Origin of the sequence: Planobispora longispora, from assembly GCF_016863135.1 — a bacterium.
GTDB classification, from domain to species: Bacteria; Actinomycetota; Actinomycetes; order Streptosporangiales; family Streptosporangiaceae; genus Planobispora; species Planobispora longispora.
Window position 1 is genome coordinate 112,116 of record NZ_BOOH01000052.1, and the last position, 53,068, is coordinate 165,183.

Annotated in this window: 45 protein-coding genes (1 of these 45 running past the window's edge); 21 read left to right on the plus strand and 24 right to left on the minus strand. The window is 73.2% G+C overall.

Features of this window, described 5'->3' with window-relative positions; all coding sequences use genetic code 11:
• Window positions 1–679, plus strand: partial view of a sterol desaturase family protein gene (locus Plo01_RS31350; RefSeq protein ID WP_203894343.1) — the 3' portion only. The gene continues 335 nt to the left of window position 1, outside the view; only the last 679 of its 1,014 coding nucleotides appear in the window; its start codon lies beyond the left edge, outside the window; the stop codon is at window positions 677–679.
• Here Plo01_RS31350 and Plo01_RS31355 read toward each other — a convergent pair.
• Both Plo01_RS31355 and Plo01_RS31360 read right to left on the minus strand, forming a co-directional pair.
• Complete coding sequence (locus tag Plo01_RS31355; RefSeq protein ID WP_203894344.1) at window positions 652–1,953, minus strand: tetratricopeptide repeat protein; 1,302 nt, start codon at window positions 1,951–1,953, stop codon at window positions 652–654. The two genes, Plo01_RS31350 and Plo01_RS31355, sit on opposite strands and share 28 nt — an antisense overlap.
• Window positions 1,954–2,253: 300 nt before the next feature.
• Window positions 2,254–3,066, minus strand: coding sequence for an SDR family oxidoreductase (locus tag Plo01_RS31360; protein WP_203894345.1), 813 nt, complete (start codon window positions 3,064–3,066; stop codon window positions 2,254–2,256).
• A 59-nt stretch (window positions 3,067–3,125) separates the two neighbouring features.
• On the opposite strand from Plo01_RS31360, the gene Plo01_RS31365 reads away from it, so the two are divergent.
• The 5 genes from Plo01_RS31365 to Plo01_RS31385 all read left to right on the plus strand — a co-directional run bounded on the left by Plo01_RS31365 (window position 3,126) and on the right by Plo01_RS31385 (window position 7,180).
• On the plus strand, window positions 3,126–3,872 hold the full coding sequence (locus Plo01_RS31365; protein WP_203894346.1) for an enoyl-CoA hydratase family protein: 747 nt from the start codon (window positions 3,126–3,128) through the stop codon (window positions 3,870–3,872).
• Window positions 3,873–3,907: 35 nt separating this feature from the next.
• Entirely contained in the window at window positions 3,908–4,771 is an 864-nt protein-coding gene (locus Plo01_RS31370; RefSeq protein ID WP_239317432.1) for a CoA transferase subunit A, read from the plus strand.
• The gene (locus tag Plo01_RS31375; protein ID WP_239317434.1) at window positions 4,768–5,646 is read left to right on the plus strand and encodes a CoA-transferase subunit beta; all 879 of its coding nucleotides are present in this window, start codon (window positions 4,768–4,770) and stop codon (window positions 5,644–5,646) included. Before Plo01_RS31370 ends, Plo01_RS31375 begins: the two co-directional genes overlap by 4 nt.
• A gap of 49 nt (window positions 5,647–5,695) precedes the next feature.
• Window positions 5,696–6,763, plus strand: a complete 1,068-nt coding sequence (locus tag Plo01_RS31380) for an NAD(P)H-dependent flavin oxidoreductase (RefSeq protein WP_203894347.1) — start codon at window positions 5,696–5,698, stop codon at window positions 6,761–6,763.
• 204 nt (window positions 6,764–6,967) lie between these two features.
• On the plus strand, window positions 6,968–7,180 hold the full coding sequence (locus Plo01_RS31385; protein ID WP_203894348.1) for a DUF5708 family protein: 213 nt from the start codon (window positions 6,968–6,970) through the stop codon (window positions 7,178–7,180).
• On the opposite strand, the gene Plo01_RS31390 is transcribed toward Plo01_RS31385, so the two are convergent.
• The 4 genes from Plo01_RS31390 to Plo01_RS31405 all read right to left on the minus strand — a co-directional run bounded on the left by Plo01_RS31390 (window position 7,162) and on the right by Plo01_RS31405 (window position 10,878).
• Window positions 7,162–7,890: a hypothetical protein gene (locus Plo01_RS31390; RefSeq protein WP_203894349.1), complete on the minus strand. Its 729-nt coding sequence runs from the start codon at window positions 7,888–7,890 to the stop codon at window positions 7,162–7,164. The genes Plo01_RS31385 and Plo01_RS31390 overlap by 19 nt on opposite strands.
• Window positions 7,883–8,461: an RNA polymerase sigma factor gene (locus tag Plo01_RS31395; protein ID WP_203894350.1), complete on the minus strand. Its 579-nt coding sequence runs from the start codon at window positions 8,459–8,461 to the stop codon at window positions 7,883–7,885. Before Plo01_RS31395 ends, Plo01_RS31390 begins: the two co-directional genes overlap by 8 nt.
• Before the next feature lie 150 nt (window positions 8,462–8,611).
• Window positions 8,612–9,751 (minus strand): acyl-CoA dehydrogenase family protein, encoded by a 1,140-nt coding sequence (locus tag Plo01_RS31400; protein ID WP_239317436.1) that lies wholly within the window; start codon window positions 9,749–9,751, stop codon window positions 8,612–8,614.
• Window positions 9,748–10,878 (minus strand): acyl-CoA dehydrogenase family protein, encoded by a 1,131-nt coding sequence (locus tag Plo01_RS31405; RefSeq protein ID WP_203894351.1) that lies wholly within the window; start codon window positions 10,876–10,878, stop codon window positions 9,748–9,750. Before Plo01_RS31405 ends, Plo01_RS31400 begins: the two co-directional genes overlap by 4 nt.
• Window positions 10,879–10,976: 98 nt before the next feature.
• On the opposite strand from Plo01_RS31405, the gene Plo01_RS31410 reads away from it, so the two are divergent.
• The 6 genes from Plo01_RS31410 to Plo01_RS31435 all read left to right on the plus strand — a co-directional run bounded on the left by Plo01_RS31410 (window position 10,977) and on the right by Plo01_RS31435 (window position 15,326).
• Window positions 10,977–11,753: an SDR family oxidoreductase gene (locus Plo01_RS31410; RefSeq protein WP_203894352.1), complete on the plus strand. Its 777-nt coding sequence runs from the start codon at window positions 10,977–10,979 to the stop codon at window positions 11,751–11,753.
• A gap of 14 nt (window positions 11,754–11,767) precedes the next feature.
• Window positions 11,768–12,385: a TetR/AcrR family transcriptional regulator gene (locus Plo01_RS31415; protein WP_203894353.1), complete on the plus strand. Its 618-nt coding sequence runs from the start codon at window positions 11,768–11,770 to the stop codon at window positions 12,383–12,385.
• 10 nt (window positions 12,386–12,395) lie between these two features.
• Entirely contained in the window at window positions 12,396–13,559 is a 1,164-nt protein-coding gene (locus tag Plo01_RS31420; protein WP_203894354.1) for an acetyl-CoA C-acetyltransferase, read from the plus strand.
• 127 nt (window positions 13,560–13,686) lie between these two features.
• Window positions 13,687–14,037, plus strand: coding sequence for an ArsR/SmtB family transcription factor (locus Plo01_RS31425; RefSeq protein ID WP_203894355.1), 351 nt, complete (start codon window positions 13,687–13,689; stop codon window positions 14,035–14,037).
• Entirely contained in the window at window positions 14,038–14,307 is a 270-nt protein-coding gene (locus Plo01_RS31430; RefSeq protein ID WP_203894356.1) for a hypothetical protein, read from the plus strand.
• A gap of 50 nt (window positions 14,308–14,357) precedes the next feature.
• Window positions 14,358–15,326 carry an NAD(P)-dependent alcohol dehydrogenase gene (locus tag Plo01_RS31435; RefSeq protein WP_203894357.1) on the plus strand — a complete coding sequence of 323 codons (969 nt, stop codon included), beginning with the start codon at window positions 14,358–14,360 and terminating at the stop codon, window positions 15,324–15,326.
• 145 nt (window positions 15,327–15,471) lie between these two features.
• On the opposite strand, the gene Plo01_RS31440 is transcribed toward Plo01_RS31435, so the two are convergent.
• On the minus strand, window positions 15,472–15,756 hold the full coding sequence (locus Plo01_RS31440; protein ID WP_203894358.1) for a DUF6343 family protein: 285 nt from the start codon (window positions 15,754–15,756) through the stop codon (window positions 15,472–15,474).
• A 31-nt stretch (window positions 15,757–15,787) separates the two neighbouring features.
• Window positions 15,788–18,505, minus strand: a complete 2,718-nt coding sequence (locus Plo01_RS31445) for an MXAN_6230/SCO0854 family RING domain-containing protein (protein ID WP_203894359.1) — start codon at window positions 18,503–18,505, stop codon at window positions 15,788–15,790.
• A gap of 156 nt (window positions 18,506–18,661) precedes the next feature.
• On the opposite strand from Plo01_RS31445, the gene Plo01_RS31450 reads away from it, so the two are divergent.
• Window positions 18,662–20,245 (plus strand): alpha-amylase family glycosyl hydrolase, encoded by a 1,584-nt coding sequence (locus tag Plo01_RS31450; RefSeq protein ID WP_203894360.1) that lies wholly within the window; start codon window positions 18,662–18,664, stop codon window positions 20,243–20,245.
• Between the two features lie 331 nt (window positions 20,246–20,576).
• The gene (locus Plo01_RS31455) at window positions 20,577–23,240 is read left to right on the plus strand and encodes a glycoside hydrolase family 3 protein (RefSeq protein ID WP_203894361.1); all 2,664 of its coding nucleotides are present in this window, start codon (window positions 20,577–20,579) and stop codon (window positions 23,238–23,240) included.
• A gap of 141 nt (window positions 23,241–23,381) precedes the next feature.
• On the opposite strand, the gene Plo01_RS31460 is transcribed toward Plo01_RS31455, so the two are convergent.
• Complete coding sequence (locus tag Plo01_RS31460) at window positions 23,382–23,642, minus strand: DUF2277 domain-containing protein (protein ID WP_203894362.1); 261 nt, start codon at window positions 23,640–23,642, stop codon at window positions 23,382–23,384.
• A 171-nt stretch (window positions 23,643–23,813) separates the two neighbouring features.
• Here Plo01_RS31460 and Plo01_RS31465 point away from each other — a divergent pair, with 171 nt between their 5' ends.
• Window positions 23,814–24,068, plus strand: coding sequence for a hypothetical protein (locus Plo01_RS31465; RefSeq protein ID WP_203894363.1), 255 nt, complete (start codon window positions 23,814–23,816; stop codon window positions 24,066–24,068).
• A gap of 151 nt (window positions 24,069–24,219) precedes the next feature.
• On the opposite strand, the gene Plo01_RS31470 is transcribed toward Plo01_RS31465, so the two are convergent.
• The 7 genes from Plo01_RS31470 to Plo01_RS31500 all read right to left on the minus strand — a co-directional run bounded on the left by Plo01_RS31470 (window position 24,220) and on the right by Plo01_RS31500 (window position 35,096).
• A complete protein-coding gene (locus Plo01_RS31470) occupies window positions 24,220–25,092 on the minus strand; it encodes an amidohydrolase family protein (RefSeq protein ID WP_275415443.1) in 873 nt (290 codons plus the stop codon).
• 110 nt (window positions 25,093–25,202) lie between these two features.
• Complete coding sequence (locus tag Plo01_RS31475) at window positions 25,203–26,315, minus strand: hypothetical protein (protein WP_203894364.1); 1,113 nt, start codon at window positions 26,313–26,315, stop codon at window positions 25,203–25,205.
• Between the two features lie 329 nt (window positions 26,316–26,644).
• Window positions 26,645–28,246, minus strand: a complete 1,602-nt coding sequence (locus tag Plo01_RS31480; RefSeq protein ID WP_203894365.1) for a methyl-accepting chemotaxis protein — start codon at window positions 28,244–28,246, stop codon at window positions 26,645–26,647.
• Window positions 28,247–28,351: 105 nt separating this feature from the next.
• Complete coding sequence (locus Plo01_RS31485; protein WP_203894366.1) at window positions 28,352–28,525, minus strand: hypothetical protein; 174 nt, start codon at window positions 28,523–28,525, stop codon at window positions 28,352–28,354.
• A gap of 18 nt (window positions 28,526–28,543) precedes the next feature.
• On the minus strand, window positions 28,544–30,796 hold the full coding sequence (locus tag Plo01_RS31490; RefSeq protein WP_203894367.1) for a hypothetical protein: 2,253 nt from the start codon (window positions 30,794–30,796) through the stop codon (window positions 28,544–28,546).
• Between the two features lie 311 nt (window positions 30,797–31,107).
• Window positions 31,108–31,965, minus strand: coding sequence for a CHAP domain-containing protein (locus Plo01_RS31495; RefSeq protein WP_239317447.1), 858 nt, complete (start codon window positions 31,963–31,965; stop codon window positions 31,108–31,110).
• A 233-nt stretch (window positions 31,966–32,198) separates the two neighbouring features.
• Window positions 32,199–35,096: an ATP-binding protein gene (locus Plo01_RS31500; protein ID WP_203894369.1), complete on the minus strand. Its 2,898-nt coding sequence runs from the start codon at window positions 35,094–35,096 to the stop codon at window positions 32,199–32,201.
• Window positions 35,097–35,381: 285 nt separating this feature from the next.
• Between Plo01_RS31500 and Plo01_RS31505 the strand changes: the two genes are divergently transcribed.
• The 3 genes from Plo01_RS31505 (at window position 35,382) to Plo01_RS41150 (ending at window position 38,025) form a co-directional block, all read left to right on the plus strand.
• Window positions 35,382–36,005 carry a hypothetical protein gene (locus tag Plo01_RS31505; protein ID WP_203894370.1) on the plus strand — a complete coding sequence of 208 codons (624 nt, stop codon included), beginning with the start codon at window positions 35,382–35,384 and terminating at the stop codon, window positions 36,003–36,005.
• A 104-nt stretch (window positions 36,006–36,109) separates the two neighbouring features.
• Window positions 36,110–37,258, plus strand: coding sequence for a sensor histidine kinase (locus tag Plo01_RS31510; RefSeq protein WP_239317449.1), 1,149 nt, complete (start codon window positions 36,110–36,112; stop codon window positions 37,256–37,258).
• Window positions 37,255–38,025, plus strand: coding sequence for a response regulator (locus Plo01_RS41150; protein ID WP_203894372.1), 771 nt, complete (start codon window positions 37,255–37,257; stop codon window positions 38,023–38,025). Before Plo01_RS31510 ends, Plo01_RS41150 begins: the two co-directional genes overlap by 4 nt.
• A 54-nt stretch (window positions 38,026–38,079) precedes the next feature.
• On the opposite strand, the gene Plo01_RS31520 is transcribed toward Plo01_RS41150, so the two are convergent.
• Window positions 38,080–38,715, minus strand: coding sequence for a DUF8737 domain-containing protein (locus tag Plo01_RS31520; RefSeq protein ID WP_203894373.1), 636 nt, complete (start codon window positions 38,713–38,715; stop codon window positions 38,080–38,082).
• Window positions 38,716–38,799: 84 nt separating this feature from the next.
• Here Plo01_RS31520 and Plo01_RS31525 point away from each other — a divergent pair, with 84 nt between their 5' ends.
• Window positions 38,800–39,153: a winged helix-turn-helix transcriptional regulator gene (locus Plo01_RS31525; RefSeq protein WP_203894374.1), complete on the plus strand. Its 354-nt coding sequence runs from the start codon at window positions 38,800–38,802 to the stop codon at window positions 39,151–39,153.
• A 70-nt stretch (window positions 39,154–39,223) separates the two neighbouring features.
• On the opposite strand, the gene Plo01_RS31530 is transcribed toward Plo01_RS31525, so the two are convergent.
• The 3 genes from Plo01_RS31530 to Plo01_RS31540 form a co-directional block, all read right to left on the minus strand.
• Complete coding sequence (locus Plo01_RS31530; protein ID WP_203894375.1) at window positions 39,224–39,781, minus strand: shikimate kinase; 558 nt, start codon at window positions 39,779–39,781, stop codon at window positions 39,224–39,226.
• Between the two features lie 152 nt (window positions 39,782–39,933).
• Window positions 39,934–41,832 (minus strand): ABC transporter ATP-binding protein, encoded by a 1,899-nt coding sequence (locus tag Plo01_RS31535; protein ID WP_203894376.1) that lies wholly within the window; start codon window positions 41,830–41,832, stop codon window positions 39,934–39,936.
• Window positions 41,829–43,802 (minus strand): ABC transporter ATP-binding protein, encoded by a 1,974-nt coding sequence (locus tag Plo01_RS31540; RefSeq protein ID WP_203894377.1) that lies wholly within the window; start codon window positions 43,800–43,802, stop codon window positions 41,829–41,831. The genes Plo01_RS31535 and Plo01_RS31540 overlap by 4 nt, the downstream gene beginning before the upstream one ends.
• A 384-nt stretch (window positions 43,803–44,186) precedes the next feature.
• Between Plo01_RS31540 and Plo01_RS31545 the strand changes: the two genes are divergently transcribed.
• Window positions 44,187–45,203 (plus strand): ATP-grasp domain-containing protein, encoded by a 1,017-nt coding sequence (locus tag Plo01_RS31545; RefSeq protein ID WP_203894378.1) that lies wholly within the window; start codon window positions 44,187–44,189, stop codon window positions 45,201–45,203.
• Between the two features lie 135 nt (window positions 45,204–45,338).
• The gene (locus Plo01_RS31550; RefSeq protein WP_203894379.1) at window positions 45,339–46,811 is read left to right on the plus strand and encodes a carboxylesterase/lipase family protein; all 1,473 of its coding nucleotides are present in this window, start codon (window positions 45,339–45,341) and stop codon (window positions 46,809–46,811) included.
• A 4-nt stretch (window positions 46,812–46,815) separates the two neighbouring features.
• Here the strand turns inward: Plo01_RS31550 and Plo01_RS31555 are convergent, their stop codons facing one another.
• The 4 genes from Plo01_RS31555 to Plo01_RS31570 all read right to left on the minus strand — a co-directional run.
• Window positions 46,816–47,205 carry a hypothetical protein gene (locus Plo01_RS31555; protein ID WP_203894380.1) on the minus strand — a complete coding sequence of 130 codons (390 nt, stop codon included), beginning with the start codon at window positions 47,203–47,205 and terminating at the stop codon, window positions 46,816–46,818.
• A gap of 173 nt (window positions 47,206–47,378) precedes the next feature.
• The gene (locus tag Plo01_RS31560; protein ID WP_203894381.1) at window positions 47,379–48,173 is read right to left on the minus strand and encodes an SAM-dependent methyltransferase; all 795 of its coding nucleotides are present in this window, start codon (window positions 48,171–48,173) and stop codon (window positions 47,379–47,381) included.
• Between the two features lie 188 nt (window positions 48,174–48,361).
• Window positions 48,362–49,561 carry a chromate efflux transporter gene (gene chrA / locus Plo01_RS31565; RefSeq protein WP_203894382.1) on the minus strand — a complete coding sequence of 400 codons (1,200 nt, stop codon included), beginning with the start codon at window positions 49,559–49,561 and terminating at the stop codon, window positions 48,362–48,364.
• Window positions 49,562–49,666: 105 nt separating this feature from the next.
• Window positions 49,667–53,068: hybrid sensor histidine kinase/response regulator (locus tag Plo01_RS31570; protein ID WP_203894383.1), on the minus strand; the 3,402-nt coding region annotated here is incomplete at its 5' end.

The window sequence follows — 53,068 nt, forward strand, 5'->3', positions numbered from 1 at the left end:
CCTGTGGCCGCACGCCTGGCCGCTGCCCGCCCAGGTGCTGCTGGCCGTACTGATCGCCGACGCCGGCATCACCCTGGTCCACTACGCCAGCCACACCGTCGGCGCGCTGTGGCGCCTGCACGCCGTCCACCACTCCGTCAGACGCTTCTACGGCCTCAACGGGCTGATGAAACACCCCCTGCACCAGATGCTGGAGATGACCGCCGGGGTCGCGCCGCTGCTGCTGATCGGCCTGCCGGTGCAGGTCGCCTCGGTGCTCGCGCTGGCCGTGGCGGTGCAGTTGCTGCTGCAGCACTCCAACGCCGACTACCGCGTCGGCGCGCTGAAGTACGTCCTGGCCCTGAACGAGGGACATCGCTTCCACCACCTCAAATGGGCCGGCGTCGGCGACGTCAACTTCGGCCTGTTCACCCTCCTCTGGGACCACCTGCTGGGCACCTTCTCCTACGACCCCGGGCGCCGCTTCACCTCCGAGGTGCTCGGCATGGCCGCCAAACCGGACTACCCCACCGCCTACCTGGCCCAGCTCGCCGAGCCCTTCCGCGCCTCCGGCGCCTGCCACGCCGGGCCCGCCGGCCGGGCCGCCGACGTGGACGACGATCACCGCCTCGGGTGGGCGCGGCCGCCGTGGGGACCGTCCGGTCGCGGCGATCAGGCGGCCTTGCCGCGGGCGAGGTAGACCTTCATGTCGGTGAAGTCGAGGGTGACGTGGTAGGGCTTGTAGAAGCTGTGGGAGAAGTTGGCCAGCACGTCGAACCCTTCGCGGCCGGGTCCGCCGGGCCCGCCGGGCCTGCTGTCCGCGTAGCAGTAGGCGTCGCGGGCGGTGGCGCCGCCGAGGCGGATCTCCTCCGGGTAGCAGGGGTAGGCGGTGAGGAACCGACCCCCGGCCGACGTCTCGATCGGGCGGTCGTAGTCGGTGCGGATCCGCAACCGTCTGGCCGTCTCCTCGGTCATGCTCGCCGTCATTTCGCCGGTTCCGCCGATGTTCAGGGCCACCACCCGGGCGCCGGAGCCGGCGACGCTGCCCCTGCTGAACAGCAGGTGCTCCTGGGCCAGCCACAGCGGCAGCGGCCCGGCGCCCGACCGCGCGGCGGCGGTGCGCGCCTTCCCGGCCGTTTCGGGGGTTCTGCGGCGCAGGATCAGCGACCGGCCCGCGTAGTCGACGGTGGTCAGGAAGTGGTACAGGATCCACGTGCCGATCAATCCGTCCCCCGACTCCGGGCCGTCCTCCCCGCCCGACCAGGCCACCGGGATGTTGCGCAGTTCGATGCCGCCGAGCTTGAAGGAGTCCAGCACTCCGGAGTAGTACGTCACGGTTCTGCCCTGAAACTCGAACGTGTCCACGGTCACGGCGACCAGCCCGGCGTCCTTGGCCGCTTTCGCCGACACGTTCAGCGACGCGACGCGAGTGTAGAACGAGAGGTCGATCGGCGGTCCGCCGTTGAGTGAGGCCTTCACCAGCGGCATCGGGTCCATCTGCTGCCACGGCACCCGCGCGGTGTCGCCGTGGATCTGGTATGGCTCGCCGCGGAACGCCGCGAACAGCTTGGCGTAGCTTTCCTCCCCGGCCGCCCGCCATCGTGGCGCGGCGAGGGAGAACTTGTCCTGCCGGGTGTAGCAGTCGGCCAGGAGCCGGTTGGTCTCCTGGTCGCCGGGCGCCGACTTGAGGGCCGTCGCGAGATACTTCTCAGCCTCGGGGAACTGGTTGGCCAGGAGCCCGACATGGCCGCGCCGGCGGGCCGCGTGCACGTTCGCGGGGTCCTTTTTCAGGATCTCGTCATATGCACGGCCGGCCTGCTCGAACTTCCCGGCCCTGAAGAGCGCGTCCGCGTCGCCGCCGCCGGCCAGCGCCGGGACCGCCTCGCCCAGCAGCGGCGCGGTCGCGGCGGCGCCGGCCACCACGGCGGCGCCCCGCAGCAGCGAACGCCGGTCCCATCGTCTGTCATCAGCCACGCCTTCTCCCCTTTTCGTGATCACCTTCGCCGCGACGTTCTGTCCGGCGGACGGCCACGGCGGCTCCGGCGACCTCCTCCCGCCCTGCCTGATGAGGACGGCGCCGAGGTCGCCGGGGCCGTGACCCGGGGCCGGGGCCACCTGGGCGGCCGGCCCGCTCGGCATCCACTGTCGGCGGGCCGCGTCCCCGCCTCGTCCGCGCCGCGTCATGGTTGCGTCACGGTCGCGCCGACGGCGGCCTCCGCGGACGGACGGCGACATGCGTGCGCAGACTGAGGGCGAAGCCGCGCACCCGCTCCGCTAACGCCCGGCGCGCGATGTCGCGAGGTAGCGGGCCGGGACCTCGCCGCCGCCGTGGACGGCGAGGTCCGCGCCGGTGACGTAGGACGACAGGTCGCCGGCCAGGTACAGGCAGGCGTTCGCCACGTCGCCGGGGACCGCCATCCGGCCCATCGGGATCAGCTCCGCGAGGCCGGCGCCGCCGTCCGGGCCGTAGACGGAGGCCGCCGCCTCGGTCCGGACGAGCCCGGCGGTGATGTGGTTGACCCGCACCTTGGGCGACCATTCGAGCGCCAGCGCCCGGGTGAGCGCCAGCAGCCCGGCCTTGGCGGCGGAGTAGGCCGCGGTGCCCGGCTGTGGGTCGTGGGCGGAGACGCTGCCGATGTTGACGATCGCGCCGCCGGTCTCCTGGCCCTGCATGATCGCGTTGGCCGCCTGCGACACGTAGAACGGGGCGAGCAGGTTCAGGCTCACGATCTTCTCGACGAAGCGCGGGGAGACCGTCGCCGCGTCCGCCGAGGGGGAGCCGCCGGCGTTGTTGACGAGCACGTCGAGCCGGCCGAGGAGGCCGGCCGCGTGCTCCGCCAGCGCGGCGGCGGCCCCGGGGTCCCGGATGTCCGCGGCGGCGAACCGGGCGGTCCTGCTGCCGCCCCGGGGCAGGGCGCCGGGCAGGTCCGCGGGCTCGGTGCGCCCGCAGACGACCACTTCGGCGCCCGCGGCCAGGAACCGCTCGGCGATCGCGAACCCGATGCCCTTGGTCCCGCCGGTGACCAGCACCGCCCGTCCGGTGAAGTCCATCGCCGGATTCACCCGCGTGTCCGTCGCCGCATTCATCGGCGCCCTCCCTTCTGCTACGTTTAATTTCTAACAAATGTTTGGTGGAAAGGTATCGCATGGGAATCTCCACCAGGAACCACGGCGACGGCATCGCCGAAGTCGTCACGGACGTGCCCCCGGTCAACGCGCTGCCCGTCCAGGGCTGGTTCGACCTGGCGGGGGCCGTACGGGAGGCCGGGCGCGATCCGCAGACCCGCGTCGTGGTGCTGCGCGCGGAGGGCCGGGGCTTCAACGCCGGGGTGGACATCAAGGAGATGCAGGCCGCCGCCGGGTTCGAGGCGCTGGTGGGGGCGAACCGGGGCTGCCACGCCGCGTTCGCGGCCGTCTACGAGTGCGAGGTCCCGGTGATCGCGGCCGTGCACGGGTTCTGCCTGGGCGGCGGCGTCGGCCTGGCCGGCAACGCCGACATCGTGGTCGCCGCCGAGGACGCCTACTTCGGCCTGCCCGAGGTGGAGCGCGGCGCGCTCGGGGCCGCCACCCACCTGTCCCGCCTGGTCCCCCAGCACCTGATGCGCGCCATGGTCTACACCTGCCGCACCGTCACCGCCGCCGAGCTGCACGCCTTCGGCTCGGTCCTGGAGGTCGCGCCCGCCGACCGGCTCCGCGAGACCGCCCTGGCGGTCGCGGCCCAGATCGCCGCCAAGGACCCCTACGTCATCCGGCGCGCCAAGGAGTCGCTGAACGGCATCGACCCGGTCGACGTCAACCGCAGCTACCGTTTCGAGCAGGGCTTCACCTTCGAGCTCAACCTGATGGGCGCGGGCGACCGGCACCGCGACGCCTTCGTCGCCGAGGGGGCGTGATCCCCGTGGCACAGGCGGCATCGAAGGTGACGACGGTGGAGGAGATCGTCGGCTCGCTGGAGAGCGGCACGACGATCGGGATCGGCGGCTGGGGCTCGCGGCGCAAGCCGATGGCCCTGGTCCGGGCGATCTGCCGCTCCGCGCTGGAGAATCTGACGATCATCTCGTACGGCGGGCCCGACGTCGGCCTGCTCTGCGCCGCGGGCAAGGTCCGCAGGCTGGTCGCCCCGTTCGTGACGCTCGACTCGGTCCCCCTGGAGCCGCACTTCCGGGCCGCCCGGCAGCGCGGGGCGATCGAGCTCACCGAGTACGACGAGGGCATGTTCATGTTCGGCCTGCTCGCCGCCGCGCACCGGCTGCCGTTCCTGCCCACCCGCGCCGGGCTCGGCTCGGACGTCATGCGGGTCAACCCGGACCTGCGCACGGTCCGCTCGCCGTACGGCGCGGCGGGGCAGGAAGGCGAGGAACTGGTCGCGGTGCCCGCGCTGACCATGGACGTGGCGCTGGTCCACATGGATCGGGCCGACACCCGCGGCAACGGCCAGTACCTCGGCCCCGACCCCTACCTGGACGACCTGTTCGCCAAGGCCGCCACCCGCTGCTACGTCAGCTGCGAGCGCCTGGTGGACCCCGGGAAGCTGGACGGCCCGCCGCAGAGCCTGCTGATCGGCCGCATGCACGTCGCCGGGGTGGTGGAGACGCCGGGCGGCGGCCACTTCACCGACTGCGGCCCGGACCTCGGCCGCGACGAGGCGTTCCAGCGGCACTACGCGGCCTCGGCGGCCGACCCGGAGGCGTGGGCGGCGTTCGCGGAGCGGTTCCTGTCCGGGGACGAGGCCGCCTACCGGGAGGCCGTACGGCGCTGGCACGACGAGCGCGGACAGGAGGGGACGCGATGAGCACGACCGGCGCGGACCGGGGCGCCACCCGGGCGGGCACGGCCAGGACAGGAGCGGGCGACTCGGATGCGGGTCCGGCGGGCGCCACCCGGGCGGAGATCTGCGTGGTGGCCTGCGCCGAGGCCTGGCGGGGGGACGGCGAGATCCTGGCCGCGGCGATGGGCACCTGCTCGATCCTGGGCGCCCGGCTGGCCCGCCTCACCTTCGAGCCCGGCCTGCTGACCACCGACGGCGGCGCGCTGCTCACCGCCGAGCCGGTGCCGATCGGCGCGCCCGCGGGCCCGGCCGAGGGGTGGATGCCCTTCCGCGACCACCTGTGGCTGGTGCAGAACGGGCGACGGCACGTGATGATGGGCGCCTCGCAGATCGACCGGTACGGCAACACCAACATCTCGGCGATCGGCGCGTGGGAGCGCCCGGCGTCGCAGCTGCTCGGCGTGCGCGGCGCCCCGGGCAACACGATCTGCAACCCGACCAGCTACTGGATCCCGCGGCACTCCACCCGGGTGTTCGTGCCCGAGGTGGACACGGCCAGCGGCGTCGGCACCGACCGGGCGGCACGGCTGGGCCCGCGGGCCTCGCGCTTCCACGACCTGCGCCGGGTGGTGACCGACCTGGGCGTGTTCGACTTCCGCGCGCCGGACGGGTCGATGCGGCTGGTCTCGCTCCACCCGGGAGTGGACGCCGGGGAGGTCGCCGCGGCCACCGGCTTCGCGATCCACGGACTCGCGGAGCCCGCGGAGCCCGCAGGGCCCGCGGAGCCCGGGACCGGCGGCGAGGTGCCGCGGACCCGCATGCCGACGGGGGAGGAGCTGCGGCTGATCCGCGAGGTGCTCGATCCCGGCGGCCTGCGCGACCGGGAGGTGCGGGCATGACCCGGCGGGCGCACGGCCCGGAGGCTCCGTACCGCGGGGAGGCCCGGAGATGATCGAGCAGATGCTGGACACGCCGCTGACCCGCCTGACCGGGGTGCGTCATCCGGTCGTGCAGACCGGGATGGGCTGGGTGGCGGGCCCCCGGCTGGTCTCCGCGGTGGCCGACGCGGGCGGCCTGGGCATCCTGGCCTCGGCCACCATGACCCTGGACCAGCTCGCCTCCGCCGTCGAGGAGGTCCGCTCACGCACCGACGCGCCCTTCGGGGTGAACCTGCGCGCCGACGCCTCGGACGCGGGCGACCGCGTCGACCTGCTGATCAAGAACGGGGTGAAGGTCGCCTCGTTCGCCCTGGCCCCGCGCCAGGAACTGATCGCCAAGCTGAAGGACGCCGGAGTCGTGGTGATCCCCTCGGTCGGGGCGCGGCGGCACGCCGAGAAGGTCGCGGCGTGGGGCGCGGACGCGGTGCTGGTCCAGGGCGGCGAGGGGGGCGGCCACACCGGGGCGGTCGCCACCACGCTGCTGCTGCCCCAGGTCGTGGACGCGGTCGACATCCCGGTGATCGCCGCCGGGGGCTTCTTCGACGGGCGGGGCCTGGCCGCGGCGCTGGCGTACGGCGCGGCGGGCGTCGCCATGGGCACCCGGTTCCTGCTGACCTCCGACAGCTCGGTCCCGGACGCGGTCAAGCAGCTCTATCTCGGCACCGCGGAGACCGTGGTCACCCGTCAGGTGGACGGCATGCCGCACCGGGTGCTGCGCACGCCGCTGGTGGACGGCCTGGAACGCGCGGGCCGCCTGTCCGGGCTGGCCCGCGCGGTGCGCAACGCCGCCCGGTTCAGGAAGATCTCCGGCATGTCCTGGCCGGAGATGATCCGCGACGGGCTGGCCATGAAGCACGGCAAGGAGCTCACCTGGTCCCAGGTGCTGATGGCGGCCAACACGCCCATGCTGCTCAAGGCGGCGATGGTGGACGGCCGCCCGGACCTGGGGGTGATGGCCTCCGGGCAGGTGGTGACGCTCATCGAGGACCTGCCCTCCTGCGAGGAGCTGATCGACGCCGTCGTCACCCGCGCCGCCGAGACCCTGCGCGGCCTGGGCGCCCACCTCGCCCCCGCCTGACCGGCTCCCTCCGCCGCTCCGGCGGTCTTCACGGGACACCCGATGGCCTTCGATGCTTCCCGCCGGGCCGCGGCCTCCCGTCGACGGCTCAGCCGAAGGATGTAGCCCGACCTCCTCAACCGGTAGGAGGCCGGGCGGACCGGGCCTGAATACGATCTTCCAGAGATTCGGCGCCGCCCATCCCTCCGGTCGAAAGGTCTGGTCATGACCCCTGCCCGCAAGACGCTCCTCACCGGTTCGGCCACCTTCCTGGCGGGACTGGCGCTGTGGCTGTTCGGGCTCGATGAGGAGATCTTCATCTTCACCCCGTCCAAGGTCGGACTGGTCCTGATGGTCGTCGGAGGGCTGGAGATCTTGTACGGGATCTACAAGAGCGTGCGCGCCTCACGGGACGGGTTTCAACGGGGAGAGTCGTAGACGGCGACCGACCACGGCTGGGGACGCTCGCCGAGCCGGGCGGCGATCGTGCTCGCGGTCTCCGTGCTGAGCCTGTGCTTGCCGTCGCACATCGCCCTGTTGCAGTTGTGCTCGACGCGGCTCGACAGGATCGGCGCGTCCGGGGGGAAGACCCAGAACGTGACCGTGTGGGTGCGGCTCGTCCAGCCCGGTTCGTAGCTCTTGTCGTCGAAGCGGCTGCGCGTGCCGTCGGGACCGCAGACGCCGGACGCCTCGCTCAGGCCGTCGTCATGGGTCTCGGAGACCAGGACGCGCGAGCCCGGCGCGGAGCAGCGCAGCACGATCGCGGTCTTGACGCTGGTGGGACGGAACCTCAATGTGATCTTCGCCGCCGTGCTCTGCGACGTCTCCGTGCGGAGGATCCGGAGCCCCTGGTAGGTGGCCGGCGGCTCGACGGACGGCGTGGACGGAACGGTGGGCGGGAGGGTGGGAGGGGTGACCGGAGACGGGGCCGTCGGGCCACCGGCCAGGAAGACCACGGCGAGGGTCACGGCGGCCGTCGCCGCGGCGCAGACCAGTGCCCAGGTCCAGCCGGAACGCCGTCCGGGCGGGCGGTGACCGGCCGGGCGCCGCTCCCCGGCGGTCAGCCGGGCACGGGCACGGGCCACCACCTGCGGAGAGGGAGGCGGCGCATCCGGAATGGCCCGCCCCAGCAGGGTGATCTCATCCATCGAGGGCCTCCTTCAGGGGGTTCACATCGCCCAGGGCTTCACGCAGCTGTTTGCGCGCCCGGTTCAGCCGGGACGCGACGGTCCCGTACGGGACGCCGAGAGCGGCGGCCACCTCCGCGTGGCTGAGATCGCCCAGAGCGAGGAGGAGGACCACGTCGCGATCACGTTTGGCGAGACCGGCCAAGGCCCCCGCGAGGCTGCCCGTCACCTGCTGCGCGCTGACCTTGGCCGTCACCGCGCCTTCCGGGCTCTCCTGATCGTCGCCCGCCGCGGTCCGGCTGAGCGCCTTCCAGCGGCGCACCTCGTCCCGGCGGTGCCGGGCCAGGAGGTTGGTGGCGATCCCGTACAGCCACGGGCGGATCCCGCCGCGGGAGGGGTCGAAGCGCTCGCGGTCGCGGAAGGCGATGAGAAAGGTGTCGGCCGCGAGGTCGTCAGCGGTCTGGGTGTCCAGCCGCCGGGCAATGTAGCGATGGATCTCGGCGAAGTGAGCGTCGAAGACCCGGCTGAAATCCTCGTGCGGCGACCACTCGCCGGCCCCGGCCTGCGGCCCGGGACCAGGGTGAGCGACCATGCGTGGTCCTTTGTTCGGGGGTGATGACACTCCTTGTTGTCCGCAGGGGCAGAGTGCTTTCACGCGATGCTTTCACGCGCGATGCTCTCCCGCGCGAGGCTTGGACACGGGAGATCGTCTTGCGGGCGGCCGCATCAGCCGGTCACCCGGCTACTCGGCGCTTTCCCGGTCTCCCGTCAGGCGGGAGAGCACGCGGGCGCGGTGCGCGGCGGGGGAGCCCCAGGCCGAGCGCAGGGCGCGGGCCTTGCGGATCCACAGGCTCGGGTCGTACTCGTCGGTGTAGCCGATGGCGCCGTGCACCTGCAGGGCGGTCCTGGCCGCCGCGTAGGCGGCGTCCGAGGCCGCGGCCTTCGCGGCCGACACGTCGCGGGAGAAGTCCGGCGAGCCGTACGCCAGGGCCGCGCCGTGGACCAGCGGGCGGGCGTACTCCAGGGCCACGAGCACGTCGGCGAGCTGGTGCTTGACCGCCTGGAACCCGCCGATCGGCCGCCCGAACTGCCGCCGCGTCCCGGCGTACTCCACCGTGACCTCCAGCAGCCGCCGTCCCACCCCGGCCAGCTGGGCGGCGCAGGCCAGCGCGCCCAGGTCGAAGGCCGCCCCGGCCGCCGCCCGCACCGCCGGGCCGGAGACCGGGGCCGTCCCCGCCTCCACGGAGAACAGCCGCCGGGCCGGATCGAGCGAGGTCCGGACCGTCCCCGGGACCGCGGCGCGCAGCTCGTCGCCGTCCACGACCAGGACGAGGTCGGCGGCGTCGGCGTCCAGCGCGTACGGCACGGCCGGGGGGAGCGCGAGCGAGACGACGGCCGCGCCCTCGGCGATCCGCGGCAGCCACGCGGCGGCGAGCTCCCCGCCGTGGTCTCCGCTGCTTCCGCCGCCGGACGCCCGGTCCTCGGAGTCTTCATGGCCGGACGCCCGGTCCTCGGAGTCTTCATGGCCGGACGCCCGGTCTTCAAAGTCTTCATGGCCGGACCCCAGGCCGGCGCCGTCGCCGAGCCGGGCCAGCAGTTCGGCGGCGGCGACGGTCTCGGCCAGCGGCCCGGGCACGGCGTGCCGTCCCAGCTCGTGGAAGGCGGTCACCAGCTCCACCGGGAGCGGGCCCGCCCCGCCCGCCGCCTCGGGGACGGCCAGCGCGAAGACCCCCGCCTCGGCGAGCGAGCGCCACAACGCCCGGCCGGGCTCCGGGTCCCCGGCGGCCCAGGCCCGGACCGCGCCCGGCGTGCCGGCCCCGGCCAGCAGCTTGTTCAGGGTCTCGCCGAACAGCCGCTGCTCGGCGTCGAGGACGAACTTCACGCCTTCCCCTCCCTGGGCAGGCCGAGCACGCGCTCGGCGATGACGTTGCGCTGGATCTCGTTGGTCCCGGCGTAGATCGGCCCGGCGAGGGAGAAGACGTAGCCCTCCAGCCAGTCGCCCTCCAGCTCGCCGTCCGGGCCCAGCAGGTCGAGCGCGGTCTCGTGCAGCGCCACGTCCAGTTCGGACCAGAAGACCTTGTTGACGCTGGACTCGGCGCCCACGTCCTCGGTGCGGGAGACGGTCTCGAAGCCCTTCAGCCGGTAGGCGCGAGCCTTGATCCAGGCGTCGGCCACCCGGTCCCGCAGCGCGGTGTCGGCGGGGTCGGCGCGCTCGCGCCAGAGTCCGACCAGCCGGTCGGCGGCGGCCGTGAACCGTCCCGGGCTGCGCAGGGTCAGTCCCCGCTCGCTGCCGGTGGTGCCCATGGCGACCTTCCAGCCCTCGCCGGGCTCGCCGACGACGTCGGCGTCGGGCACGAAGACGTCGTCGAAGAACAGCTCGGCGAAGGCGGGCTTGCCGTCGAGGCGGCCGATCGGCCGCCGGGTGAGGCCCTCGGCGTCCAGCGGGAACATCAGGTAGGTCAGGCCCCGGTGCCGCCCGGCCTCCGGGTCGGAGCGGAACGGGCCGAAGCCCCGGTCGGCGAAGGCCGCGCGCGAGCTCCACGTCTTCTGCCCGTTCAGCAGCCAGCCGCCGTCGACGCGGGTCGCGGTGGCGCGCAGCGCGGCCAGGTCGCTGCCCGCCCCCGGCTCCGACCAGGCCTGCGCCCAGATCACCTCGCCGGAGGCCATCGGCGGCAGGACGCGGTCGAGCTGCTCGGGGGTGCCGTACTTGAAAAGGGTGGGCGCCAGCAGGTTGATGCCGTTCTGGCTGACCCGGCCGGGCGCCCCGGCCGCGTAGTACTCCTCCTCGAAGACCAGCCACTCCAGCGGGGTCGCGTCCCGCCCGCCGTACCGGGCGGGCCAGGAGACGACGGAGAGCCGGGCCGCGGCCAGCTCGCGCTCCCAGGCGCGGTGGGCGGCGAAGCCCTCCCCGGTCTCCAGGGAGGGCAGGGGGGCGGCCGGGACGTGGGCGCGGAGCCAGTCGCGGACCTCGGCGCGGAACGGTTCCACGGAGGACAGGTCGAGATCCATCGGCGGCCGCCTTCATGCTCGGGGAGCCCTTGGTTCTTTCTAACAACTGTTTGGTAGAGTAAACCATGTGATCCTCGGCGAGGAGAGGGGGAACGGGCGTGAAGCCGTCCTACATCCCGGGTCATGGCCTGCTGCGCGGCCGGGTCGCGGTGGTGACCGCCGCCGCGGGCACCGGCATCGGGGGCGCCTGCGCCCGTCGCATGCTCGAGGAGGGCGCCCGCGTGGTGATCAGCGACGCCCACGAGCGGCGGCTGGGGGAGAGCCGGGCCGCCCTGGAGAAGGAGTTCGGCGCCGGCGCGGTGGCCGCGGCGCCGTGCGACGTGACCTCCGAGGAACAGGTCCGGAACCTGTTCGCGGGGGCCGAGGAGCTGTTCGGGCCGGTGGACGTGCTCGTCAACAACGCCGGGCTGGGCGGCACCGCCACGCTCGCCGAGATGACCGACGAGCAGTGGCACCGGGTGATCGACGTCACGCTGAACGGCACCATGCGCTGCACCCGGGCCGCGCTGCGGCGAATGCAGCCCCGGGGCCGCGGGGTGATCGTCAACAACGCCTCGGTGATCGGCTGGCGGGCGCAGGAGGGGCAGGCCCACTACGCGGCGGCCAAGGCCGGGGTCATGGCGCTGACCAGGTGCGCGGCCGTCGAGGCGGCGCCGTACGGCGTGCGGGTCAACGCGGTGGCCCCCTCGCTGGCCATGCACCCGCACCTGGCCAAGGTGACCACCGAGGAGCTGCTGGCGGAGCTCGCCGGGAAGGAGGCCCTCGGGCGGGCCGCGGAGCCCTGGGAGGTGGCCAACGTTATCGTCTTCCTGGCCAGCGACTACTCCTCGTACATGACGGGAGAGGTCGTCTCCGTCTCCAGTCAGCACCCCTGAGAGGTCCGCATCCCATGAGCCCACGACGCCGAGACTCCGAGAGCACCGCCGCGGCCCGCGCCGAGCGCCGCGCCGAGCTGCTCGCCACGGCGGCGGAGGTGTTCGCGTCGCGGGGATACTCCGCCACCACGGTCCGCGAGGTGGCCGATGCGGCGGGCATGCTCGGCGGCAGCCTCTATTACCACTTCGACTCCAAGGAGTCGATGGTCGACGAGATCCTGTCGACGTTCCTCACCGACATGTGGGCGGCCTACGACCGGGTGCTCGGCTCCGGCCTCGGCGCGCGGGAGACCTTCCAGGAGCTGATCGTCGAGTCGTTCCGGACGATCGACCGCCACCGCCCGGCGGTCGTGATCTACCAGAACGAGTCCAAGCACCTGGCGTCCGGCCCGCGCTTCGACTACCTGCTCGACTCCCAGCGGCGCTTCCGGGAGATGTGGCTGTCGGTCCTGGACCGGGGCGTCCTGACCGGGGAGTTCCGCGCCGACCTCGACACCGGCCTGATCTACCGGTTCATCCGCGACACCGTCTGGCTGGCCGCGAGCTGGTACCGCGGTGACGGCCCGCTGCCCGCCGACGAGATCGCCCGGCAGTACATCGCGATGGTCCTGGAAGGGATCCTGGCAACCTAGGGAGTTTCCGATGTCCTTCTCACCCCCCGAGGCCTACATCGTCGAGGCGGTCCGCGCCCCCGTGGGCAGGCGCGGCGGCGGCCTGTCCGGCGTGCACCCCGCCGACCTGGGCGCGCACGTGCTGACCGCGCTGATGGAGCGCTCCGGGGCGGACCCGGCCGCGGTGGAGGACGTGGTCTTCGGCTGCGTGGACACGATCGGCCCCCAGGCCGGGGACATCGCCCGCACCTGCTGGCTGGCCGCAGGGCTGCCGGAGGAGGTGCCGGGCGTCACCGTCGACCGCCAGTGCGGCTCCTCCCAGCAGGCGGTGCACTTCGCCGCGCAGGCCGTGCTGTCCGGGACCGCCGACCTCGTGGTCGCCGGGGGAGTGCAGAGCATGTCGCAGATCCCCATCGGCTACGCCATGACCGCCGGGCAGGCGCTCGGCTTCGACAGCCCGTTCACCGGCTCCCGGGGCTGGCGGGAGCGGTACGGCGAGCAGGAGGTCTCCCAGTTCCGCGGCGCCGAGATGATCGCCGAACGGTGGGACATCTCCCGCACGGACATGGAGGAGTTCGCCTACACCTCGCATCAGCGGGCGATCCGGGCGATCGACGAGGGGCGCTTCGCCCGCGAGATCGTGCCCCTGGAGGGTGTCGAGCACGACGAGGGGCCGCGCCGCGACACCTCCCTCGAGAAGATGGCCGGCCTGAAGCCCCTGGCCGAGGGGGGACGGCTGACCGCGGCGGCGGCCTCGCAGATCTCCGACGGCGCGGCGGCGCTGTTGATCGCCTCGGAGCAGGCCGTACGGGACCACGGCCTGCGGCCCCGCGCGCGCATCCACCACCTGTCGGCGCGCGGGGAGGACCCGATCTGGATGTTGTCGGCGCCGATCCCCGCCACGGCCCACGCGCTGAAGAAGGCCGGGATGTCGATCGGCGACATCGACGCGGTGGAGATCAACGAGGCGTTCGCCTCGGTCGTGCTGGCCTGGCTGAAGGAGACGGGAGCCGACCCCGGGCGGGTCAACCCCAACGGCGGCGCGATCGCCCTGGGCCACCCGCTCGGCGCCACCGGGGCCCGGCTGATGACCTCGCTCCTGCACGAGCTGGAGCGCACCGGCGGCCGGTACGGCCTGCAGACGATGTGCGAGGGCGGCGGCCAGGCCAACGTCACCGTCATCGAACGCCTCTGACACGGCGGGCGGACGCGGCGCCGGATTCACAGGATCCGCGCGCCGCCGGAGGACTTCCGGCGGCGCGGATCCTGCTGTATGAGCTATGCTTCATATGTAAGGAAATTCTTTCACATGAAGGAGTGCCATGACGGGGGGAGTGCCGACCGGTGACGAACTGGTCGTGATGCTCGCGGCGCTGGCCAACCCCCTGCGGCTGCGCATCGTCGCCAGGCTCGCCGGCGGACGCGACTACGTGAGCCGCATGGCCCGCGACATCGGGATCAGCCGGCCGCTCCTGCACATGCACCTGCAGCGGCTGGAGGCCGCCGGTCTGATCGCCGGAAGCCTCGAGCTGTCCGAGGACGGCAAGGCCATGAAGTACTACGAGCTCACGGACTTCCACCTGCACCTGACCGCCTCGACCGTGGCCGAGGCGGTCCAGACCCTCACCCGATCGGACCCGGACAGGGGTCCCTCATCCAAGGAGCAGTCCTAGATGGACACGACGACCTGGCCCGGCACGGTCCTGATCCTGGGCCTGTCGCTCCTGGCCCTGTTCCTGCTCATCGGCACCGCGGCGACGGTCCTGGAGTTCCGCAAGCTGAAGATGTCCGCCGCGGTGCAGGAGGAGCTGCGCCAGCTCGTGCGCCGCTACGAGCAGCTCGCCGAGAACACCCTGGACGCCCAGCGGCGGACGGCGAACGACGTCTCCGAGCTGCGGTCGCGCGCGGCCTCGATCGAGCAGATCCTGCGGTCCGTCGAATGAACGAGCACCCCCGGCACCCCTCAGCTCCCTCAGCGCCCGAGGAGAACACGATGAAGGCGATTCTTCAGGAGAAGTACGGTTCGGCCGAGGTCCTGCGGCTCGGTGAGCTCGACAAGCCGGTGCCCGGCGACGACGAGGTCCTGGTGCGCGTCCACGCGGCGTCGGTGACCCACGGCGACCTGGTGACCATGACGGGCCTGCCGTACCTGGGCCGCCTGGCGTTCGGGCTGCGCGGGCCGAGGCGGAAGGTCCCGGGCCGGGACGTCGCCGGGGAGGTCGAGGCCGTCGGCGGGAACGTGACGCGGTTCCGGCCGGGCGACGAGGTGTACGCCGAAGTCGCCGCCGGAGGCTTCGCCGAGTACGTCTGCGTCGCCGAGGAACTGCTGTGCCCGAAGCCGGCCAACCTGACCTTCGCGCAGGCGGCGGCCGTGCCCTGGGCGGCGAAGACCGCGCTGCAGGGCCTGCGCGACCGCGGCGGGATACGGCGGGGGCAGAAGGTGCTGATCAACGGGGCGTCGGGAGGCGTGGGCACCTTCGCCGTGCAGATCGCCAAATCGTTCGGGGCGGAGGTGACCGGCGTGTGCAGCACGAGGAACGTGGAACTGGTCCGCTCGATCGGCGCCGACCACGTCGTCGACTACACCCGCGAGGATTTCACCAGGGGCGACCGCCGCTACGACCTCATCTTCGACCTGGCGGGGAGCCGCTCGCTGGCCGAGTGCCGGCGGGTGCTGACCCCCCGCGGGACCCTCGTCCTGTCCTCCTCGAAGGGCGGCCGGTGGTTCGGGCCGATGGGCCGGCTCACGGGGGCCCTGGCACTGGCGCCGTTCGTACGGCAGAACCTGCGCGGCAACGTGGCGCGGCAGAACCGGAAGAACCTCCTCGACCTCAAGGAGATGGTCGAGTCCGGGAAGATCACCCCGGCGATCGACAGGACCTACCCGCTGAGCGAGGTCCCCGAGGCGATGCGGTACTTCAGCGAGGAGCACGCCCGGGCGAAGGTCGTCATCACCGTGTGAGACCGGGAGCGGAGGGGCCCCGGCCGCCCCCGGCCTCCGTGCCGGCCGCCGCGGCGCCAGGATGTCCTCGCTGTACGGGGGACGGCCGCCTCCCGCCTTCAGGTCCTTCTCGATGCCCTTGACCAGCGCCCGCGACGGGACCGCGTCACCGGGTGGCCCGGTGACGCAGTATCACCGCGATGTCGAAAGTGGCGACGGCCGTGAGCGCCGCCATCGCGATCGCCAGGAGCGGCTGGCCGATGATGACGGCCAGGCCCGCGAACACGCCGCAGACGGCCATGCCGGAGGTCGCCAGCACCAGCCGCAGGATGAGCGCGCTCCGCGGCGGCTCGGCGGTCGGGGAGAACTGCGACCACGGCCGCCTCCGCAGCATGCGGGCGAAGAAATCCTCCGCCGGTCCCCGGTGCGTGATCTTATGGTGTCGTTCCATGATGTCCACCTCCTCGCCGGACACCTACCTCCTACGGAGGCGGATAAGCGGCCGGGACGGGGACGGTCGCGGGGGAGAGCAGGTCGACCAGGCCGGACGCGTCGAGCGTCTCGATCCCGGCGGGGTCGAGGCGGCCGGGATGCAGGGCGTAGACCTGCGCGCCGCCGGCGACGCCGAGATCGTCCTCGATGACCGCGGCGAAGCCCGCCTCGGGAGGCGTGTGCCGTCCGGCGGGGGCGGCTCCCCGGTCCGGAGGCGCCAGGCCCGCCTCCTCGCGTGTCGCCCACGTGCGGTCCGGGAGCGTGCGGGCGGTGAGGCGGGCGGCGAGTCCGGCCGCCGTCTCGTCCGGGCCGCGCCGGTAGTGGCCGACCGTGCCGTCGCGGTGCCGTACGACGACCTCGGCGGCCCGGGCGGCGGCGTGCCAGCAGGCCGCCTCCCAGAGGGTGACGCGGTCGCCGAGGCCGAAGGCGTCCTCCAGCGCCGAGCTCAGCCGGGCGAGCTGCCCGTGGTGCTCGTCGAGGTCGTTGAAGCCGCCGTCGGTGGAGAGGTTGAGGTCGGCCCAGCGCATCGTGCGGGACCACAGGTCGGCGACGAGCGGCACCATGATCTTGGCGGGCCCGGTCAGGTCGAAGCGCTGCCGTACGGCGAGCGGGTCGAACAGGTCGCCGGGCGGCGCGTCCATGAACCCCGCGAACCCCCGCACGAGCCGGTCGAACGGGACGTCGTTGTAGCTGAAGACGACCGGGACCGCGTAGCGGCCGCCGATCGCGCGCATCGCCCTGACGTCCAGGTCGACGAACTCGGAGGCGCCCAGCGGCTCGGGGGCGGAGGTGAGGTCGCCGGAGTGCACGGCGGCGTCACCGCCGAGGATCAGGTTGGTGTAGTCGCACAGGCCGGTGAACTCCCACCGTTCGTCGAACAGCGCCACCGACAGGTCCAGGTCGACCCGGCGGTCCTCGGGCTGGGCCCAGTGCAGGAACAGCCGGATCCGCCCGCCGGAGGGGAGCGGCCGGACGCTGCCGCGCGGCAGCCGCACCAGGGAGGAGGAGGCCGAGCGCTCCGCGACCGGCGCCAGGAGGTCGGTCAGCTCCTCGTCCAGCACCGCCCGTTCCACCGGGGGCAGGGCGGCGGCGCGGCGCAGCATCTCACCGATGATCGCCGACGCGACCGCGCTGACGGCCGGCGCGGGGACCGGCGGGCGGACATCGGGCTCGGTCCAGATCCGGACCGTGCCGCCGCGCGGCAGGAAGACCCGGGTGCCGCCGGGCGGCGTGCGGAGCTGGCCGAGCGCGGCGATCAGCACGCCGGGGGAGACCCTCGGCGCGGTCTCGGCGACCGCGGCGGCCAGTCGCCCGGCCGGGATGTGCCGGGCCAGGTGCACGAGCCGCCGGGCCAGCTCGCCGGGGCGCCCGCCGAGCAGGTCGAGCGCGCGGGCGTGGTCGCCGTCGCGCAGCGCCGCCTCGACCCGGCCGGCGAACGTGAGCGGGCGCAGCCGCACGCCGTCGAACCGGACGACCTCGGGGTGCGCGGCGGCGCGGGCGAGCAGTTCCCCGGCCTGCGGGGTTCCGGCGTCCAGCCGGGTGCCGCGCAGCACGGCGAAGGCCAGCGCCGCGTCCGGGTGCCGCCGGTGGTGCTCGAACGGGTGCAGCACCTCGGCCATGCGCTTCCACGCCTCGGGGTGGCGGAGCAGGTCCTCGACCAGGTGCGGCACGGGCATCCGGTCCATCCGCTCCAGCAGCGCGCGCCGTACGGGCCGGGGCAGGGAGGTGCGGCGGGGCAGCGGGGCGCGCATGCCGGGGTCGCCGCCCATCAGGGCGTACAGCAGGCGGAGCACGTCCGTCGCGGTGTCGGTGTGCCGCTCCAGCAGGTCGCGGGCCCCTCGGGCGTCGCGCGACAGGGCCGCGGCCAGGACCAGCGCGCGGGTCTCGCGGACCGGGATCCGCTCGGGCAGCCAGCCCGCCGAGCGCGGCCAGAAGTCGCCGAGCAGGGCCTCGATCGCGGCGCGGTCCTCCGCGCGGGCCGGGGTCTGCCGGTCCAGCAGCTCCCGGAGCATCTCGCGGGCGACCTCGGCCGGATCCTCGCACGACCACAGCAGGACGGCCCGGTCCGGCAGCGGCTCCCGCCTGGCGTTCTTGGCGACGGCCTCGGCCACCGGGTCGTCGGCGGGCCGCAGGAACGGGTCGTCGAGGTCGATGCGGCGGTGGCAGAGCGGGCAGGCGCTGAAGTCGGCCCCGTCCCAGCAGGCGCGGCAGACCAGGTGGGCGCAGGGCGAGACCGGGTGGACGGCGTCGACCGTTCCGCACAGCACGCACGGCTGCCGCGGCTCCTGCAGGAGCAGGGCGAACACCCGCCGCACGTAGAACTCGAAGGTGTCGGCGGGGACGCTCTGCGGGAAGTCGCGGAACAGCGGGACGTGGTCCACGTGGCCGCCGTACTCGGCCAGCAGGGCCTCCAGCAGGGCGCGGCCGGCCCGGGCCAGCCCGGCGCCGTCCAGCTCGCCCAGACTGCGGCGGAGCGGGGCGGACAGCAGGTAGCCCAGCCGCAGCAGGTCGGCCTCCAGGGCCAGCAGGCCCGCGGCGGGATCGGGCGCGGCGCCGGCCCCGCCCTTGCGGCGGCGCGAGGCCACGACGGCCGTCGGCTTCCACCAGCGTGCCGCCGGACCGGGGGAGTCCGGCGGCGGAAGGTCGAGCAGCAGGCTCGGAGAGGTCATGCGGCGCCGCCGCAGCAGCGTCTCGGCCAGCCACGTCATCGGACCCCCCTCGCCCGGGAAAGATGGAGAAGGGGCGGAGAGCGGACGCGCTACGTATCTTTTGCAGAGATAGGAGAAGGAAGCACGTCCAGGAGCCGCCCCTTAGCCGACGACTGTATCGGGCATTCAGTGCATATGCCGTTTATTTCTCGTCCGATGGACGCCTCCACGGCGTGGTGGCGCGAGTCCGTCGTCTACCAGATCTATCCCCGCTCGTTCGCCGACTCCGACGGCGACGGGGTGGGCGACCTCGCCGGGATCACCGCCCGGCTCGGCCACGTCGCGGGCCTGGGCGCGCAGGCGGTCTGGCTCACCCCGTTCCAGCGGTCGCCGCAGGCCGACCACGGCTACGACGTCAGCGACTACTGCGACGTCGACCCGGTCTTCGGGAGCCTGGCCGACTTCGACGCGTTCGCCGCCGAGGCGCGCCGCCTGGGGCTCAAGGTGATCGTCGACCTGGTGCCGAACCACTGCTCCGTCGCCCACCCGCTGTTCCGGGCGGCGCTGGCCGCCGGGCCGGGCAGCCCGGAGCGGGCCCGCTTCCACTTCGCCCCGGGCCGGGGACCGGACGGCGGCGCGCCGCCCAACAACTGGTTCAGCGTCTTCGGAGGTCCCGCCTGGACGCGGGTGACCGAGCCCGACGGATCGCCCGGGGAGTGGTACCTCCACCTGTACGCCCCCGAGCAGCCCGACTGGAACTGGCGCGACCCGCGCACCGCCCCCTTCTTCGACGACGTCGTGCGGTTCTGGTTCGACCGGGGCGCGGACGGGCTGCGCGTCGACGTCGCCCACGGACTGTTCAAGGCCGAGGGGCTGCCCGACCTCCGGCGCACCGGGGTCCTGGAGCCGATGCGGCTGCGGGCCAACCCGCTGGCCTGCGACCTCGAGGAGGTGCACGAGGTCTACCGCCGCTGGCGGGCCATCGCCGACTCCTGCGAACCGCCGCGCGCGCTGATCGGCGAGGTCAACCTGGACCCCGACCGGGCCGGGCGCTACACCCGGCCGGATGAACTGCACCAGGCGTTCGCCTTCGCCTTCCTGGTGGCGCCCTGGGACGCGGAGGCCTGGCGGGCCGCCGGGACCGCCCTGCTCGCCGGGGACCCGCCGAAGGCGCCGGTGACCTGGGTGGTGGACAACCACGACGTGGTGCGCAGCGCGAGCCGCTACGGCCCGGCCCGCGGGCCGGCGCGGGCGCGGGCGGCGCTGCTGGCGGTGCTCGGGCTGCCCGGCGCGGCCTACCTGTACCAGGGACAGGAGCTCGGCCTGCCCGAGGTGGACGTCGCGCCCGAGGACCGCAGGGATCCCGCGTGGCCGCGGTCGGGAGTCTCCCGGGACGGCTGCCGGGTGCCGCTGCCCTGGCGGCGTGATCCGGTCGGGGCCCACGGGTTCTCGCCGCCCGGCGCGCGGCCTCCCTGGCTGCCGGTTCCCCCGGGGTGGGGCGGGCTGTCGGCCGAGGCGCAGGAGGGCGATCCGTCCTCGCCGCTGTGGTTGTGCCGCTCCGCCGTCGGGATACGGCGGCGGCTGCACGCCGAGGGCGTCCTGACCGCCGACGACCCGGTGGACTGGACGGCGGACGGGGACGGCCGGCTGGTGGCCGACCGCGCCGGACGGTTCACGCTGGTCCTGGCCATGGGCGACGATCCGGTACGGCTGCCGCCCGGCCGTCTCCTGCTGGCCGGCGGCCCCCTGACCGGCGACGGCCTGCTCCCGCCCGACACCGCCGCCTGGCTGCTGCCCTGAGCGGCCCCTCCTGCCGGCCGGCGGCTGACATCCGTCCGCGCCGCGGTGTGCGGGCTCGACGGCGTCCGGCGAGCTTCCGACGGACAGAGAGCGCTCTCGTTCAATGTGCAGGTCAGGAGCGATGCACTTCCCGTCACATGGCAGCGGGACGAGAAAAACGGCCATGATCATGGTGGCCGTCGACACGCCACGGGTGCAGGAGAAGATTCGGGATGATGAGAGAGCGCTCTCTCTTCCCTATTGACTCGACGCCTTCACAGGGTCAAGATCTGCACAGTGCGGACTCGGGGGACCGCCATGACTGTCGCAGCACTTCGAGAACGGACCCTCGATGACCAGACCCATCGCCCGATCGGGCGTCCTCCGCCGGAGCCGCGTCGCGGTCCTGGCGAGCCTCGCCGTCCTGGCCGCGGGCGTCACCGGAATCCCGGGCGCGAGCGCCGAGACCGCGACCGGCGAGCGGCAGCCGGTGATCGGCCAGCCGCGGCTGGACGCCCGCGGCTGCGCCCGCATCGAGAAGGACCTTCCCACCCTCGCCGACTGGCCCAAGGTCAACAGCCGGATCAAGAAGAACCCGGTGGACGAGTGGCGGATCAGGAAGATCCTCGCCGGGATGACCCTCGCCGAGAAGGTCGGCCAGATGACCCAGCCGGAGATCGCCGCGATCACCCCCGAGGAGGTCAAGCAGTACGGCATCGGCTCGGTGCTCAACGGCGGCGGCTCCTGGCCCGGCCGCGACAAGCACGCCTCGCCGCAGGCCTGGCTCGACCTGGCCGACGCCTACTGGGACGCCTCGGTCTCGACCAGGACGAAGATCCCCGTCATCTGGGGCATCGACGCCGTCCACGGCAACAACAACGTCTACGGCGCGACGGTCTTCCCGCACAACATCGGCCTGGGCGCCGCGCAGGACCCGTGCCTCGTCCGGGACATCGGCGAGGCCACCGCCGAGCAGATCCGCGCCACCGGCCAGGACTGGGCCTTCGCCCCCACCCTCGCCGTCGTCCGCGACGACCGCTGGGGCCGTACCTACGAGGGCTTCTCCGAGGACCCCCGGATCACCCGCGCCTACGGGTACGAGGCCGTCAAGGGCCTGCAGGGCAGGGGCCTGTTCCGCATCGGCTCCGACGGCGTCATCTCCACCGCCAAGCACTTCATCGGCGACGGCGGCACCCTCAGGGGCGTGGACCAGGGCGTCAACCCCTCGTCCGAGGCCGAGATGATCAACCTGCACGGCCAGGGCTACTACGGCGCGCTCGGCGCCGGAGCCCAGACCGTGATGGTCTCCTTCAACAGCTGGACCAACGAGGAACTCGGCATCACCGAGGGCAAGCTGCACGGCAGCAAGCGCGCCCTCACCGACATCCTCAAGATGAAGATGGGCTTCGACGGCCTGGTCGTCTCCGACTGGAACGGCATCGGCCAGGTGTCCGGCTGCACCAACGCCAGCTGCCCCCAGGCGGTCAACGCCGGCATCGACGTCTTCATGGTCCCCAACGACTGGAAGGCGTTCATCGCCAACACGGTCGCCCAGGTCGAGAGCGGCCAGATCCCGATGGCCCGCATCGACGACGCGGTCACCCGCATCCTGCGGGTGAAGCTGCGCGCCGGCGTGCTCGACGGGCGCAAGCCCTCCGAGCGCCGCCACGCCGGCTCGGCCGACGCGCTGGAGGCCGAGCGGCTCGCCCGGGAGGCCGTCCGCAAGTCGCAGGTCCTGCTGAAGAACAACGGCAAGGTGCTCCCGCTGGCCTCCGGGTCCAAGGTCCTCGTGGTCGGCAAGAGCGCCGACAGCATGCAGAACCAGACGGGCGGCTGGACTCTCACCTGGCAGGGCACCGGGAACACCAACGCCGACTTCCCCAACGGCGCCACGATCCTCGGCGGGCTGCGCGAGGCGCTCGGCGAGGCCAACGTCACCTTCAGCGAGACGGCCGACGGCGTCGACCCCGCCGCCTACGACGCGGTCATCGCGGTGATCGGCGAGACCCCGTACGCCGAGGGCGTCGGCGACCTGGCCCGGCGCACGCTGGAGGCGGCCAGGCTCTACCCCGGCGACCTCGCCGTGCTCGACAAGGTCGCGGGCAAGGGCAAGCCCGTGATCACCGTCTACGTCACCGGCCGCCCGCTCTGGGTGAACAAGGAGCTCAACCGCTCCGACGCCTTCGTCGTCGCCTGGCTGCCGGGCACCGAGGGCGGCGGCGTGGCCGACCTGCTCGTCCGCGGCAAGCACCGCGAGGGCTACACCGGCAAGCTGCCGTACTCCTGGCCGAAGACCGCCTGCCAGGCGCCGCTCAACGCGGGCGACGAGGGATACGACCCGCTCTTCCCGCTCGGGTACGGCCTGCGCCACGGCCAGACGGGCTCGGTCGGCACCCTCGACGAGACCGCGCCCACCACCTGCGGCACACCGGGCGGCGGCGGCGAGGCCACCGAGGACCTGGAGCTGTTCAACCGCGTCGACGTCGCGCCGTACAGAAGCTACATCGGGTCCGCCGAGAACTGGGGCGGCACCGAGATCGGCCCCGACGGCACGGCCGCGCACGCGGAGATCAGCGTCGTGCAGTCCGACGTCAACGTGCAGCAGGACGGCCTGAAGGCGACGTGGACCGGGACCGGCCCCGCGCAGATCTACAGCCAGAACCCGGCGGGCGGCACCGACCTGCGCGGCTATCTCAACGCCGACGCCGCCCTGGTCTTCGACACCATCGTGCACCAGCCGCCGGCGGCGCGGACCGTCATCAGCGCCCACTGCGTCTACCCCTGCTTCGCCGAGGTCGTGGCGACCTCGCTGTTCCAGGGGCTGCCCGTGGGGACGAAGGCGACCGTCAAGATCCCGATCTCCTGCTTCGCGGAGGGGGGTCTCGACATGGAGAACGTCAACACGCCGTTCCTGGTCTACACCGACGGGGCCTTCTCCGCGTCGTTCGCCAACATGCGCTGGGTCCCGAAGGCGGGCGCCGACCCCGACGCCAGGAAGTGCTCCGAGCTGACCTGACGGCCGTTGCGGCGACCGTCCCGACCTGACGACCGCGCGAGCGGAGACCGCGGAGATCCGGACCCAGCCGGATCGGGCGGACGCAGGCCGGAGGGTGACCCCCTCCGGCCTGCCGGGCCTCTCCCCGGCTTCCCGCCGTCGCTAGTTCCCCGCCGGAGCCGGCAGGGCGGGGCCGTCGCCTTGCGGGACCCGGGCGGAGCGTCCCAGCTGAAGCTCCGACAGGAGCTCCAGAGTCGCGGCGGTGACGGCGTCCACGGCCCGGTCGAAGGCCGCCGCGTTGCGCGCGGACGGGGCCCGGAAACCGGAGACCTTGCGGACGTACTGCAGCGCGGCGGCGCGCACGTCCTCCTCCGTCACGTCGTCGGCGTAGGGCTCGCGGAGAGTCTTGATGCTTCGGCACATATCAGGACCGTACGACATCCCTGTGACATATCTCGGGACCCTCTCCGGATCCCGGAAAGGGCCCGGAACGACGGGGAGATCCGCGGTATTCCCCCCTGGCCGGGCACCGCCGTCGTCGTCATACTTTCTCTTCTCGGGCGAACTCATGCCTCGCCGGGGAGGGATGCGCCGATGGACACATCGAACGGCCGGGTGCTGATCCTCATCGTGGTCGCGACCGCCGCGTTCTTCATCGGACGCCGCTTCCAGCGCACGAAGGACACCTGGTCGGGGTGGGGCAAGGCGGTCAAGGCCGTGGCGGACGCCAAGGACAAGGTCCCGGGCGCGAAGTCGGCGGCGTGGGCGGCGGCCCGAAACATGATCATGGTCGCCGTGGGGGCGCTGATCCTCTTCGCCGTGGTCGCGAACGCCATCCGGTACGGATGACGCCCCAGGCGGCACGGCCGCCCGCTGCCCGGGTCCCCGGACCTCCGGGCGACGGACCCCGGCCACGCTCAGAGCCCGGCCACGCTCAGAGCCCGGCCACGCTCAGAGCCCGGCCACGCTCAGACCCCGGGCCCGTGGACCCACGACACGCTCAGACCCCGAACATGCGTGCCGCGTTGTCGTGGCACACCGCGCGCAGCCAGGCGTCGCCGAGACCGAGGTCCGCCAGGCCCCGCAGCGCCTCGGCGTAGGGGTAGGGGATGTTCGGGAAGTCGGTGCCGAACAGGACCCGGTCTCCCAGGTCCGCGAGGCGGGGCAGCTGCTCGCGGGGGTAGGGCGAGAGCGTCTCGCTGAACACGGTGAAGGCCATCGTGGTGTCCAGGCACACCCCCGGATGGCGATCGGCGAGGTCCAGGAACTCGCCGTACTCGGGCATGCCCATGTGCGCCACGATCAGGCGCAGCCGCGGATGGCGGGCCAGCAGCCGGCCGACGGGCCCGGGACCGGTGTACCTGCCCGGGGCCGGGCCGGAGCCGCAGTGGGTGACGATCGGGATCCCGGCCTCGGCGAGCAGGCCCCACACCCCGTCCAGCAGCTCGTCGCCCGGGTCGTAGTCGCCGACCTGGAGGTGGGCCTTGAACACCCGGGCCCCGCCCTCGACGGCGCGGGCGACGTAGTCGACCGCCCCGGGCTCGGGGAAGAACGTGGCGGTGTGCAGGCAGTCCGGCGTCCGGGAGGCGAACTCGGCCGACCAGGCGTTGAGCCAGGCGGCCATCTGCGGCTTGTGCGGGTAGACCATGGAGGTGAACCGGCGCACGCCGAAGCCGCGCAGCGTGTCCAGCCGCAGCGACTCCTCGGTGCGGTAGGCGATGGGCCACCGCACGCCGGTCAGCGGGCCGACGGAGTCGAAATAGTTCCAGACCTTGGCCAGCACCCGCTCGGGCATGAAGTGCGTGTGCACGTCGATCAGCCCGGGCAGTCCCAGCCCCTTCCAGAAGGAGGCCACCTGCTCGCTCTCGGTCACGCGCCCACCCTACTCGCGGGCGCGCGGGAGATCACCCGGCACGGGGCACGCCGACCACCGCCCGGCTCCCGGGCGTACGGGAGAGCCCGTCCGGCGTACGCGGGCCACGCTCACGGGCGTACGCGGGCGAGCAGGTAGTGGTCGCCGTCACGCCAGAGCAGCCGGTTCCCGGTGACCATCGCCTCGCCGGGCAGGGCGACCGTCCTGGCCGTGCGCGGGTCGTACACCAGGGACTGGGAGACGTCGCGGTCCAGATGGCGCACCGAGTAGACCACGATCCGCTCTCCCGCGCTCACTCCCGCCCCGAAGTCGGCGGCCCCGCGGCGCGGCAGGTCCTCGACGGGCGCGTACGGCCGGCCGGTCCGGCGGTCGACGACGCGCAGGGCGGTCCGGTCGGCGAAGGCGAGAAGCCCGGGACCGGCGGCGATGGACTCCGCCCGCGCGGGCGGGAGGGGAAGGCCGCGGGCCTCCGCGCTCCCGCCGGTGCGCACGTTCACCCGGAGCAGCCGGTCCTTGCGCAGGAGGAACGCGTGGGGGTGGGAGAAGGCGACCAGAGTGCCCCGTGCCGGCAGGGTCCTGGGCCTGCCGGCGCATCCGCGCGCCGTCATCAGGCGTCCCCCCTCCGCCTCCCAGACCAGAAGGCGGCCTGAGAAGAAGAACGTCCTGCCGGTCCAGCCGGGGAGCGATCGCACCGCCCGCCGCCCGTGCTGATCCAGGCACCGCAGCCGCTCCCCCCAGGGCCACAGGTGGCCGCTCGCGCCGGTCGCCATCCGCCACAGGGACCACGGCTTGCCGGTGTCCCGCAGCAGGCGGGCCCCGCGCTCCCCGGGCCGCGCCCGCCACACGCCACGGCGCAGGTGGGTGAAGCCCGCGGAGTCCACGACCTGGGAGCCGCCCAGGACCGTGCCGTCCGCGCCGAGCGCCATGACGTCCAGCAGGGTGCCGTCCGGGAGCGAGCGCCGGATCCTGACGACGCTTCCCCGGTCGATCAGGCGGTCGAGGCCGGGCGGGATCGGCGTGCCCGCCGCCGATCCGCCGGAGGGATCCGCCGCATCCCGCTCGGGTACGGCGGGCGGTCCGCCGGAGGGAGCGGACATGTCCCGCTCGGTCACGGCGGGCGGTCCGCCGGAGGGCGCCCGCACCGCCTGCGCGGAGGCGGCGGGAAGGAGCAGGACGGTGGCGAGGAGGACTCCGGCGAAGGCCGGCTGTCGAGATTCGTCCATGGCGCTTCTCCTCCGCCTCGGCATCGCCTATCTCTTGAGACGAGACCGGTGGGCGAGTAGTTCACGCCGGTTCGGCGCGGGAGAGGGGGCGTCGCTGTGACCGCCACACCGGAGGGAGCGCCGCACCGCCATGACGATCTGCGGGCGCTGTTCGTCGACTGCACGCTGAAGAAGAGCCCCGAGCGCAGCCACACCCGGGGGCTGATCGACCTGAGCGCGCGCATCATGGAGAAACAGGGGGTGCGGGTCGAGCGGCTCCGCGCGATCGACCACGACATCGCCACCGGGCTGTGGCCGGACGCGCCCGGCCGGGCCGGGACGACCCGGCGTCAGTCGAACCGGGCGGCCAGCTCCCGCAGCCGCTCGGCCATGGTGGACAGCTCGCGGGCCGTCTTCAGCGAGGTGGCGGCGTCCTCGGAGGTCGCCAGGGCGGTGGCGGCGATCGTCGAGACGCTCTTGCCGATGTCGCCGCTGTGCCGTACGGCCTCTCCCATGGTGCGGGTCATCTCGGCGGTCGTGGCGCTCTGCTGCTTCATCGCGGAGGCGATGGCCGTCTGGAACTCGTTGATCCGCGCGATCACCGAGGCGATCTGACTGATCGCCTCGACGGCGTCGGCCGTGCCGGCCTGGATGGACTCCACCCGGCGGGAGATGTCCTCGGTCGCGCGGGCGGTCTCCTGCGCCAGGTCCTTGACCTCGCCGGCGACCACCGCGAAGCCCTTGCCCGCCTCGCCGGCGCGGGCCGCCTCGATGGTGGCGTTCAGCGCGAGCAGGTTGGTCTGCTCCGCGATCGAGGTGATGACCTTGACCACGCTGCCGATCTCGGCGGACGAGCCGTCCAGCTCCGCCATGATCGTGTTGGCGCGCTCGGCCATCGCGACCGCCTCGCCCACCACGCCCACGGCCGAGGTGGTGTTCTGGGAGATCTCGGTGATGGAGGCCCCGATCTCCTCGCTGCCGCGCGCGGTCGTGGCGATGTTGCCCTCGACCGTCCGCGCCGCGCCGGAGACGGCCTCCGCCTGGTTGCTGGCCTCCTGGGCGGAGGAGGCGATGCGCTGGGACACCTGGGTCATCTGCTGGGCGGAGGCGGCGACCGACGTGGCCGAGCAGGTCAGGGCGTCGACCGTCTCCTGCACGCCGCTGATCGCGGTGTCGAGCATGCGGGCCATGACGCCGATCTCGTCGGCGGACGTCACGTCCGCCCGGCGCGACAGGTCTCCGGAGGCCATCGCGGTCAGGACCGCGGACACCTCCCGCAGCGGCCGGCGGATGCCCTGGCCGACCAGCCGGGCGACCCCGGCCAGCAGCGCGGCGGCGAGCACGCCGATGCCCAGGAGCGTCCAGGTCGCCTCGCGGCGCTGGTCGGAGACGGCCGCGACGACGGTGGCGGCGTGCGCGTCCAGCGCGTCGCCGATCGCGGGGAGCTCGTCCTCGACCGTCGTGAACGCCTCGCTGAACCGTTCGTACGCCTCGGCGTCCGGGTCGCCCGCGGCGGTCTCGGCCAGCTCCAGATAGTCCTCGACGGCGGGGGTCACCCGCTCGGCCGCCCGGCGCACGGAGACCGGCACCTGCGGGCCGGTGAAGTAGGCGAGTCCCCCGCGCATCGCCGAGGAGTGCTCGGCCAGCTCGTCACGCGCCCGCGCCCGCTCGGCGTCGTCGGTCGTGACCATGGTGCGCAGCACGTCGCCGCGGATGGCGTCGTGCGCCATGTCCGCCTCCAGCGCCATGCGGGTCATGTGCGCCGACGTCTCCAGGTCGCGCGCCCGGTCCTCCGCGAGGCGCAGCTCGCCGACGCCGATGCCGGCCGTGGCGGCCAGGCCCAGCATCGCGATCCCGACGATCAGCGCGAGCTTCCCGCGGACCGGGCGGTTGCCCAGCCATGACCCGGTCGTGCGCGCTCCGGCCTTCTCAGTGAACTTCTCCGTCGTCACGAGGATGTCATCGGCTCCCGTCCGGAGAGCCTGAGGAAAACGCCCGGCGCGCGGGCCGGGTGCCGTACCCGCGGGGCGCGGGCGGCGTGCCGTGCCCGGCCCGGATCAGGGGGCCCGCCCCTCGACGCGGTCACCCGTCTCCGCGGGGCCGGGGGGTTCGAGCAGGCGCAGCAGGTCCAGCCAGCCGTCGAAGGGCTGGGCCGTGACCGAGCCCGGCGGCGTCAACCGGCCGTGCACGCCACCGTCCGGCGTGTAGTACAGATCGAGGATGAACCGCACGACGCCTCCAAGTCCCGGCTAACTGATCAATCTTCGGAAAGCGGCCTCGTACGCTGGGTCGAGGTAGTAGTCGCTGTGACCGAAGATCCGTGGAGGCGTCTTCGAATCGGTCCGGCCGAGCGAGGGGTCGGCCGGATCCCACAGGGGTTCGTCGACGCCGCCCGTGACGGGCTCCCAGGGGTCGCTGAGCGCGAAGACCGGGCCTCCGATGGGGTCGGAGCGCCGGTGGAGGTTGCACCAGTGGCAGGCGTGCGCCGCGCCGGCGTACAGCGCCCGGGTGGTGACGGTCTCCTTGACGACCTGGAGCGTGCCGAGACCGAAGTAGGTGGGGAAGAAGCGCGCGTAGAGCCGGCGCAGCGGCGAGCCGTGGGTGAGCAGGCGCGTGTGGCGGCGGTCGGCGGGGTCCAGCTGGAGGATCAGCGCCGTCGCGATGACGCTGCCCTGGCTGTGACCCGAGACCACCACGGTGTTGTGCTCTTCGCGGACGAGGGTCTTGACCCGGTCCAGGAGGTCCGGGATGACGCGCTCGGCGTAGCAGGGCGGGGCGAGGGGGTGCGTGGCGCGCGGCCAGAACGTGGTGACGTCCCACAACACGCCCACCGTCGAGCGCAGCGCGGGATGTTCGTACGCCTGCCAGCCGACGTAGACGAGCCCGACGGCCACCCCGGCCGTGACCACGACGCCCAGGGCCACGGCCGGACCCGTCGGCACGTCTCTGAGGCCGATGGTGATCAGGACCGCGGCGAGCGCGACCGCGATGGCCCCGATCGTCGCGATCACCGTCACGACCACGTCGGTCTTGTCCGTCAGCGTGGCCGCCGCCCAGCTGCGGCACACGTGCTCGGTGTGCTTCGGATACCTCTGGCGGAGCTCGGGCATCAGCCGCCGCACCTCCCGCCGCCACGACAGCAGCAGCCACAGCGCCAGCAGGATGACCGTGAGGGCGGCCAGGAGCATGGCGAGGGTGGACCACCAGTAGGGACCCGACAGCACGATCCTCGTGCCGCCGCCGGTGAAGGACGGCGTGCCCATGATCTCCGCGACGGCGAACGCCAGCCCGATGGCGAAGACCGCCGCCAGGGCCCAGGCCATCAGCAGCGTCACCGGGCCGGCCAGGCCCCGCAGGGCCCGGGGGTAGGACACGGCGGAGTCGACCGGTTCCCTGCTGCACCGGGCGAGGACGGCCGTTCCCGCGGTGACGGCCACCAGCAGGACGGTCTGCGCGGAGAAGAGCGTCTCCAGGAGGCCGTGGAAGCCGGGAAGCGCCCCCCTGTCGGCCGGGACGTCCGGGCCTCCCGTGATCACACCGGCGGTGAGGGCCAGGCCGTACAGGATCAGGGCGAGCAGGCGCAGGCCCGTGCAGGCCCCCGTCAGCAGGGGCAGCCAGTCGGGTTCCCCTCCCGGCCGGCGCCGTACGGCCGCGTACGGGAGGGCCACCAGCGCGACCACGAGCAGGAGCGTCATCTGCCCCAGGAGGAACAGCGCGCGGAACAGCGGGTCGGAGGCGAACGGCAGGCTCAGGGCCAGCGCGATCAGCGTGAAGCCGAAGGCGACGTGGAGCGAGCGGAGGCGCCCGACGGGGTCGCCGCCGTTCCACATCCGGCGGTTGGCCAGCGGCACCCCGTCCGTTTCCGGGTCGGGCTCGCCCTCGTCCACCGGACGCCTGTCCAGGCGGGCCCAGGACGTCCTGCCGAACCACCAGACCAGGGCCAGGACCAGGGCGGGCAGGAGCGAGGCCAGGGCCAGCCGCCGGGCGGCGTCGCCCGTGCCGGTGACGGCCAGCCACTCCAGGAGGGAGACGGCGTGCGGGATCCGGGCCGCCTGCCAGCCGACGATGTCCATGGAGGTCCCGACGAGCGCGGTGATCAGGGTGCCGGTCAGGGACAGCGCGAACAGCCGCTGCCCGGCGTCGACCAGCAGGCGGAGCGGGGCGAGGCGCTCGCGGCCGTCCGCCACCCAGCGGGGGGTCATGTAGAAGGCGATGTTGGCCAGGGCGAAGGGGAGCATCAGCAGCCAGAACGCCCGTGAGCGGGAACCCGAGGTGAGGCCGCCCCACACGTAGGCCTCCCGCCGCCAGGGGGCCGGGGCGCGGTCCACCGGGACGTAGATGCCCACCGGGTCGCGGGACCTGTCGCCGAGGAACGCGACCTGGTCGGGGCAGCCGGGGAAGAGGACGGACCCGGGCGAGGCCCCCGCCACCCCGTGGATGCGCAGCTCGGTGACGTGCTCGCGGGTCGGAGCGCTGTCGGCGGGCGGCTCTTCGATGGACATTCCGGTTCACCTGCGCGAGGTCGGGCGGAGAACACTCCTCCTGGTAGGGGGGCGGACGGCCCGGCGTGCTCCCTCGCGGGGACCGCGAGCGTCACGGTCGCGGAGCGCGTCGGCCTGCTGTGGGAAACGATACGCAACGGAGGGTGGCCGCACCTCGGTAATCGGCCTAGGGAATTCCCTAGCCGTTACTGGAATTATCCTCGGTCCGCCCTGCTTCACCAGGACGAACATCTTTTTTCTCATCCGTATGGGGAGGAGCGGGGCTCGCTCCTCCCGTTACGGAAGGTGACCGGACGGGCCGGGAGGTCGGCTCAGTTCCCGTAGGCGGGGTGGCCGAAGCCGACGATGGTGTTCATGCTCCGCTTGCGGGTGACGACCTTGTCGCTGACGTTGCCCTCGACCGTGGAGACGGTGCCGTCGGGGTTGACGCCGGTCACCATGCCGATGTGGTCGATGGCCGAGATGTTCTTGGAGCCGCCCCAGTCGAAGAAGACGAGGTCGCCGACGCGCGGCTTGGTGTCGAACCGGCCCTGCTTCTTGAACCACTGGGCGTGCCAGGGGGTGTAGGCGTAGATGCCCATCTGCTCCTGCGCGCCGTTCTGGACGGCCACCCAGGCCAGGAACATGTCGCACCAGGGCGCCGCGGCGAAGCCCTTCTGCTTGGTGTGCCCGTCGTACCACTTGCCGTAGAAGCTGGTGCCGTCCGAGGCCTCGCCCTCGCCGACCTTGCTGAGGGCGGTGGAGACGACCCGCTGGACCAGGGCGCCGCCCGACGCCTGCACGGCGGGGGCCTGGTCGCCGCCGGTCCGGGTTCCCGTGCCCTGAGGCCGGTCGAGGCCCATGAGCCCCGCGGCGTCGGACAGGTCGATCCCGGTCCCGCCGTCCTGGAACTGGTCGAGCGCCGGAAGCTCCGCGGTCGTGGCCTGCTCCGGCTCCCGGATGCTCTGGGGCGGGTCCTGGAAGGCCGTCCGGTCCTCGAACGCCTGCATCTCCGTCTCGATCTCGGCGATCCTGGAGAGCATGTCCGAGAAGGGGACTTCGCCGGACTGGCTCTCGCCGAAATCATGAATGTCGGCGACGGCCGCTTCCGCGGGAAGAACGGTGAATCCGACGGCGCCGGCGATGATCAGACCGGCGGCGAGGCTTCCGCGGGAGGAGAAGCGCGACATAACGGACAAAGACAGGCCCCTTCTTCCTGCTGCCCGCTGAGAGGAGGAGCCTCGTCCACGTGGGGGGAGACTCACCCGGACCGAGAAACGGCCGGGTGGGCGCGGACTCACGGGCAGATCGGCCCGCGCCCATCCTGGTGTCGGCCGACCATTCGGCGGATGAGGGCGCGTGCTGAGTAAAGTCCCGGTCTACTCCGGGTCCGGAACCTGTCTGGTAGATCCTTCCCGGCCGGTCACACGACCGAGGTCAGCTTCGCGGCGAGCGCGGTCCGGGAGGTGACGCCGAGCTTGGCGTAGACGTTGCCGAGGTGGTACTCGACCGTTTTGACGCTGAGCACCAGCTCCCCGGCCACCTGCCGGTTCGTCAGGCCGCGGATGACGAGCCGGGTGACCGCGTCCTCCTGGGGGGTGAGCCCGAAGGGGTCGCCGCCCGGCCTGTCCCCGGCGGGGTGACCGCACGCGGCCAGCTCCTGGTCGCACCGGGCGACGTAGGGCGAGGCGCCGAGCCGTAGCAGGATCTCCCGGGCGGCGCGCAGCTGCTCGGTGGCGGCGGAGCGGCGGCCGGTGCGGCGCAGGAACGCGCCGAAGTGGAGCCGGAGCCGGGCCTGGACGAACGGCGAGCCGCCGCGCGAGGCGTGGTCCAGAGCCTCCAGGTAGGCCCGCTCCGCGAGCTCCGGCTCATGGAGGTGGGCGTGCAGGTTGCCCCGGCTGCGGGCGAGGGCCGCCAGGACGGAGCGGCGCTCCCGCGCGACGGCCAGCTTCCGGCAGTGGTCGAGTACGGACCGCGCGTGCTCCGCCCTGCCCAGCGCGATGAGCGCGTCGATGAGGAGATCGTGCCAGGGGACGACGCCCGGCTCGTTCACGATGTCGTGCACGCCCAGCTCGAGGAGGGGTTCGAGCGCGGTCACCGTACCCGCATGGTCGCCGTCCGCAGCCGCCAGATGGGCCCGGGCGTGGGCCGTGTGCGTCTGGGCGGCGACGCTCGCGCCGTGGATCATCAGCTCCTGGGCCGAGCGGATGTGCCCCATGGCGCGCTCCCGCTCGCCTCGCGCAGCGGGGACGAGGGCCGCCAGGGCGTGGCAGATGGGAGCGATCCATGCCTGCTCGGCGTCGTCGGACAGGGACGCGGCGATCTCGGTGTGGATGAGCGCGTCGTCCCACTTCCCGATGCGGTACTCGGCCTGGCCGAGCATGGCCGTGGCGAGGATCCGGAAGGGCACGGACCGCTCCCGGCAGGCGACGAGGACGCCGTGCAGGTCGGCCACCGCGCCGGGGAGGTCGTCGGAGCAGGTGCGCAGCAGCCCGCGTCCGAGCAGGGAGTCGAGCTCGGCCTGGGACGACGCCAGCGCGGGCTCGGGGAGGTCCTCGACCAGCGACAGTCCTTCGGCGATCCGGCCGGAGATGCACAAACCGGTCAGGCGGGTGTACATCGTGAAATCCGTGGCGCCCCGGTCGGGGTGGAGCTGCGAGGCGCGGTCCGACCAGGTCACCGCCTCCTCGCCCCGGCCGCCCAGCACGCACAGCAGAGCCATCTGCTGCGCCGTGCGCCGGGCGAAGTGCGGCGCGCCGCCGGGGTCCAGCTCCGCCCACGCGCTGGTCAGCAGGGCGTGGGCCGCGCCGGGACGGCCGGTGACGATCGCCAGATGGCCCGCCGCGCAGGCGCGCACGGCCGGAGCGGTCTCCGGGGGCAGATCCTCGACCAGCCGCCTGGCCTCGTCGATCCGCCCGTCGAGGAGCAGGACGCCCACCGCCTCCGCCATGAAGCGCCCGCGTTCCGCCGGGGAGTCGCTGAGGTGCGCGGCGTCGAGCAGATGATCGGCCGCGCCGGCCCAGTGACCGGCGGTCGCCTGGGCCCGGGCGTGCTCGGCGAGCTCGGCGGCGAGCGGCGGGTCGGGCCGGTCGGCGGCGCGGACCCGGTGCCGCAGGCGGTGGAAGCCGTCCTCGGTGAGCTCGGCGACCCTCCGGTGCAGGCCGACCCGCCTGGCGGGGCCCAGGTTCTGGTAGACGGAGGCGCGGACCAGGGGGTGGGGGAAGGAGATCGCCAGCCTGCCCGCCTCGTGCCGCTCGGTGAGCAGCCCCAGCGTGACCGCCTGCTCGAGCGGGTCCAGGGAGTCGGCGACGCCGGCCAGGGTCGCGGCGGTGTGGCTGAGGCAGGACATGCCCAGCACGCTGGCGGCCTCGACGAGCCCGCGGGCGCGCTGGTCGCAGCGGGCCAGCTGGCCGAGCACGAGGAGCGCGTAGGAGCGGGGCGCGGGCAGCGGGACCTCCGTGTCGTCCAGGATGTCGCCCGGCACCTCGTCGAGCAGCGCGCGGACGTGGAGCGGGTTGCCGGCGGTGTGCTCCCGCAGCCGTTCGAGCGCCTGGGGGCGCAGCGGCGCCACCCCCAGCATGTCGCCGAGGCGGCGCAGCTCCCCGGCGTCGAACCCGCCGAGGCCCAGCCGTACGGCGGGCGGCCCGGCCACCACCCGGCGCAGCCCCTCGGGAAGGCGCGGGTCGTCGCCGTCCCGGGTCACCAGGATCGCGAGCACCCGGTCGAGCCGGAGCCGCCTGAGCACGAACGTCAGGGCCCGCAACGACGGGCGGTCGGCCCAGTGCGCGTCGTCGACGATCAGGATGACGGGCCCGCGGTCCTGGAGCTGGCCCAGGCGGTCGAGGAAGGCCGATCCCGCCGCGAGGGGCTCCATGCCGCTCGCGTGCGCCGCCCGGAAGAGGGAACCGCGCACCGACGCGGGCGACGGCGGGCAGAGGGACCCGGACGCCGTCGCGGGAGGTGGCGGGGAGAGGGACCCGGGCACCGTCGCGGGCGGCGGAGGGGAGGGCGCCCCCTTCCCGGTCCGGCCCGATCCGCCGCTCCCTGGCCGGGCCGGCACGCCGGTCTCCGGCGCGGCCGTCAGCTGGTCGAGCACGCCGTACGGCAGCGCCGTCTCCCCCTCGTCCCCGCTGGCCCGCAGGACGCGGGAGCCCCGGGCCGCGCCGAGGAAGGCGCGGATGAGGGCGGTCTTGCCGATGCCCGCGGGACCTTCGACGAGCACGACGCGCGGCTCCCCCCGCCGCACACGGTCGAGGGCGTCGTCCAGCTCGGCCAGCTCTCGTTCCCGGCCGACGAACAGCTCCTCCGCTCCACCGGGCATAGGCCACCTCTGGAGGCTCCGGCAGCAGTGCAATCCACGGTGACCGGCGAGGCGGTGCCGGTCAAGTCACGTTGCCCTGTCGTCCCGCCCGACCTCGCGCCGCGCCCCTTTTCGGCCCTCCGGCCCGCTCCCCGGCCTGGTCCGGAAGACACGTGCCGTCCCGCCGCGGGCCGGTGCGGCACCCGTGACCTCCGGCCGGAAGCCTGGCCGTCCGGCACTCCCGGAGCCCGGCCCGCCGTCCCTAGCGTTCTTCCCGAACCCCCTTACGGACAAGGAGTGTCACAGATGTCCCCATCATGGTTGAGGCGTTTCGGCGCGGTCTGCGGAGTCCTGCTGGGACTGTCCATCGGCGTGCCCGGGATCATCGAGGCGTTCACCGGTGAGACCGCCCTCACCAGCTTCGTCATCGGACTCGGGGCGGCCTTCGGCGTCCCCGCGGTGACCGCCTTCTACCTGCACCAGAGCGAGGCGGCCGGCCGCTTCGGCGCCGTGGCGTACGCGGTGAACCTCATCGGCCTCGCGCTGTTCACCGGGGTGGCGTTCGCGCTGAACCTGGTGATCTTCTTCCTGGCCGAGCCGGTCACCGCCGCCCTGCTCGCCGGCCCCACCAGGATCGCCGTGTTCGGCGGCATGGGGGTCTTCGTCGCCGGGACCGTCCTGTTCGGCGTGTCGATGGTGCGCGCCCGGGTGTTCCCGCGCCCGGCCGCCTGGGGGTACATGGTCTCGCTCGTCGTCCTGACCGCGCTGGCGCCCCTGCCCGACACCCCGTTCACCAGCATCGTGCACGTGGTCGTGTGCGGGGTGCTGGTCTGGATGTCGGCGTCGGTGTGGTCCGCGGCGGCGGCGCCGGCGGCGGGCGCGGTGCGGCCGGGCGTCCCGGCGGCTCCGGCGGGCGGTCGTCGGCCGTGAGGCGCCGGGCGCCCGGGCGGGGCGGCGTCCGGCCCGCCGGCCGCGGGGCCCCGCCCGCGGCCGGCCGCGCCGCCCGCCGGTCGTAGGCTGGCGGCGTGTCCTCCATGCGGCCCCTGCCCTGGGTCTCTCCCGTGCTCTACGTGACGGTGCTGGCCGCCGGTCTGTACGCCGGGACGGCGGGGCTCGGCACCACCCACGCGGCGCCGTTCACCGGCGGCCTCGCCGCCCTGTTCGCGATCGACCTGCTGGAGCGGCGCCGCTATCCCGCCGGCACCCCGCCCTGGCCGGCGGTCGCGTCGCTCTGCGCCCGCGTGGCCCTGTTCGCCGTGGTGGCGGCGGCCGACGGCTCGGGACTGTCGCGGGCGCTGTTCGTCCTGGTGCCGTTCACCGCCTGTTTCGCCTTCGGCCGTACGGTCGCCGTCGTCCTGGCGGCGGGGTGCGCGGGACTGGTCGTGGCGGGGTACGAGCTGGGCCCCGGCCGCTGGTACACCGACGCGGAACAGGTCTCCGACCTGCTGATGTTCTGCGTGGGACTGGTCCTGGCCGTCGCGACGGCGGCCGCGGCCGCGCAGGAGCGGCGGGGCAGGACGCGGCTGGAGGAGTCCCACCGGCGGCTGGCCGCCTACTCCGCCCAGGTGGCCGAGCTGTCGGCGGCGGCCGAGCGCAACCGGGTCGCCCGGGACATCCACGACGACCTCGGCCACCACCTCACAGCCGTCGTCGTGCTGCTGGAGAAGGCCACGGCCTTCCGCGAGCGCGATCCCGGGCAGGCGCAGCGCGCGATCGACGACGCGCACCGCTCGGCCAGGCGCGCGCTGGACGACGTGCGGCACTCGGTCCGCACGCTGCGGGCCGACCCCGCCCCGTTCCGCCTCTCCACCGCGCTCGCCGACCTGGTGGACGGACAGGCCGACGACGGGCGGACGGCCGTCACGCTGGAGTTCACCGGCGACGAGAGCGGGTACGGCCCCCCGGCGCTGACCACGCTCTACCGCGCGGCCCAGGAGGGCATCACCAACGCCCGGCGGCACGCGGACGCCGACCGGGTCCGGGTGGCCGTCGCCCTCGGCGAGACCGAGGCCCGCCTGACCGTCGCCGACGACGGCGCGGGCTTCCCGCCGGGACGCGAGGGATTCGGCCTGCTCGGCATGCGGGAGCGGGCCGAGCAGGTGGGAGGCCGGGTCGAGCTCGACAGCGGTCCCGGCGCCGGCACCCGCCTGACGGTCACCGTCCCCCGGGGCGGCACGCCATGACGGACGCGCAGGTGAGCGTCCTGGTCGTCGACGACCAGGGGCTGATCCGCGAGAGCATCGCCTCCCTGCTCGGCATCCAGCCCGGGATCACGGTCCTGGGGACGGCGGCCGACGGCCGCGACGCGGTCGACAAGGCGGTGGAGCTCGGGCCGGACGTGATCCTCATGGACGTCCGCATGCCCGGGATGGACGGGGTCCGGGCCACCGCGGAGCTGCGGCGCCGCGCCCCGGCCTGCCGGGTGGTCATGCTGACGACCTTCGACGACGAGGAGTACGTCGTGGAGGCGCTGCGGGCGGGCGCGGCCGGGTACCTGCTGAAGGACCTGCCGGCCCGGGAGCTCGCGGCGGCGGTGCGGCTCGCGCACGCCGGCGTCGTGCAGTTCGACCCGGCGGCGGCCGCCCGCCTGACGGCCGCGCTCACCCGTCCCGGTCGCGTGAACCCCGCGGGCCCTACGGGCTCCGCGAGTTCTGCCGATCCCGTGAACCCCGCGGGCCTGACGGGCTCCGTGAGCTCCGCGGGTCCCGGCGGCTCCGAGGGCCCCGCCGTCCCGGGGCCGCCCGGCGACCGGGCGGACCTGGGGCTGACCGGCCGCGAGATCGAGGTGCTCCGGCTGGTCGCGCGGGGCTCGACCAACCGGGAGATCGCCGAGCGCCTCTACCTCAGCGAGGGCACCGTCAAGAACCACATCTCCCGCATCCTCGGCAGGCTCGGATTGCGCGACCGCACGCAGGCGGCGATCTACGCCCGCGACAGGGGCCTGTTGTGAGACCCGCGTGACGCCCGGGCCGGACGGCGGTGCGTGACGGAGGGCGGCCCGGATTCAGCGGCCGTCTCCGGCGCGACGCTCCGCCAGGTTGACCAGCGCCAGTATGTGGGCCACGAGGGTGAAGGGAACCCCGAAGGCCGGGATGAGGCTCATCGGCAGCGCGGCCATCAGGTCGGTGCCGACGTCCCCGTACAGGACGCCGGCCGGGCTGTCGGAGTGCAGGACGCCGAGTGTCACGGCGGTGACGAGATCGGCGATCCCCAGTGCGGTCCAGGCCACGTAGAGGCGGTCGGAACGCCCGATCACGAACAACGCGACCAGCGGCGCCGTGAGCCCGATCGCCACGTCGCCCAGCCCGGCCGGGACGGCGAAGCCGCCGGGCAGGGCGTGCACGGCCGTGAGCGCCAGGAACGCCAGACCGGCGATCCGCGAGGTCTGCAGAAGGGTGAGGAAGCGCAGGTCGAGACGGCCGGCCCAGGCGCGGAACCGGGGTGAGCCGAGCGCGAGCGCGAGCGCCGCCAGCGGCGGGAGACCGGCGGCGAGACCGATCGCCACCGGCGGTGCGCCCGGGGCGGTCCGGAACGCGCCCAGCGCGCCGGCGCCGAGCGCTGCGGCGAACCACGCGATCGAGAGGGCCGCGGCCGGGGTCATCGGTGAGCGGGGCGAGCGGGCGAGTGATGGGACGCTCATCGGACTTCCACCTCCGTGTCACTTGCGTTTTGAAAGTGACAATAAACAGGTGACTTGTATAATGCAAGCGACAAGGAGGTGGAGATGTCCCCGTCCCGCAACACGCCCCCGCGTTCGGACTGCGCCATCGCCGGCACGCTGGACGTGGTGGGTGACAGGTGGTCGCTGCTCATCGTGCGCGACCTGCTGTTCCACGGTGAGCTGCGCTTCGCGGACCTGGTGGCCTCGGCGGAGGGCATGCCGACGAACACGCTCTCCGACCGGCTGCGGCGGCTGGAGGAGAGCGGCGTCCTCGTGCGCGAGCCGTACAGCGACCGGCCGGTGCGCCACCGGTACCGGCTGACCGAGCGGGGCCGGGGGCTCGCCCCGGTCCTCGACGCCATGGCCGCCTGGGGGGTCACTCACCTGCCCGGCACGCGCAGGCTGGGGGAGCGGTGACGCCCCGCCGGGTCAGCCGATCACCGGCGCGCGGCGGCCGGGCGGTCAGGGGACGCCCGGCACACGCCGCTCAGTGCGCGGAGACCTCGCGACCGCCGCCGAGCAGGTCGAGTACGGCCTGCGCCACGTCCTTCTTGGACATGGCGGGCCGCTCGAAGCGCATGTCGGCCACCTCGGCGAACGCCGCCGCGCGCCGCTCGCGCAGTTCGATCGCCAGATCCAGCGGTTCCTTGCCGAAGCGGGGCCGGTGGGGCCTGGCCGCGATCTTCTCCGCGGTGAACGCGGGCGAGGCGTCCAGCCAGACGACCAGCGCCGGTCGCATCGCGGCGCGGCACCCGGGGTCGTCGAGCACGCTGGCCGCCGCGGCGATCACCGGCGCGGGCCGGTCGGCGAGCGACTCCTTCAGGTGGAGGGCCTCGCGGTCGTGGAGCACCGTGGCGCCCTCGCGTTCCGCGATCTCGGCGGCCGTGAGGCCGTAACGTTCCTCGATCCACTCGTCGCTGTCACGCACCGGCCGGTCGAGGGCCTTGCCGAGGATGCGCGACACGCTGGTCTTGCCCGCTCCCATCAAGCCGATCACGACGATCGGGGTCTCATCCGTCAGAACGATCGGCCTCTCAGCCGGCATGGCGCCACCTCCCGCGATCCGCGTACCAGAGCACCGGACCCCTGCCCGGGAGGAACGCGTTCTACCGGATCATCCCGCCGGATCGCCGTCCCGCGCGGGCGGGGCGGCCGCCGTCGGCCGCCCCGCCCGCGGGGCCGTACGGCCCGGGCCGGCTACCCGCGCGTCTCCGGGCGTCCGGTGACGCGGCCCCCGCCCGGGGCGGAGCCGTGCCCCGCGCCCTGGGCGGAGATGCTGTCGAGCCACGCCCGGTGCAGGCTCGCGAACCGGCCCGAGCGGGCGATGAGCCGGTCGGGCGGGCCGTCCTCCACGATGCGGCCGCCGTCCATGACCAGCACCCGGTCGGCGATCTCGACGGTCGAGAGCCGGTGGGCGATGATCAGGGCGGTCCGGTCCGCGAGGACCGTCCGCATGGCCCGCTGCACCAGGCGCTCGCCGGGGACGTCCAGGCTGGAGGTCGCCTCGTCGAGGATCAGCACGGCGGGATCGGCGAGGAACGCCCGGGCGAACGCCACCAGCTGCCGCTGGCCCGCCGACAGCCGGCCGCCCTGCTTGCCGACCTGGGTGTCGTAGCCCTCGGGGAGCGCCGAGACGAACTCGTGGGCGCCGACCGCGCGGGCGGCGCCGACGACCTCGTCCATGGTCGCGCCGGGCCGGCCGAACCTGACGTTGTCCGCGACCGAGCCGGTGAACAGGAAGTTCTCCTGCGTCACCAGGACCACCGCCTCGCGCAGCGTGTCCTCGGCGAGGTCGCGCAGGTCGGTCCCGTCCAGCAGGACGCGGCCGGAGACCGGGTCGTAGAACCGGGCGACCAGCTTGGCCAGCGTCGTCTTGCCCGCGCCGGTGGCGCCCACCAGCGCCACGACCTGCCCCGCCGGGACCGTCAGGTCCAGCCGGGGCAGCACCGGGGTGCCGTCCAGGTAGGAGAACTCCACCCCCTCGAAACGCACCTTCCCCCGCGGCCGCTCCAGCGGCACCGGATCGCGCGGCTCGGCGACCGCGGGCCGCTCCTCCAGCACGCCGGAGAGCTTCTCCAGCGCCGCACCGGCCGACTGGAAGGTGTTGTAGAACTGGCTGATCTCCTGCATCGGCTCGTAGAACTGGCGCAGGTAGAGCAGGAACGCGGCGAGCACGCCCACCGTCACCTCGTCGCCGATGGCCAGCCACCCGCCGTAGAGCAGGACGGCGGCGACCGTCACGTTCCCGATCAGTTTGACGCCCGGCATGAAGAGCGCGATCAGTCGCATGCTCCGCACGTTGGCGTCCCGGTAGTCGGCGTTGAGCCGGGAGAAGATCTCCTGGTTGCGTCGCTCGCCGCGGAACGCCTGGACCGCGCGCATCCCGGTCATCGACTCCACGAAGTGCACGATCACCAGCGCCACGGTCTCCCGGGTCCGGCGGTAGGCGATGCTCGACTGCCGCCGGAACCAGCGGGTGAACAGCAGCAGCACCGGCAGCGGCAGCAGCGCGACGAGACCGAGGTGGACGTCCAGGACGAGCAGCAGGACCGCGGTGCCGGTCAGCGTCAGCACGGCGGTGACGAGGCTGTCGAAGCCCGACTGGAGCATCTCGGAGATGGCGTCGATGTCGGAGGTGAGGCGGGACACGACCCGGCCCGAGGTGTAGTCCTCGTGGAAGGAGAGCGACAGCCGCTGGAAGTGGCGGAAGACCCGCCGCCGCAGCTCCAGGATGATGCCCTGGCCGATCCGGCCGGCCATCTTCAGGAACGCCTGCCGGGTCACCGCCTGGGTCACCGCCGCCGTCAGCACCGCGGCGACGACCGCCAGCAGCGTGCCCGGTCCCTCGCCCGCCCGCATCGGCGGGATGCCGGTGTCGATGCCCACCTTGACGAGGAAGGGGATGGCCAGGGAGGCGGCGTTGCAGACGACGATGACCGCGATGAGCAGGACGATCTGGGAGCGGTACGGCCGCAGCAGGTCGGCCAGGAGCCGCCGGGAGCGGTTGCGCAGGACGAACGACACCTGCTCCGGGACCTCGTCCTGCTGCTCGGCGGCCACGCCGCGCCAGTCCCGCGTGGTGGTCTGCCCGCTCATCGGAGAACCCCCTCGGTGTCCAGATCGTCCAGGTCACCGTCCAGATCGTCCAGGTCACCGTCCAGCTCGTCGTCCAGGTCACCGTGCGGACCGTCGTCCCGGCCGTCCGTGACGCCGGGGCCGCCGGGACCGGTGGAGCCGGTGGAGCCGCCGCCGGGGCCGCCGGGATCGTCGTCCAGGTCGGCGGAGAGCAGCGCGCGGTACTCCGGCACGGTCGCCATCAGCTCGTGGTGCCGGCCGACGTGCGCGATCGTGCCGTCCAGCAGCAGGGCGACCCGGTCGGCCAGGAGCACGGTCGAGGCCCGGTGCGCGACGACGATCCCGGTGGCGTCCCGGAGCACGTGCCGGAGCGCCTCCTCGACCAGGGCCTCCGTCTCGACGTCCAACGCGGACAGGGTGTCGTCCAGCACGAGGATCTTCGGCCGGGAGAGCACGGCGCGGGCCAGGGCGAGCCGCTGGCGCTGGCCGCCGGACAGGGACATGCCCTGCTCGCCGATGCGCGTCTCCAGCCCCCACGGCAACCGGTGGACGAACCCGGCCTGGGCGACCCCGATCGCCGCCTCGATCTCCTCCTCGGTGGCGTCGGGCCGTCCCAGCGCGAGGTTCTCCCTGACGCTCATCGAGAACAGCGTCGGCTCCTCGAAGGCCGTGGCGACCGCCGAGCGGAGCGCGGGCAGCGACAGGTCCCGCACGTCGTGGCCGTCGATCGTGACCCGGCCCGCGGTGACGTCGTGCAGCCGGGGGACCAGGGAGGTCAGCGTGGTCTTGCCGGATCCGGTCGCGCCCACGACCGCGACCGTCTCTCCCGGCCGCACCTCCAGCCAGACGTCGCGCAGCACCGGCTCGGCGGCGCCGGGGAAGCGGAACTCCACGCCCTCGAAGCGCAGGTGGCCGCGCGGGTTCTCGATCGTGTCGGGGCCGCCGACGATGTCCGGCTCGGTGTCGAGCACCTCCGCCACCCGGTCCGCCGCGGTCATCGCCTCCTGGCCCATGGCCAGGATGAAGCCGAGGGACGAGATGGGCCACACCAGCTGCAGCATCAGCGTGGTGAAGGCCACCAGCGTGCCCAGCGACAACGATCCCGAGCCGACCGCGAGCGCGCCCAGCAGCAGCACGGCGGCGAGGGTGACGTTCGGGATGACCTCCAGGAAGGTGAAGAACCTGGCCGAGAGCCCCACCTTCTCCATCGAGCTCCGGTAGACCTTGCCCGCTCCGTCGTCGAAGGTCGCGAAGACGTGCCGGCCGCGGCCGAACGCCTTGATCGTGCGGATGCCGCCCGCGGACTCCTCGACGACGGTGGCCAGGTCGCCCTGCTCGTCCTGGACCTGCCGGGAGATGGCGATGTAGCCCCGCTCGAAGCGCATCGAGACGGTCACGATGGGCACCGCCGACGCGGCGACCAGCAGGCCGAGCGGCCAGTACAGCTGGAACAGCAGCGCCGTCACCACGGCGATCTGGACGGTGATCAGCACCAGGAAGAGCATGCCGAACCCGAGGAAGCGCCGGATCACGGACAGGTCGGTCGTCACGCGCGACAGCAGCTGGCCGGACTGCCAGGCGCCGTGGAAGCTCATCGGCAGCCGCTGCAGGTGCCGGTAGAGGTCGTCGCGGAGGGCGGTCTCCACCCCCAGCACGGCGTCGGCCAGCAGCCACCGGCGCACCAGGACGAGCAGTGCCTCGATCGCGCCCAGGACGAGGGCGAGCAGTGCGAGGGGGAGCAGGGCGCCGGTGTCGTCACGGGCGACGGGACCGTCGATGATCTCTCTGCCGACCAGGGGGATGGCGATGCCGATCCCGATCCCGGCGAAGGAGGTCACCCAGATGACGGTCAGGCGGGTGGCGTAGGGGCGCAGGTAGGACTTCATCCGCCACAACGAGCGCATCCTCGTCAGGTGCGGGCGGCGGGGTCTGCGCTGGTGCGGGCGGCGGGTTCCGGTCTCTCGGTCGGTGCCGGCGGTATCAGGGGGCATCAGCAGGCAGCACGCTCCTCACGGTCTTCAGTTGACGCCCTTCACCATTCCCGGTGCGGGGCTCGTTAAAGGGTCTGTCGTCCGGATGGTCTTGTTTACCCCGATCGCGCGGACGGCGCCTCGCCGCAGCGGAGATCCGGGGCAGGGATCCGGGCGGCAGGACCTAAGGCTAAGGAGCCTGTCAATCGGTTTTCCGTACGGCCGCCGCCGGTTTCGCGCACGGCTGCCGCCGGTTTTTCCGTACGGCCGCCGCCTCCGGAAGCCCGCCGGAACGGGCGCGGGCCCCGCCGGGTGGAGAACCGTTGCTCCCGGAGGGTTGTTACTTTAAGTAACTCAGGAAATACGGAGAGTATGGAAAACGAGGTAAACACCTCCGGACTCCGCTTGTTGATCATAACCGGCGAGGGTCCGGCGAACGACGACATCAGACGCCTGGAGGGGGCGGCGAGGCAGCGGGGGCACCTGCCGAGTGTCGTCCCGTGGAACGAGCTGAGCGTGGCGCTCGACGATCGGGGCCCGCGGCTCTGCGCCGGCGGCGTCCCGCTGGAGGTGGACGGCATCATCCACCAGATGTCCACCGACGCCCTGGACGGGCTCGTCATCCTCGGCGCGGTGGAGGAGGACGTCCCGCATCTCAACTCCGTCGACGCCGTCCTGCGCTCGGCCGACAAGTTCGCCACGCACGTCCGGCTGGTCGCGCACGGCGTCCCCACCCCTCCCACCGCCTTCTGCCCCAACGACGACGAACTCCGGCTGTTCGCCCGGGACTACGGCTACCCGGTCGTGCTCAAGCAGCCGGACGGGGCGCGGGGGGCGGAGGTCACCCTCGCGCGCGAGGAGAGCGAACTGTTCGCCAAGGCGGCCTCGATCCGGGGACGGGGGACGCCGCTGCTGGTGCAGCGGTTCGTCGCCGAGGCGGCCGGGATCAACCACCGGGTGATCGTCGTCGGCGGGAAGTTCGTCGCGGCGGTCGAGCAGACGGGCGGCCGGCCCGGGGACTTCCGCTCCAACGGCCCCGGAGACGTGTGCCGCCCGGTGACGCTCACCGAGGAGGAGATCGAGATCGTCGAGCGCACGGCCCGCGCGGCCGAGCTCGACCTGATGAGCGCCGACCTGCTGCGGAGCGAGGACGGCCCGGTCATCCTGGAGACCAACTCCTTCCCCGCGTTCGGCGGGTTCGACCACGTGGACCTGTGCGCCCACGTCCTGGACGTGATCGAGCGGAAGGTCCGCGAGCACGTTCCGCTGGTGCTGCCGCAGTCGCCGTCCTCGGAGGAGCTCCTGGTGGCCGAGGTGGAGGAGGAGCTCGCGATCCAGTCCGGGAAGGGGAGCCTGGCGGCCTCCGCCGTACGGGACGCCTCGGCCTCCGGCGGGGAAGGGCCCCTGTCGGCCTCGACCTGAGCCCGCCGGGGCCGTCCGAGCCGACCGCGCCGACCGAGTCGCCCGGCTCACCCCCTCCGCCCTCTCCGGCCTCGCCCGTCACACGCGAGCGGCCTGATCCCGATCCGCTGAACTGCGGCTGGGTAGAAAACAGGCATGGACCCCCACGTAGTGACCACGAGCGGGCGGGTGCGCGGGCACTGGGCAGGCGGTGTCGCCGAATTCCTCGGCATCCCGTACGCGGCCCCTCCGGTCGGCGCGTTGCGCTTCGCCGCGCCGGTCCCGCCGCGCCCCTGGGACGGTGTGCGTTACTGCCACGCCTACGGGCCGACCGCGCCCCAGCCGCCGAGCGACTACACCGAGGGCGTGCCCGAGCCGCTCATCGCGGGCGAGGAGTATCTCAACCTCAACGTCTTCACGCCCGATCCCGGAGCGGCCGGACTGCCCGTGCTGGTGTGGATCCACGGCGGCGCCTTCAACGGGGGCAGCAACTCCAGCCCGTGGTATCGGGGGACCACCTTCGCGCGCGAGGGCGTGGTGTTCGTCGCCGTCAACTACCGCCTCGGCGTCGAGGGGTTCCTCCCGCTCGAGGACGCCCCGGCCAACCTGGGCGTCCTCGACTGGGTCCGGGCGCTGACGTGGGTCCACGACAACATCGCGGCCTTCGGCGGCGACCCCGCAGCGGTGACCGTGGGCGGGCAGTCCGCCGGCGGCCAGGCGAGCGTGACCCTGCTCGCGGTGCCGGGAGCCGCCGGGCTGCTCCACCGCGTGATCGACATGAGCGGGGGAGCGGTGCGCTGGGAGCCGGTCGGCCCGGCCCGCGAGGCCGCCCGCGCGCTGGCCCGGCGACTCGGCGTGCCGCCCACGCGCGAGGCGTTCTCGGCCTTCGCCCCGCAGGAACTGGTCGCCGCGTACGGCTCGCTGGGCCCCGGTGACCAGCCCTCCGATGAGCACCGCCCCGGCCCGCTCGACGCGATCTTCAAGCCGGGCCCCAAGGGCTTCAACCCGGTCAACGACGGCGAGGTCGTGGCCCGCAGCCCGCACGACATGATCGCCGACGGTTCGGCCCACCCCGCCGCGCTGCTCGTCGGCGCGACCTCCGAGGAGTTCAACGAGGCCATCCGATCCCAGCCCGGCCCGATCGACGAGGAGCAGTACACCCAGGCGCTGCGCGGCCTGGAGGCGGGACCGGAGGCCCGGCGCTTCTACGAGGAGCGGCTGCCCGCCGGGCTGGAGGTCCTGGGCCAGATCCTCACCGACCGGATCTTCCGGATCCCGACCCTGCGCCTCACCGAGGCCGCCGCCGCGGCCGGTCGCCCGGTGCACGCCTACGAGTTCCGCTGGCGCTCACCCGCGGGCGAGGGGATGACGGGGGCGGGCCACTGCGTGGACCTGCCGTTCGTCTTCGACAACCTGGACGGCGAGGGCGTGGGCCGGATGTGCGGCCCGAACCCGCCGCCGGGCCTGGCCCGGGAGATGCACGCCGCCTGGGTCGCCTTCGTCACCTGCGGAGACCCCGGCTGGCCGCCGTACGGCCAGGAGGGCCGCCCCACCTGGATCTTCGACGCCCCCGGCCACCTCGCCCACGATCCCCTGGCCGAGGAGAGCCGCCTCTGGCGGGACCTCTAACCCGTCAGCCGAATCGCCAGTAGGCGGAGTGCTGATACTGGATCTCACCTTGGAACGTCGTGAAGCTGCTGACCGCCCACGCGGCGGGGGCGCCCGGCCACGACGCGACCGCTTCGATCGAGGCGTCCGGGAGGTCCAGGTGCTTCACCCAGCGAGTGCCCGACAGCCGCCAGAGGGAGGACGTGCTGTCGACCGCCCAGGCGTCGTCCCGGCCCGCCGGGGCGAGCTTGATCATTTCTCCGGTCGGCCCCTGCGGGCTGAGGCGGTAGGACCACCGGCCTGCGGAGAAGCGCATGACCAGGCTTCGGAAGTGGGTCCGGTCGTCGCCGTCGTCCTGTTCGACGCCGTCTCTTCTGCCGCTCGGGCCCACGTCGACCCAGGAGGCGGATCCCACGGCCAGGAGCCCGGAGTCGCCCGCGGGGAGGAGGCCGTACAGCGAGGCGTTCCAGTTCTGGATGCGTTTCCCGGTGGGCCGGGGAAGCCGAGGAAGCGGCCGCCGGGTCCAGACGGCGCCGTCGAAGGAGGCGGCGGCCGGCGTGCCGGGTGCCGGACTCGGCCCGGACCCCGCTACCGCAGGACGCCGACTCCGCCCTCGACGCGCAGGCTCGTGGGAGGCTCCTCCAGGTCGGGACGCCAGTCCTGCACCGGCACCAGGCCGGGCTCGACCAGGTCGAAGCCGTCGAACAGGGCCAGCACCTGATCGTGCGTGCGGAAGGTCGGCTGCGCCGGGGAGCCCGCGGTCGAGGCCTTCAGCTGGGCCATGGCCTCCGGGGCGCTCTCGGCCACGGCCTGCGAGAGCAGCAGGTGGCTGCCCGGCGCCATGCGGTCGCGGAAGGCGCGGATGATCCCCGCCGGGTCCTCCTCGTCGGTGACGAAGTGCGTCACCCCGGACAGCAGGAGACCGATGGGCCGGGAGAAGTCGATGAGCGCGGTGACCTGCGGGTCGCCGAGGACGCTCTCCGGGTCGCGCAGGTCCGCCTGAACGCTGATCACATCTTCTCCGACGGCGAGGAGCACGTCGTTGTGCAGCTTCACGACCGGGTCGTAGTCGACGTAGACGACCCTGGCGCCGGGACGGACCCCCCCGGCGGTCTCGTGCACGCTCGGCGAGGTGGGGATCCCCGCACCCAGGTCGAGGAACTGCCGCACCCCGGCCAGGGCCATGTGCCGGACGGCGCCGACGAGGAAACGCCTGCTGGCCCTGGCGACCCGCCGGGTGTCCGGCGCGACGTGCAGCAGGCGGGTGGCGACGGCCCGGTCGACCTCGAAGTTGTCCTTGCCGTCGAGCAGGTAGTCGTAGACGCGGGCGGAACTCGGCACGCTGGGATCGACACCGGCGGGCACGCGAGTCAACTCGGGCACGGAGCGGTCTCCTTCGGGGAAGAGATGAAGATCATATCCAGCCGTGTTCTGCGAATGAAGTCTGTTCCGGGAAGTGCTCCGAGGACAAGGGGGAACGCCCGGCCGGACACTTCTCCCGGCGGGCGCCCTTCAACGGGAGAGCGCCCCGGGAGCCCTCCCGCGGAGGAGCGGCCGCCGGGTCCCTCACGTCACCCGAAGAGCAGGACCCGGGCCAGGCCGATCGCGGCGGCGGCGGCGATGAACCAGGCGGTGTTGAGCTCGGTGCGCCACTGCAGGAGCAGCGCGGCCACGGCCAGGCCGACGGTGAGCGGGTCCACGAACGCCTCGCCCGCCAGCTCGACCGTGACCCCCGCCATCAGCGCCAGCGCGGTGGCGTTGACCCCGTCCAGGAACGCCGCGGACCAGACCCGGTCGCGGACGCGGTCGACGATCCGGGTCAGCAGGGCGACGAGGGCGAACGAGGGGGCGAAGATCCCGACCGTCGCCAGGATCGCGCCGGGCAGCGCCGCGATGACGTAGCCGAGGAAGGTGGCGGTGGTGAACACCGGGCCGGGGGTGACCTGCCCGATGGAGATCGCGTCCAGCAGCTGCTCCCGGGTGACCCAGCCGAGCCGCTCCACCAGATCGCCCTCCAGGAAGGCGAGCAGGACGTAGCCGCTGCCGTACAGCACGGCACCGATTTTCAGGAAGGTCAGGAAGAGGTGGACCAGCTGCCCGCCGGCGGGGTCGGCGAAGCGGGGCCCGCCCAGCAGCGGCGCCAGGCCGTACGGCCCGCCCAGCAGCGGCGCCAGCAGCGCGTGCGCCCCGCCCCCCGGGGTGCGGCTCCCGGCGGTGCGCGCCGCCATGACGATCAACCCGCCGGCCGCCAGCACGGCGAGCTCGTTCACGCCGAGGAAGTAGGCGGCCAGCGCCGCCGCGGCGACCAGGGCGGTCAGCCACCCCTTGATCGCGGTCCGCGACAGGCCGGCCAGGGCCCACACCACGATCGCCACGACCACGGGCTTGATCCCGTACAGCAGCCCCTCGACCGCGGGCGTCTGGCCGTACCGGACGTAGGCCCAGGCCAGGGCGAGCACGATGGCGAAGGCCGGGAGGATGAAGCACACCCCGGCCACGACGAGCCCCCTGCCGCGGGCCCGCTCGTGGCCGAGGTGGATGGCCAGCTCGGTGGAGGTCGGCCCGGGGATCAGGTTGGCCGCGCCCATCAGGTCCACGAAGCGCTCGTCGGAGACCCAGCCGCGCCGCCGCACCAGCTCCTCGCGCATCATCGCGATGTGCGCGGCCGGCCCGCCGAACCCGATCACCCCCAGCTTCAGGAAGACCGCGGCCACCTCACGGACCCCGCCGCCCGGACCGCCCGGACCGCTCGAACCGCCCGAGCCCGTCATCCGTCCCCCTCACGCGAAGAAAGCATACGGTCGGGCAGTATTCACCATTCCGGTGAACGGCGGCGGGCCGTCAGGGGAACACGACGGGACTCACCGCACGGGACCTCACAGGTCCAGCCATCGCTGCATGCGGGCGAGCAGCTCCTCGGCGTTGACCGGTTTGGTGACGTAGTCGCTCGCCCCGGCGGCCAGGGCCTTCTCCCGGTCGCCGCGCATGGCCTTGGCGGTGACCGCGATGATCGGCAGGTTGGCGAAGCGCGGCATCTTGCGGATGGCCGCGGTGGCCGCGTAGCCGTCCATCTCCGGCATCATGATGTCCATCAGGACCAGGTCGATGTCCTCGTTGCGGGCCAGCGTCTCGATGCCCTTGCGGCCGTTCTCGGCGTAGAGCACCTGCATGCCGTGCAGCTCCAGGATGTTGGTCAGCGCGAACACGTTGCGGACGTCGTCGTCGATGACCAGCACCTTCCGGTCGGCCAGAACGGTGTCCGGCTCGTCCGGGACCTGGGGCCGCTCGTCGGGGCTGGGCTGGACCAGGGGCAGCACGTCGCCGGGCTCCTGCGCCGACAGATGGAGGGTGATGCGCTCGCGCAGCTCGTCGAGACTGGGCAGGAGCTCCAGCGGCTGGGTGGTGGACCGGCCCTGGAGCAGGTTCTCCTGCGGGCGGGTGAGCGTGCGGGTGTGATGGGCGAGCACGGGCAGCTCGCGCAGATTCGGGCTCTCGTCGAGCATGCGCAGGAACTCGGCCGCGGCGTCCTGCCGCATGCCCAGGTCCAGGACGACGCAGTGGTAGGCGTCGCGGCCCAGGGCCTCCATCGCGGAGGCCGGGTCGTTGGCGGTGGAGACCAGGACCGGCCCGTGCGTCTCGGTCAGGTCGGCGACCACGCTCTCGGCCAGCTGCGACAGCAGCCCGTTGGGCCGGGACTCCATGACGAGCAGCCGCCGGCCGTCGCCGTCGAACAGCTGATCGGTCTCCGGTACGGCGGGCATCGCGGTGTACGCCGCGGACGACGGCTCGCCGCCCCCGTCCCCGCTCTCGTCGGCCACCGTCCTGGTCACCGATCCGGGGGAGGGCTCGATGATCGGCAGGTAGAGGCTGAAGGTGCTGCCCTTGCCGATCGCGCTGACCGCGCGGATCTCACCGCCGAACAGGGTGGCGATCTCCCGGCTGATGGACAGGCCCAGCCCGGTCCCGCCGTACTTGCGGTTGGTGGTCCCGTCGGCCTGCTGGAAGGCGTCGAAGATCTGGGAGAGGTTCTCCTCCGCGATGCCGATGCCGGTGTCCACCACGTGGAAGGCGATGGCCCGCTGCCCCCGCGCACCCGGCAGGTCCGCCTTATCGACGCGCTCGACGCGCAGCCCCACCGAGCCCTTCTCGGTGAACTTCACCGCGTTGGACAGCAGGTTCCGCAGCACCTGCCGGAGCCGCTGCTCGTCCATGAGCAGCTCCGCGGGCACCTCGGAGTCGACGGCGACGTCGAAGCGGAGCCCCTTCTCCGTGGTCAGCGGGCGGAAGGTCGCCTCGACGTAGTCCAGGAGCTGCCGGAGAGGCAGGGGTTCGAGGCTGAGGTTCATCTTGCCGGCCTCGATCTTGGAAAGGTCGAGGATGTCGTTGATCAGCTGGAGCAGGTCGGTGCCCGCCGAGTGGATGACGTTGGCGTACTCGACCTGCTTGGCGGTCAGGTTCCGGGCCGGGTTCTGGGCGAGCAGCTGGGCGAGGATGAGCAGGGAGTTGAGCGGGGTGCGCAGCTCGTGGCTCATGTTGGCCAGGAACTCGCTCTTGTACTTGGACGCCAGCGCGAGCTGCTGCGCGCGGTCCTCCAGCTCCTGCCGGGCCTGCTCGATCTCCCTGTTCTTCGTCTCGATGTCGCGGTTCTGCCGGGCGAGCAGCTCGGCCTTCTCCTCCAGCTCGGCGTTGGAGCGCTGCAACTCCTCCTGGCCCATCTGGAGCTCGGTGGCCAGCCGCTGCGACTCGGCGAGCAGGGCGTCGGTGCGGGCGTTGGCGACGATGGTGTTGACGTTGACGCCGATGGTCTCCACCAGCTGCTCCAGGAACGCCCGGTGCACCGCGGTGAACCGGCTCAGGCTGGCCAGCTCGATCACGCCGAGCACCTGGTCCTCGAAGATGATCGGCAGCACGATCAGGGTGACCGGGGCGGCCGCCCCCAGGCTCGAGGAGATGGTGACGTACCCGGCGGGGGTCTCCTCGACCAGTATGGGCCGCCTGCTGGTGGCGGCCTGTCCGACCAGGGAGTCGCCGAAGGCGTGGCGGCGGCCGATCTCCTTGTGGCCGTAACCGCCGACCACCCGCAGCTCGGGCCCCGCGGAGGTCTCCTCCGCCAGCAGGAACGTTCCGTACTGGGCGCGCACGAGCGGGGCCAGCTCGTTCATCACCAGCTCGGCCACGACGGACAGGTCCCGGTGCCCCTGCATGAGGCCGGAGATGCGGGCCAGGTTGGACTTGAGCCAGTCCTGCTCCTGGTTGGCCAGGGTGGTCTCGCGCAGCGACTTCACCATCGAGTTGATGTTGTCCTTGAGCTCGGCCACCTCCCCGGAGGCGTCCACGGTGATCGAGCGGGTCAGGTCGCCCGAGGTCACGGCGCTGGTCACCTCGGCGATCGCGCGGACCTGGCGGGTGAGGTTGCCGGCCAGCTCGTTGACGTTCTCCGTCAGCCGCTTCCAGGTGCCGGAGACGCCCTCCACCTCGGCCTGGCCGCCCAGGCGCCCCTCACTGCCGACCTCGCGGGCCACGCGGGTGACCTCGGCGGCGAAGGACGACAGCTGGTCCACCATGGTGTTGATCGTGGTCTTCAGCTCCAGGATCTCGCCGCGGGCGTCCACGTCGATCTTCCTGGTCAGGTCGCCCTGCGCGACCGCCGTGGTGACCTGGGCGATGCTGCGCACCTGGCTGGTCAGGTTGTCGGCCATGGAGTTGACGTTGTCGGTGAGGTCCTTCCAGGTGCCCGCCACGTTGGGCACGCGGGCCTGGCCGCCGAGCTGGCCCTCGGTGCCGACCTCGCGGGCCACGCGGGTGACCTCGTCGGCGAACGCGCTGAGCGTGTCGACCATGGTGTTGATGGTCTGCGCGAGCGCGGCGACCTCGCCCTTGGCCTCGACCGTGATCTTCTGCGAGAGGTCGCCCTTGGCGACCGCGGTGGACACCTGGGCGATGCTGCGCACCTGGCTGGTCAGGTTGGAGGCCATGACGTTGACGTTGTCGGTGAGGTCCTTCCAGGTGCCGGAGACCCCGCGGACGGTGGCCTGACCGCCCAGGTTGCCCTCGGTGCCGACCTCGCGGGCCACGCGGGTGACCTCGTCGGCGAACGCGGACAGCTGGTCGACCATCGTGTTGATGGTCTCCTTCAGCTCCATGATCTCACCGCGGGCGTCGACCCGGATCTTCTGGGAGAGGTCGCCCTTGGCGACCGCGGTCGTCACCTCGGCGATGCTGCGCACCTGCGCGGTGAGGTTGTCGGCCATGACGTTCACCGACTCGGTCAGCGCCTT

Bases quoted from the DNA above. Each gene is read 5' to 3' on its own strand.
- Plo01_RS31360 (WP_203894345.1), bottom strand. From the start codon at position 3,066: ATGAATGCGGCGACGGACACGCGGGTGAATCCGGCGATGGACTTCACC.
- Plo01_RS31365 (WP_203894346.1), top strand. From the start codon at position 3,126: ATGGGAATCTCCACCAGGAACCACGGCGACGGCATCGCCGAAGTCGTC.
- Plo01_RS31375 (WP_239317434.1), top strand. From the start codon at position 4,768: ATGAGCACGACCGGCGCGGACCGGGGCGCCACCCGGGCGGGCACGGCC.
- Plo01_RS31380 (WP_203894347.1), top strand. From the start codon at position 5,696: ATGATCGAGCAGATGCTGGACACGCCGCTGACCCGCCTGACCGGGGTG.
- Plo01_RS31385 (WP_203894348.1), top strand. From the start codon at position 6,968: ATGACCCCTGCCCGCAAGACGCTCCTCACCGGTTCGGCCACCTTCCTG.
- Plo01_RS31390 (WP_203894349.1), bottom strand. From the start codon at position 7,890: ATGGATGAGATCACCCTGCTGGGGCGGGCCATTCCGGATGCGCCGCCT.
- Plo01_RS31395 (WP_203894350.1), bottom strand. From the start codon at position 8,461: ATGGTCGCTCACCCTGGTCCCGGGCCGCAGGCCGGGGCCGGCGAGTGG.
- Plo01_RS31405 (WP_203894351.1), bottom strand. From the start codon at position 10,878: ATGGATCTCGACCTGTCCTCCGTGGAACCGTTCCGCGCCGAGGTCCGC.
- Plo01_RS31415 (WP_203894353.1), top strand. From the start codon at position 11,768: ATGAGCCCACGACGCCGAGACTCCGAGAGCACCGCCGCGGCCCGCGCC.
- Plo01_RS31420 (WP_203894354.1), top strand. From the start codon at position 12,396: ATGTCCTTCTCACCCCCCGAGGCCTACATCGTCGAGGCGGTCCGCGCC.
- Plo01_RS31425 (WP_203894355.1), top strand. From the start codon at position 13,687: ATGACGGGGGGAGTGCCGACCGGTGACGAACTGGTCGTGATGCTCGCG.
- Plo01_RS31430 (WP_203894356.1), top strand. From the start codon at position 14,038: ATGGACACGACGACCTGGCCCGGCACGGTCCTGATCCTGGGCCTGTCG.
- Plo01_RS31435 (WP_203894357.1), top strand. From the start codon at position 14,358: ATGAAGGCGATTCTTCAGGAGAAGTACGGTTCGGCCGAGGTCCTGCGG.
- Plo01_RS31440 (WP_203894358.1), bottom strand. From the start codon at position 15,756: ATGGAACGACACCATAAGATCACGCACCGGGGACCGGCGGAGGATTTC.
- Plo01_RS31445 (WP_203894359.1), bottom strand. From the start codon at position 18,505: ATGACGTGGCTGGCCGAGACGCTGCTGCGGCGGCGCCGCATGACCTCT.
- Plo01_RS31450 (WP_203894360.1), top strand. From the start codon at position 18,662: ATGGACGCCTCCACGGCGTGGTGGCGCGAGTCCGTCGTCTACCAGATC.
- Plo01_RS31455 (WP_203894361.1), top strand. From the start codon at position 20,577: ATGACCAGACCCATCGCCCGATCGGGCGTCCTCCGCCGGAGCCGCGTC.
- Plo01_RS31460 (WP_203894362.1), bottom strand. From the start codon at position 23,642: ATGTGCCGAAGCATCAAGACTCTCCGCGAGCCCTACGCCGACGACGTG.
- Plo01_RS31465 (WP_203894363.1), top strand. From the start codon at position 23,814: ATGGACACATCGAACGGCCGGGTGCTGATCCTCATCGTGGTCGCGACC.
- Plo01_RS31475 (WP_203894364.1), bottom strand. From the start codon at position 26,315: ATGGACGAATCTCGACAGCCGGCCTTCGCCGGAGTCCTCCTCGCCACC.
- Plo01_RS31490 (WP_203894367.1), bottom strand. From the start codon at position 30,796: ATGTCCATCGAAGAGCCGCCCGCCGACAGCGCTCCGACCCGCGAGCAC.
- Plo01_RS31495 (WP_239317447.1), bottom strand. From the start codon at position 31,965: ATGTCGCGCTTCTCCTCCCGCGGAAGCCTCGCCGCCGGTCTGATCATC.
- Plo01_RS31500 (WP_203894369.1), bottom strand. From the start codon at position 35,096: ATGCCCGGTGGAGCGGAGGAGCTGTTCGTCGGCCGGGAACGAGAGCTG.
- Plo01_RS31505 (WP_203894370.1), top strand. From the start codon at position 35,382: ATGTCCCCATCATGGTTGAGGCGTTTCGGCGCGGTCTGCGGAGTCCTG.
- Plo01_RS31510 (WP_239317449.1), top strand. From the start codon at position 36,110: ATGCGGCCCCTGCCCTGGGTCTCTCCCGTGCTCTACGTGACGGTGCTG.
- Plo01_RS41150 (WP_203894372.1), top strand. From the start codon at position 37,255: ATGACGGACGCGCAGGTGAGCGTCCTGGTCGTCGACGACCAGGGGCTG.
- Plo01_RS31520 (WP_203894373.1), bottom strand. From the start codon at position 38,715: ATGAGCGTCCCATCACTCGCCCGCTCGCCCCGCTCACCGATGACCCCG.
- Plo01_RS31525 (WP_203894374.1), top strand. From the start codon at position 38,800: ATGTCCCCGTCCCGCAACACGCCCCCGCGTTCGGACTGCGCCATCGCC.
- Plo01_RS31530 (WP_203894375.1), bottom strand. From the start codon at position 39,781: ATGCCGGCTGAGAGGCCGATCGTTCTGACGGATGAGACCCCGATCGTC.
- Plo01_RS31535 (WP_203894376.1), bottom strand. From the start codon at position 41,832: ATGAGCGGGCAGACCACCACGCGGGACTGGCGCGGCGTGGCCGCCGAG.
- Plo01_RS31540 (WP_203894377.1), bottom strand. From the start codon at position 43,802: ATGCCCCCTGATACCGCCGGCACCGACCGAGAGACCGGAACCCGCCGC.
- Plo01_RS31550 (WP_203894379.1), top strand. From the start codon at position 45,339: ATGGACCCCCACGTAGTGACCACGAGCGGGCGGGTGCGCGGGCACTGG.
- chrA (WP_203894382.1), bottom strand. From the start codon at position 49,561: ATGACGGGCTCGGGCGGTTCGAGCGGTCCGGGCGGTCCGGGCGGCGGG.